Below are 57671 nucleotides of genomic sequence, written 5' to 3'. Positions count from 1 at the left end.
CCAGCGTTCCTGCACGGATTACATCCCAATTGATGCCTTGGATATCCTCAACGATCGAGTCTGGAAGGCCACCCCTCTTTGTCAGTACCCATTTATCATCTTTTTCCGGCTTGATTTCGAGGATATGGACTTCCTTAACCCGCAGGACTTTCCGGACCTCCTCTGCAAGGTTCGAAAGCAGGCTGGAAACCTTCGTTTCATACTTCGCTTTTTGAAAAAAAGTGTAAAGGCTTGCTTCATAGTTGCTTCTTTGTGAAAAGAGATGGTCCCTTGCTTTAAAATCCATGAACTCCTTGCAATATAAAAACAGGATGCTGCAAGAAAAGAAAACAAGGACAATCAGAACCATTTCCCTGGATGCCAAACCAAGATGGAGCGGTTTCCATAACAATAGTGAAACGCCAAACGAAAACGGTAAGGAGAGGATTGAATAATACCTCAGCCTACTTAGTAAAAAATCAATATCGAACAGCTTTTCCGCCAGCAGCAGGTAGGAGAACATCAGTGGAATGACAAGGATGAACAAGCCTGTTATTTCAGCTGAAACCAGTTCTTTTTTAAAGGCAATTAGCGGAAATACATAGAAAACAACAGATGGCGCGAATGCCAAAAAGAGCGTAAACCAAAGGATTTTTAGAATGTTTTTACCTTCCGAGTTTTTATATCTGCTATAAAAGCGTGAAAGCAGGAAGAGAAAACAGGATAATAGGAAAAGGAAGAATACTAATTTTACAATCGTCATTGCCGAAGTCAGTCTTGGAAGGAAAAAGCTCCCCGAAAGCAAAACCATAGCAAGCAGGTAAAACAGATAGATTCCCTTCATCTCACGGTCACCGATTAGTTCAAGATTGTATCTTCGGAAATAACTTTTCATGAAATGGACGAAAAGGATCAGTGAGCCTGGAAATGTAATTGTTGTGGAAAGCCTTCCTATTAAATCCCCCCTAGCGGAAACAAACGATCCCAAATAGGAAATTCCCAGTAAAAGGAGGAAGCATATCAATAGGAAAATAGATTCGTCATCAACTTTTTGCATAAATAAAAAGAGACATAGAAATAAAGACATGCAGATAAACAGGATCGGCACAAAGGAATAAAAAGCCTTTCTCTCATCCATTGTCTGATAAGAAACTAAATAGGTTTGGCGGCTATTTGCTTTATCGGTAATTGTAATGTTCCTAGCCATTTCAACCCTGCCGAACCGGGTTACGGACCTGTGTTTATCCGGCGGTGCTTCATTCACCAGATAAATGGCATCACCCTTTTCAATCCCGGAATCTGCGGCCCAGCCCTTGCCATATAGCTGTTTGACAAGCCATTGCCCATTTGCCTGTTCAACCTCCAAGCCAATGAGGGGGTATTTGGTTATGACAAAAACAAAGTATATCGCCAATGTTAAAACGGCCAATACTGAAATTTGCAGGATGGCCCGCTGAAATTCTGCCAGTTTCATAGTCTCACCTCAAAGGCCGGGAAATGGGTTCTCCCGGCCTTCCGTTTACTCCCAGTAATAGGCCGATGGAGTGATTGTTCCGTCAAAAAAGACCTCGTAAATCGCTTTCAGCTCCTCTGAATTGACCCCTATCAGGCTTGCTGTCCCGTCCTTTACCTTTTCGAGCACATCAAGGTTCCCGACAAGAAATTGAATAACTTCAAGCATCATATTCCTCCCCCTATAAGGTATATTGGATCAGCTGATCTATATATTGATGGCTTACACCAAGATGCTTTAGTTCATGTTTCACTTTGTTTTGATAGATTTTTTTCATTACTCCGATGTATGTATGGACGCCGCTCTCCAAGATGGCGGCAGATATTTTTTCATTGTTTCTGACTAGCTCATCCTGGCCAACTTCCCAACTATAATACTTGCGGATCAGCGCGGAGGCCTCACTTTTTCCTTTTAGCAGATAAAGTGTGGGGAGCGTATACTTTCTGCCAAGCAGGTCGCTCTTATTGTTCCGTCCCCATAAGTCCTGAAGGTCATTATTAAGCTGGCCAATAAGGCCGATGTACCTTGAATAGCGGGCAATTGGTTCTGGGGGAGAGCCGATGGCCAATGCAGATCCAACCAGGCAAGCGAGAGCAGCAAGCGACCCGGATTTTAAAAGAATTGCATTGAGGCATTCACTTTCATCCGGAAGCTGATTCGTTAAATCCATATGCTGGCCATTGCACGCCAACAAAGTATATTCGATGAAAATTCCTGCCGCTTCCTCCTTGAATGGGTGGTTTGACTGGTTTAAGAGATTGATAGCAAGCATCAGGATTGCTGTCGAAGCATTAAGGCCTACTGCTTTATCCAGAAGCCAGGGGTTACCAGCTGCATCCCCGTCCTCTAAATCATCGAGGATGTCACCCGCCAGAACCAGGAGTTCCACCGCCGCACAGATTGCCAGGATTTCTTTTGTTTTCGCCCCATTCATCATGCTGTAATGCAGGATAGCCAATTCAGCAAACGGAAACCCCTTTATGGCCTTGTACTCAACATATGCAATAATTTTTTCCTGAAGGTCCTCCTGCAAAACAGATTTTCTTATCAACCCTACCATTGAATCGAATATTCTTTCCGGCACCTTGACGGTCACAAAGCCATCCTCCAAAAATCATACTCTGTTAATCAATTGTATTAATCATACTAAAAGATTGACGCAATGCCATATGCGTCTATCCGCAAAAACAGTTGTGGGAGTATTATGCAATAATAGGAAGGAAGGTGTACAAATTTTTCCATAAACCCTTGAATCATCAGGCTAAACTAGGCTTTAATACCTGTTTTTACCTGTTATTTTGACAGGCTAATTATACCATTTTTGACAATCCTTGTCTTGAATATATTTCTACTTTTATATGAGAGGAATGAAGCGTATTGTTCCAAAGGGAAACAGATACTGTCTCTCGAAAGCAAGCCATGATGGGACAAGAGGAATTGGATACCCGGGAAAGATACCGTCTCCTCGTTGAATATTCGAAGGATATCATCGGGACGCTTTCCAGTGAAGGAATTTGGACTTACCTCAATAGTGAGGGTGAAACCTTTTTTGGCCTAACTGATCAAAAAAAGGGAAATGGCTCCTCCCTGCTTGAATTTGTCTCCCCTCCCGACCGGATGATCCTATGGAATTATTTGAATGAAGACAGCCATAACCGTTTTGAAATGAATGTAACCGGAACTGGGGGCAAATTGAGAAGAGCGGAATTTTCGCTTGTTCCAATCGTTTTTCAAGGGAAAAAGCAATTTCATACTACAGTCAGGCATAGTGGTTTGCATGTGAATAAACCCGATAAGGAACTATCCCTCAGCGGCCAGATGGCAGCCGTGATTGCCCATGAAATCAAGAATCCCCTTACTGCCATTAAAGGGTTTACACAATTCATTGCCGAAGGGAAACCGGACCCGTACAGCCAGGTAATTTTAAGCGAGCTTGACAGGCTGGAGGGCATCGTCGACGACCTATTGCTGCTGGCTAAGCCTCGCTGCAAAAAACTAGAAATATCAAACCTTGTCGATATTGCTCAGAGTGTATTAATGCTTCTGACGCCGATTGCAAAAGAAAACAATATCATCTTTGAGGAACGGTATGAATCTGCTGATGTACCGGTCCATTGCTCACCTGGAAAAATCAAGCAGGTACTGATCAATATCGTTAAAAACTCAATTGAATCAATGCCTGTAGCGGGTACCATATTGCTGGAAATAAAGAATGAGGAAGGATTCGCAATACTTAGCGTGAAGGACGAAGGAACGGGAATTTCCGAAGATGATTTATTGAAAATTGGACAACCCTTCTATAGTACGAAGGAAAATGGCACGGGCCTTGGGCTCATGGTTAGTAAAGAGATCATTAAGAGCCATGGCGGCAGCATGTTTATCAGGAGCAAGGAGAATGAAGGGACGAAGGTCACCATTCGTCTGCCGCTTACTGCTAAGGATGCAAGCCACCCAACCGGTTGAAAAAAAGCCTTGCTTCTAAGCGGCAAGACAAGGCCTTTTCACATCCCTTCCAACGCTTCGTTGTACAGGACCTGAACAAATTTCTTTATATTTATCCGGGTATGCAGGGAACTTCCCGCTGTTTTCTTTTCAAGTTCGATCATCTTCAATCTCACATGGGAATAGTCGAAAAATTTGGAGGCGTATTTTTCGAATTTAGGGTTACTGTAATCGGTCAGGCCAATGGATGCAATATGCCCGAGAGCCTGATGGATGGCTCTCCTGACCCGCTGCTCTCCCGCCTTTGTTTCCTTCTGGATTTGGTCCATGGGCGTCTTGCTGCCCAGCCTTTTAACCATTACTTGCTGGAATAGATCCTTGAGTGGAGGCATCTCCCTGTTCCCTTCCTTTTCGTGGGCGTAAAGGATACTCAGCATATCGAGCAGATCCTTGCCTCCACTCTCGCTATAGATACCAAGTTCCAGCAGCACGGTTTTACCTGCTGCAACAATCGAAGGGACAGCGTTTTTCATTTTCAAGGGGCTGGGGCTTTCTTTTAAACTGCCGAGAACTCGAAGTGACTCATGAATAGCGTTTAATGACCTTTGAATCTGAAGATAATCACTTACCTTTTTTACGATATGGACTACCTCAAGCTGGTTAATCGGTTTTGTAATGTAATGCTCGACACCCAGGGTATAGGCTTCACCTATAAGCTCTTTCGCTTCAACCTGGGAGACCATGATGATTTTGCCTTCAAAGTAAGGAGCTATTTCCCTTAAAGTTTCAATCCCATCCCGATTCGGCATTAAGAGGTCGATTAACAGGATATCAATATTTCTCCTGGCTAGTTCATCCACATACACCTCTGAACCATCTTCCGCTTCCCCCGCTACCTCGCCGAGTCCATGATCTTCGATAATGTTTGCCAGCATCGCTCGTACGGATGCCGAATCATCCACGATAAAAAACTTCATGAAAATTCCTCTCTTTCTGTAAGTGCTTTGACAGGAAGGCTAAAGTGGAAAATGGTTTTATAAGAATCCGTACCGCCGCTTCCTTCCAAAAGGAGGATTCCCCCGCCCAAGCTCTCAATGCTATCCTTTACGAACGAAAGCCCTATTCCATTCGAGGCAATTCCGGATTCGCTGAATTTCGTTGTAAATCCAGGTTCGAAAACAAGGCTTTTTATCCTATCGGGAATGCCGGAACCTGTATCCTTCACCACAACCCTTAGCTGATCAATGTCCCTCCAGACACAAACCCCGATTTTGCCAGCGGAAGAAATTGCTTCAACAGCATTCGAAATCAGGTTATTCAGAAGGGAGAGAAGAATGACTGCATGGTAATCGGGGTGGCTTCCGGCGGTTTCCACCCCATACTGTATTTGCTTCCCCTGCATTTCCCCGTACCGTTTATTGGCTGTAACGGCTACATCCAGGATTTCTTCAATGGACATGACGTCCTTAAGGTTCTCTTTGGCCATCAGCTTTGATAAGCCAGCGTAAATCCTCTGGCTGTCCTTTTTCACTTCATGCATCCTGCCCGCGATGCCAAGCGCTTTTTTGGCGGCTTCATCCCTTGAGGCGCCCTTTAATTCCCGGTAGAGAGCATACCATTCTCCGGTAAGCTCCTCGGCATTTTTCATAGATTTTTTCAATTGAATCCTTTCAACATATAAATTCGAAACCATCAAGAGCATTTCCTCATTGCGTTTCCTCTGAATCCCCTCGGATAGCCTTGCTTCCCTAATGACAAAAATATTATAGAATCCAAGAACGAAAAAGCTTCTGAAAAAAGCAATCCCGACGATGATCATAAACGATTTGGCAGTCATGGGCATCTGGCTGAAAAAGGATCTGCAGAAAAGCTCGATCAACGTGGAGATAATTTCGGCTGCCACTCCAAAAAGGCCAAGGTAAACTGGGTTCTTATACAGCTTTTTAATTTTGAAGAGGTGAAAAAGAACGGCAAATGCCACGTAATAGAAAAAAACCGGGAAATGAAGTTTAATAGCTTCTTCGAGCAAGAAATTCCCATATACTATTTTATTGAGGACGATACGAAAAATGACAACGGAGGTGCCTGTCAAAAAACCTGCCAGAATTGGATTCGATTTTCGAAACCATAACAAGATGAAGAAAAAAGCAGGTGTACCAAGGCTTACCCGCAGGTCCCCCTGAAAAGGGAAGAATTTTAATTCCCCAGCAATCGGGACAATAATTGCCATTAAAATATAGATTACTATATTCCTCCACATGATGTTCAAGCACCATCACTCGTTTCACCTTATGTTGTACAGCCCCATTTTAATGCAAGAGCTTTAGATTAGTTGATAAAAATATGGCAATTGTATTACTTTTTTTCTTCAACGTGTCGTTTTCTGTAGATTTTCATAGTCTGAGGCTTATACTATTTGCGTGGGAACAAGCCAGCAAGATTAAGCAAGAAATTCGCCCTTGCTCTTACACGATATCATTTTTCTTATACCTAACGAATCCACATGTGAAAATCTTCACAAGGAGGAGGGCGCGATTTCGCGGACGAACGGAATATAAACCCCAGCTTTATAAAAAACATACTTGCAAGGAGGGATTTATTATTATGTTTTGGCTTGAATTTTTAGTTGTCCTGGCCTGTATTTTCATAGGTGCAAGGCTTGGAGGAGTCGGCCTCGGGGTTATGGGGGGCGTCGGCCTGGCAATCCTAGTTTTCGGTTTCGGCCTTCAACCAACCTCCGCTCCAATTGACGTCATGCTGATGATTTTAGCTGTCGTTACCGCCGCAGGCTCCCTGCAGGCCGCAGGCGGAATGGAATACCTAGTGTATCTCGCCGAGAAGGCTTTGCGGAAAAACCCTAAACAAATCACATTCATTGCTCCAATTGTCACGTATATTTTCACCCTTTGTGCCGGAACAGGCCACGTAGCCTACTCAGTGCTTCCTGTTATTGCCGAGGTATCACGCGAGTCCGGGGTCCGGCCTGAACGGCCAATGTCAATCGCGGTCATCGCCTCCCAGCAGGCTATTACCGCCAGCCCAATTTCAGCAGCCACAGTCGCATTGCTTGCACTACTTACTGATTTTAAAATTGAATTGCTCGATATTTTAATGATCTGTATTCCGTCCACCTTTATCGCCTGCATGATTGCTGCCTTCGTTTCCAGCAAAATGGGCAAGGAGCTACCAAATGACCCTGAGTATTTGAAGCGCCTCGAAGCTGGCCTTGCGCCAATTAAAAAAGATAAAAAAGCATTCGTTCCAACAATGGGAGCAAAGCTTTCCGTCGTCCTGTTCCTTTTAGCAGCTGTATCGGTTGTTCTTCTTGGGTCTTTTGAGGAACTCCGCCCTGGCTGGGATATCGAGGGAGTTTTCACCCGGATGGGCATGCCTGCCTCAATTGAAATCGTTATGATGACCGCGGCGGCACTCATCCTTTTATTCTGCAAACCAAATGTTGAAGATATTGTTTCTGGAAGCGTGTTTAAAGCCGGAGCAGCCGCTGTCGTGGCCATTTTCGGAATCGCCTGGATGGGAGATACCTTTTTCCAGGGCAATATGGCGATGATATCCGGTTCGATTTCGGATTTGGTAACATCGGCGCCTTGGCTGTTCGCCATCGCCCTGTTCGCGCTCTCCATCCTTCTCTACAGCCAGGCAGCAACAGTCAGGACGCTTATGCCGCTTGGAATCACATTAGGCATAAACCCAGCGCTATTAATCGCAATGTTCCCGGCTGTAAACGGCTACTTTTTCATCCCGAATTATCCTACTGTTGTCGCGGCAATCAACTTCGACAGGACGGGAACGACCAGAATTGGAAAATATGTTTTGAACCATAGCTTCATGGTCCCAGGGTTGGTAGCTACGATTTTCGCTGTCGGGATTGGCATATTGCTAAGTTCGATTTTGTTATAAAAAAGGAAGCAGCCGTCCAAAGTGGGCGGCTGTAACTTTAGAAAATAGGAGATGAACAAACATGGCAGATCTAGTGGATTTTCGTATTGAAAAGGACTTTCTTGGTGAGAAGTCTGTACCGAGAGAAGCTTACTACGGTGTTCAAACGATGCGAGCGATTGAAAACTTCCCAATCACCGGATACCGGATTGATGAAGCGTTGATCAGGGCAATGGCTGTTGTTAAAAAAGCCGCCGCCATGGCAAATGCCGATATTGGCCAGCTGGATAGAAGGATCGCCCTAGCAATCGCAGCGGCCGCGGATGAAATCCTGGCCGGAAGCCTGCATGGGGAATTCATCGTCGATCCAATCCAAGGAGGTGCCGGTACCTCCATCAACATGAATGCCAATGAAGTAATTGCGAACCGGGCTCTCGAATTGCTTGGCGAAGAGAAAGGCAATTACAAAATTATCAGCCCCAATACCCATGTCAACATGGCTCAATCAACCAACGATGCCTTCCCAACGGCAATTCATCTGTCAACGCTTGATTCCCTTGATGGCCTGCTTAAGGAAATGGATAAACTTTATGCTGAGTTTCTTAATAAGGCAGAGGAATTTGACGGGGTAATTAAAATGGGGCGCACTCATCTACAGGATGCCGTTCCGATTCGGCTGGGCCAGGAATTCGAAGCGTATGCCCGGGTGTTGAATCGGGATATCAAGCGGATTCAGGCTACACGCGACCATCTTTATGAGGTAAATATGGGCGCGACCGCTGTAGGAACCGGGCTCAACGCGGATCCTGCCTATATTAAGAAGGCGGTCGCCTACCTGGCTGAATTCACAGGTTTTCCACTGATAGGGTCTGAAAACCTTGTCGACGGTACCCAAAACACCGATTGTTATATCGAGGTTTCCGGTGCTTTGAAGATTTGCATGCTCAATATGTCCAAGGTAGCGAACGACTTGCGGATGATGGCGTCAGGCCCCCGCTGCGGCCTTGGGGAGATCAATCTTCCAGCACGTCAGCCGGGATCCTCAATCATGCCTGGCAAGGTAAACCCTGTCATGGCCGAGGTATTGAACCAGTGCGCATTCCAGGTAGCCGGAAATGATTTGACCATCAGCATGGGCAGCGAAGCCGGGCAGTTTGAGTTGAACGTTATGGAACCGGTCATCATTTTCAATCTGCTCCAATCGATCAAAATAATGAAAAATGTCCTTTGCGTCTTCCGTGAGCATTGCCTAAAGGGCATTACTGCAAATAAGGAGAGAATGGAAGATTACGTGAATAATAGTGTCGGCATCATTACCGCCATCAATCCGCACGTGGGTTATGAAGCTGCCGCTTCGATTGCGAGGGAAGCAATCCTATCCAACAGGCCGGTCAGGGACATCGTCCTGGAAAGAAAGGCGCTTTCCGAATCCGATTTGGCTACAATCCTTAATCCGTTCGAAATGACCCATCCCGGAATTGCCGGCAAGGAATTGATAGAAGAGAAGGCCAATTCTTCCAGGGAGCCGGTAATGGCGTAACCAAAATGGAATTCAGGAGGCTGGCACAATGAAACAAAACCAGCATTTTTATAGAAAGCTTCATTCATTGTCAGGAATCATCCCGGTTGGGGTGTTCCTGACAGTCCATTTATTTGTCAATTACACTGCTACTTGGGGAACTGACGCATACAACACGGCCGCGGGAGTCATGGTGAATCTTCCCATTAAATATCTTTTGGAGGCCTTCATCATTTTTATCCCGATGTACTTTCATGGGATTTACGGGATGTACATTGCATTTCAGGCGAAAAACAATGTCACCCGCTATCCATTTGCTCGGAATTGGAAGTTTTTCCTTCAAAGGCTTTCGGGGGTCATAACCCTGATTTTTGTCACCTGGCATATTTGGGAAACGAAAGTACAGGTTGAGTTTTTCGGTGCGGAAGCGAACTTCCATCTTATGGCCGGCATCGTCGATAATAAATTTGCCCTTGCCCTGTACCTGATTGGCATCATCGCTTCGATTTACCATTTCGCCAATGGCATCTGGACATTCCTGATTACATGGGGAATCACCGTTACACCGAAGTCGCAAAAGATATCCCACTATCTGACACTTGGCTTTTTTGTCGCGCTGTCAATCATTGGGATACGGGCCATCCTGGCATTTGCTTAATAGCTGAAGGAGGACGATTGTAATGAAACACGGAAAAGTTGTAATCGTGGGAGGAGGGCTTGCCGGCTTGATGGCCGCTATTAAAATAGCGGAAGCTGGTACAAAAGTGGACCTCTTCTCCGTCGTTCCTGTCAAACGATCCCATTCAGTTTGCGCACAGGGCGGCATTAACGGCGCGGTCAATACGAAGGGCGAAAACGATTCCCCATGGGAGCATTTTGACGACTCAGTGTACGGAGGCGATTTCCTCGCCAACCAGCCGCCGGTTAAAGCAATGTGCGAGGCAGCCCCAAAAATCATCCATATGTTCGACCGGATGGGCGTTATGTTCAACCGTACCCCGGAGGGACTGCTTGACTTCAGAAGATTTGGCGGCACCCAGCACCACAGGACGGCCTTCGCCGGTGCAACGACCGGCCAGCAGCTGCTGTACGCCCTCGATGAACAGGTGCGCCGGTTTGAAGTACAAGGCTTAGTGAATAAATATGAAGGTTGGGAGTTTGTTTCGGCTGTCCTTGATGACAGCGGAGCATGCCGGGGGATAACGGCACAGGATTTAAGATCAATGGAAATCCGCCCCTTCCCCGGCGATGCAGTTATCATTGCGACCGGCGGGGCGGGTATCATTTTTGGCAAGTCGACCAACTCGACAATCAACACGGGCTATGCCGCTGCGAGGCTTTACGAACAGGGAGCATTGTATGCAAACGGCGAATTTATCCAAATTCATCCAACCGCAATCCCCGGAGATGACAAAAACCGCCTGATGAGTGAATCGGCAAGGGGCGAAGGCGGCCGTGTCTGGACATATAAAGACGGGAAACCATGGTATTTCCTTGAAGAGAAGTATCCAGCCTATGGGAATTTGGTGCCAAGGGACATTGCCACGAGGGAAATATTTGATGTATGCGTCAACCAAAAGCTTGGAATTGATGGAGAAAATAAAGTCTATCTAGACTTGTCCCATATTGATGCAAAGCAGCTCGATATCAAGCTCGGGGGCATAATGGAAATCTACGAAAAATTTATGGGGGACGACCCGCGTAAAGTCCCGATGAAAATTTTCCCCGGCGTCCATTATTCGATGGGCGGCCTGTGGGTCGATTTTTCCCAGCAAACGAACATCCCGGGACTATTTGCCGCGGGTGAATGCGACTATTCCCAGCATGGGGCAAACCGCCTGGGCGCTAACTCCTTGCTGTCGGCTGTTTACGGCGGAATGGTGGCCGGCCCGTCAGCCCTTGCCTATATCAAAGGGCTGGAGAAATCAACCGACGAAGTCTCTTCTGCCCTGTTTGAACGCCAGGTTCGGCGGGATGCTTCCAAATTCGAAAGCATTCTCTCGATGGAGGGGAATGAAAACGCCTATCTACTCCATAAGGAGCTTGGCGAGCTGATGACCGATAACGTAACAGTTGTCCGCGAAAACAAAAAACTGAAAATGACTTATGATAAATTGCATGATTTTAAAGAGAGGTTCAAACGGATCAATCTCGAAGACACGGCGAAATGGAGCAATTCCAGCACCTCGTTCGTCCGCCAGTTGCAAGGAATGATTAACCTGGCTCATGTTATCACGCTTGGAGCCTATAACCGGAACGAAAGCCGCGGCGCCCATTATAAGCCTGAATTCCCCGAAAGAAATGACGAGAAATGGCTGAAAACGACAATGGCAAAATATAACCGGACGACCGGGGAACCTTCCCTCTTTTACGAAAGCGTCGATGTATCGCTTATCAAGCCGCGGAAGCGCGACTATACAAAGGCGAAGAAAGGGGGGCAATAAGGATGGCAAGCGAGAAAAGCATACAGTTGATTATTACCCGGCAAAAAGATGCCCACTCGGCTCCATTTGAGGAGGAATTCCTTGTCCCCTACCGCCCGAGCATGAATATTATTTCGGCGCTGATGGAAGTGCAAAAAAGGCCTGTTACCGCTCAGGGAAAATCAACATCTCCTGTATATTGGGAGTCGGTTTGCCTGGAGGAAGTTTGCGGAGCCTGCTCGATGGTCATTAACGGCAAACCCCGCCAGGCCTGTTCAACCCTAATTGACCAACTCGACCAGCCGATCCGGATTGCCCCGCTTGGGACTTTTACAGTTGTCCGGGATTTGGCGGTGGATCGGAGCCGGATGTTCAATGCCCTTAAAAAGGTCAAGGCGTGGATTCCGATTGACGGGACGCATGACCTTGGCGCCGGTCCAAGAATGCCGGAGAGGACAAGGCAATGGGCATACGAGTTGTCCAAATGCATGACCTGTGGCTGCTGCCTGGAGGCTTGCCCGAATGTGAATGACAAGTCGACCTTCATGGGGCCTGCTCCGCTTTCCCAAGTCAGGCTTTTTAACGCACATCCGACCGGGGCCATGCATAAAGAGGAACGGCTCGAAGCAATCATGGAGGATGGCGGAATCACAATGTGCGGGAATTCCCAAAACTGCGTAGAGGTCTGCCCAAAAGGCATCCCGCTGACAACATCGCTAGCCCATTTGAACAGGCAGGTAACGGCCCATTCATTTAAGAGCTTTTTTGGAAGCTATTGATTTTTTTAATAAATCGAAAGGCAGGAGCCCGTTCCTGCCTTTCTTTTTAGGTAAAGCAATTATTGATTTCAAAAATGAAGACACTTTCAACTAGATTCCCCACCCGAAACTGTCTTCATCAAGGCTATGAAGACTCTATTAAACGATTCCCCCACTCGAAACTGTCTTCATCATCGCTCTTATTCCGCGCTGCACACAGGCTTCATCCTCGCGGTAAAATGGCGCAGCATTTTTGGCTCATGCACAAACTCCAATCCCACTAAATTCGCAGCCCTCTCTTTAATCGCAATCAATCCGTGGGCGATGAAGTCCATATGGTTATACGTATAAACCCGGCGCGGAATCGTCAACCGCAACAACTCTAGCGGGCTTTCGAGCTGTAATCCCGTTTCGGCATCCCTGCCCATCAGAAGCGAGCCAATTTCCACCCCGCGGACCCCCGCTTCCTCCTTTGCCTACTAATACGACAATTTTGACGGGAACTCCCCAAGTTTTTGCATGAGGGCTACCAGTTTGGAAATAGTAACAGTATCCATTTTTCAAAGTAACCAGGCTGAAGTTCGTCCAGCCCCCTCTTTAAATATGTCTGCATATACGACAATGTGAGACGCAGGAAAAGGATGTGCCTTTCATGGATTTTTATCAAAGCCACGAGGTTCTTACTTCCCTTGAATGGGTGCTAAGATCGGCTATCGCATTCGCTTTTTTGGTGATTGTCGCCAAACTCCTTGGCCAGCGGGCCATTTCCCAGTTAAGGCTGCTTGATTTCGCCATCGCCCTGGTTATCGGGAACATTATTGCCCACCCTTTGTCAGACAAGCGCTTGGACATGAAAGGATCAATTATTTCAACCTCAGTCCTGGTCGTTTTATATATTTCCGGGATTTATTTAATGCTTAAATGGCCCTGGTTCAGGAGACTCATCAATCACGCCCCAATTACAATTGTCGAGGATGGAAAAATCCTCTACGATGGCTTGAAAAAAGCACGGATATCCCTCGATGTCCTGTTGGAGGAGTTGCGTGAAAAAAAGATTGAGGACGTAAAGAAAGTTGCGCTCGCTATTTGGGAGGCAAACGGACGGATCTCCTTCTTTTTGGACCCACAATATGAGCCTCTTACACCCGCAGCTTTAAAATTGGACACCGAGCCGTTCTTTTTGCCAAAGGTAATTATCAAGGAAGGGAAAATCAATTTTGAGGAGTTGAGCAAGATTGGGAAGGACGAGGGCTGGGTCAAAATTGCCTTGCAGCGAACCTATCAGACAGAAGTGGACGATGTTCTGCTTGCCACCTTGGATAGGCAGGAAAACATAAAGATTTTTTTATATAAATGATTATCATCGAAGGCTTTGTATGGATTCCCAAGCCTTTCTCCACAATTTGGATGAGAAAATATTTTTTAAAAACATATTTTTCGGGTAATGGTATCCTAATCGAAAATTCTTATTTAATTGCAAAGGGAGGGACAGACTGACAAATGACTATCGAGCCTTCTGTAACATTGAGAGATATATTTGGCCCACAGCTTGTTTTTAATCCGCGCGTATCGTTTGAAGGGGTAGGCTGGATTCCAACTGACTCCATCCTGGATGATTTCCGCACCGGAGCACTTCTTCCAATTGCCGGTGAAATGCCTCTTGTATGCAATGACAGGACCGTAACCGATGATGCGCTGGAGATTTTAAAAACAGCGGGAATCACCCCAGCAGAGAACCTGCTCGTTTATGATTCAGAGGAAAGCTTTTACAGCCTTCTGGACTCTCTCAACAACAGTCCTCTTAAAAAAGTGATGAACCAGCCGCTGCCGGACGCCGAAGTGCCTGAGGAAAATTACTGGATTGATAAAGAGGTATTTTCATATTTAAACAATAAAGCCAACCTTGGGGAGCTTGTCCCGCGGGAGAATCGTCCGAAACGGATTGTCGTCAGCCCTTCCGAGGCAGTAACGGTAAAGAAGGAATGGGGATTCCCTTTTGTGATGAAAGCGGGAACCGATCTCCCGAATGGAGGCGGGTTCGATGTCTTCTTTTGCCATACAGATGAGGAATTTCACGAGGGGCTTGAGCTACTGAAGGACAGCCAGAGCATCGTGTTTGAAGAGCTTGTTGATATCCGGAAAAATTACTGCATCCAATTTGCCAAAATGCATGATGGAAAGTTAATTTATCTAGGTGCGGGCGAGCAAATTACCACCGAGTCTGGACAGTATAAAGGAAATTGGATTTCCGATGCCGAGGGACCACCCGAAAAGGCGATCGCCCTTGGGAAGACCATCATGGAAAAAGCATGCGGACTAGGCTACAGAGGGGTTGCGGGATTCGATATTTTGTTAACCGAGGACGGAAGGGTATTATGCATCGACTTGAATTTCCGCTTAAACGGTTCCACCCCCGCCCTCCTGCTGAAAGACAGTATTTTTAGCAGCCGCCAGACCCGGGATATGATGTTCAAAACCTGGAAAATTGACAGTGGCTGGGATGATTTCCGTTCTGTATGCACAAGCCTGATTAAGGACGGATCGCTCATCCCGCTGGCCATCTACCATCCCGAAGATGGCGCAGACCAGGAAATGAGGCCGATTATTAACGGCATTTTGCTTGGGAGCTCCAGGGAAGACATTTTGGAAAAAGAAAGTTTATTAGCCGAAAAGGGCTGGAATTAAATAATTTACAAAGGATAACCGCCCTGTATGGATGGGGGTTATCCTTTTTTACTTGGAAAGGGAACGAAAACCGCCTAAAAATTTGGGCCTTTCAAACCGATCAAGCCATTATCCTGTAAATAGCGGATGACATTTCTTGCGGATTCCCAGACCGGGTCTTCCGAAGTATCTACCACGAGTTCAGGCTCAAGCGGAGGTTCATACGGGGAATCGATACCAGTGAATTCCCTAATTTCACCTCTCCTCGCTTTTTGATAGAGGCCTTTAACATCCCTTTTTTCACAGATATTAAGAGGGCAGCTCGTAAAAACCTCGATGAATTCGCCAGGTTCGAATAGCTTCCTAACCCGAGTCCTGTCTTCACGGAACGGTGAAATGAAGGCGGTCAGCACAACCTGGCCGCTGTCGACAAACAGCTTTGCTACCTCGCCAATCCTGCGGATATTTTCAACGCGGTCCTCCTTGCTGAAACCAAGGCCGCTGTTCAAGCCATGGCGGATGTTATCGCCGTCAAGCACATAGCTGCGGACCCCCATTTCATACAACTGGCGATCCACCTCGTTTGCAACGGTTGATTTCCCCGAGCCCGACAGGCCCGTAAACCAAAGGACAAAGCTTTTATGCCCATTCAAAAACTGGCGCTCCGTTTTTGAAATCAAAGCGGGATGCCAGACAATATGGTCACTCATTTTTCCCCACCATCTCCTGATGGGAAAGCTGCCGCATCCTCATGCCCTCGATTAAGATGCCGGCTACCTCAGGCCGGCTGAATTCCGGCGGAGGCGCTTCCCCCCTTTGCAGCATAGCCCTCACCTTCGTTCCCGAAAGCGCAACATGATGTTTTTTATCATGGGGACATGTCTTTACGGATGCCATATTCCCGCAAATCTCACAGTAAAAGCTATTTTCGAAAAATAGCGTCTCGATGCCGATTTCTTCCTTACTAAAATGGGAGAAGATTTTCTGAGCATCATACGTTCCATAATAATTCCCTACTCCCGCATGGTCACGGCCGACGATAAAATGGGTACAGCCGTAATTTTTTCGGATGAGCGCATGGAAAATCGCTTCCCGTGGCCCGGCATAACGCATTGCCGCCGGAAAGACCGATAATAGGACCCGATCTTTTGGATAATATTTTTGCAAAAGGGCCTTATAGCTTCTCATCCGGATATCGCCCGGAACATCATCCGCTTTTGTCTCGCCGACAAGCGGATGCAGGAACAGTGCATCAACTTGTTCAAGGGCGCACTTTTGGATGTATTCATGGGCCCGGTGGACCGGATTCCTCGTCTGGAAGCCAACAACCGTTTTCCATCCATGCTGCCGGAACAGCTCCCTTGTCGCAGCCGGATCCCTATTTTCATTTTTATAGGGGTTTTCCGGCCTTTCGATCAAAATGATTGGCCCACCGAGATAGACCTCACCCCGTTCAAACAGTTTTTTTACCCCTGGATGTTCCTGTTCTTCGGTCCTGTAAACCAGCCTGGCTTCCTTCTTTTTATCGGGAATGTATAAATCGGTGACTTCCATTATTCCATAAACAGTCCCTTTCCGCTCCAGGTTGATTGTGTCGCCAAGCCTGATAAGGGCAGCAATCTTTCTCTCTACAGGAAGAGTTATTGGGATGCTCCAAACAGTGCCATTGGCAAGGCGCATTTTTTCCACAACGGTTTCATACTCTTGTTTTTCCATAAATCCGCAAAGCGGGCTGTAAGCTCCAATTGCTATTAATTCCAGGTCGCTTAGGGCCATCGCATCCAGTTCTACCGCCAGATTGCCTGGATCGATCCTATAGTCCTTTTTGACCCGGTTGACCAGGGCTCCCCCATGAGGATCCATCATGTAGTTTTCCTCCTAACACTTTCAAGTGATGCCTTCTTATCAACTTACAAGGTTTTGTTTTTCGCCAGTCAGCCCCCTCTGGCTTTGTGGAGACCACATTCTGTTTTCTGGGTGTTCGCCCATCTTCCCGCGCGCATATCGCCTTCCCCGTTGACCGACTGGGTGCATGGACGGCAGCCAATGCTCGGATACTGCCTATCATGGAGCGGGTTATAGGGGAGATTATTGAGTTTAATATAATTCCAGATATCCTCCCACTTCCAATGGATAAGCGGACAGATTTTTATGTTTTTAAAATTGTCATCCTTATTGATGTATTGGACGTGCTTCCTTGTTTCAGACTGTTCCCTCCGCAGGCCGGAAATCCAAGCCTTTACCTTGCCAAGCTCCCTAGCCAGAGGCTCGACCTTCCTAATTTGGCAGCACAGGTTCGGGTTGCACCTCCAGAGTTCTTCCCCATGATGGGCCGCCTGTTCTTCAAGGGTTAAATCCGGCTGAACCATCATAACCTTAAAACCCGGATAGTTTGCCCTGACTTTCTCAATCAGTTCGTACGTTTCGGCGAAATGAAGGCCGGTATCCAGAAAAAGGACGGCGGCTTCCTTGTTTATTTTTGAGATTAAATCAAGCATGACGATGCCTTCTGCGCCAAAACTGCAGGCGTAGACGATTTCATCCCCATATTCCCGGTATGCCCACTTCAGGACATCGACCGTATCTTGATGATTCTCCAGTATTTCGCTTACCTTCCCTTCCTCCCACGTTTCATAGGTTAAAGCGTTTCTCATATCCATCCCCTCGCATTCAAAAATTTGGGCCGGGGCATCCATGTAAAAAATTTCCCATCCAACTGTCAAAATTGGTTGAAACCTATGTACAAAATATTCATTGTGCCATGCAAAAGTTCGGAGGGTAAAAGCCTATTTCCACCGGGTTATGCGCCTATTTATTTGTCATGGGCAAAAGGCAGCGGGATTAGGCACCGTTTTTGATTTTTGGGCATATACTCTGTTGCAGGCATTACCTATTGAAATATCAGGAGAGCGAACATGAACATAACCATTTATCAAGGGCACTGCCATGAGCTGCCCCGCTCAGACGTAAATATTGTTATCGACGTCCTCAGGGCATTCACTGTCGCGCATTATGCCTTCCTCCGTGGAGCAAAGGAAATTTTCCTGACGGCGACAGCCGAGCACGCTTTTCTTTTAAAAGAAAAGAATCCCGGTTATTTACTTGCCGGCGAGGTGCATGGCCTTCCTATAGAAGGCTTCGACTTTGATAATTCCCCTGCCAGAATGGCGGTAGCCGGCGTCAACGGAAGGACGCTTGTACAGAAAACGACCAATGGCGTCCGGGCTGCTTTGAACGCCCTGGATGCAGATGCCGTGTTTGTAACCGGCTTTTCAAACGCGAGGAAAACGGCGGAGAGTGTCCAGAAGCTCTGGGGCCAAGGGGCAAGCGTGAATATTATCGCCTCCCATCCAGATGGCGACGATGACCTGGCCTGCGCGGAATATATAAAAGGAATCCTGCTCGGAAGGGAAATTTTATCAAAGGGGGCTGCCTCTGAAAGAATCAGGAGCTGTGGCCCAGCCAGGAAGTTCTTTGATAAGGCCTTCCCCGAATTCAAAGTCGAGGATATCTCCTTTTGTACAAACGAGGTGAAAGGCGGTTTTGTCATGTTTGTGGATTGCTCGGGGGAACTTCCTAGAATTGTGAGGGTGAATGACGATGAATTATACAGGATTGGACCTGCCGGAAAGAGAAGGAAAGCCGAGGTCCAAAGGATTGACGGTCCTAATTGACAACGGGGTCCCTGAAAGTTTCTTTATCGATACAATTAAAAGTGCCTCTGACTATATCGATTTTGTCAAATTCGGCTGGGGGACATCAATTGTTTCATTAAGCCTTCGGAATAAGATTTCCTGCCTCCAGGAGCAGCGGATCGGCTATTTTTTCGGCGGAACCCTTTTTGAAAAATTCCTTAGCCAAAATAAAGTAGATGATTACTATGATTATTGCAAAAGCTTCGGCTGCGGTTACGTAGAAATTTCCAATGGTACACTGCCGCTTACAAATAAGGAGAAGGCACGGCATATTATCGCTTTTTCAAAGGAATTTACCGTTTTCAGCGAGGTCGGGAACAAGGACAGCAGCGTAACCTCCTCCCCGTCCGAATGGCTGGAATTCATAGAGGAAGACATCGAAGCAGGCGCCTTCAAGGTCATAACAGAAGCAAGGGAGAGCGGCACGAGCGGAATTTGCCTGGCGAACGGGGAAATGCGCCATGACATTGTTACTGACATCCTCTCGTCCGGTATCCCTCTTGAACGCATCCTGTTTGAAGCACCTACAAAGAAAATGCAAACCGCGTTCATCCAGCTCGCCGGCCCGAACGCCAATTTGGCGAACATCCCGTTCAGCGATGCAATCGCCCTTGAAACACTCCGGCTCGGCTTGCGTTCCGATACATTTTTCCTATCAGAGGAGGCTGTAAAATGAGAGAAACCAATAAAGTGTTCCACCTTGCGATTCCATGCAAGAACCTTGATGAAACGGTGGATTTTTATGAAAAGCTGGGCTGCAGGCTGGCTCGGCGGTACCATGACCGGGTCACCTTTGACTTTTTCGGGGATCAGGTCGTCTGCCACCTGAATCCTGACAGTATTGACCCGGCACCGAAAATGTACCCGCGCCACTTCGGAGTCACTTTCCTGGACAGGGAGGAATTCGATCAGGCTCTCGAGCATGCGACAACGCACGAACTGCCGTTTTTCCAGGAACTGATGGTCCGGTTTGCCGGCAGAAAAGAAGAGCATGTCACGTTTTTCTTGATTGATCCGGCGAACAATCTGTTGGAATTTAAGTATTATCATGACGAGGGAATGGTCTATTAATCGTTTTTATTGGTTCCGGCTTTGAGGTTTGTGATTGGTGGGGAGAATTTATGAACTTAACATAAAGTCCGCTGTCCCTAGGTGGGAAAGCGGACTTTTGTTGTTTTCCGCTGGCATAGCCTTGGCTTCCTGTTAAGAGTGGAATAAAACCAATCTGTCAAAAGAACCCTAAGGAATATAGCATTTAAGGAAGGGGCAGCATGAAAAAAAACAAGAAAGATTTCGTGAACAAAACACTGCTCGTCTGGAAAATGGCGATTGCATCGGCGGTTTCTTGGGAGCTGGCCAAATTGGCGGGCTCGGACCACCCTTATCTCGCTCCGCTTTCGGTCATTTTGTGCCTTCAGACGACTATCTACAAATCAATCATGTTTTCCTTCCACCGAATTGCTGGAACTGTGGTTGGCGTGATGATGATTTCCTGGTTTGTCAGCCACCTTCCCTTGAATGGCTGGTCCCTGGGCCTTTTAATGCTTGCTGGGACGTTTGCCGCCAAGTGGCTAAAGATGGACGAGACCGCGATCCACCAAGTTGCGCTCACCATCCTGCTGCTCTTTTCCTTTGAACGGAAGTCTGGCGATTATGGGTTTGACCGTGTCGTGGACACCATCATTGGGGCAGCTGTAGCCGTTATTGTCCACATGATCCTTTTTCCGCCTGATTTTACAAAAAATGCAGCAAAAGCAATCAAAAAGACAAGCCATAAACTTTCGGTCCTGCTTGGAGAAATGGCTATTTGGGTTCATTCGGAATGGGGATCCAATAAGCAAACGGAAATGGAGAACCGGAGAAAGGATTTGCTTAATGACCTTCATACGGTTAAGGACACACTTAACATCGCTTCGAGGAGCCTTAAGTTCAATCCTCTCGGGAAAAAGCACAAAGGGACGCTTTCCCGCTACAAAACAAGGCTCAAATTGCTGGAAAATGGATTTGAATTTGCTTCTTCCGTCATTGGCACCCTTTCTGACTGGGAAAAGGCAGGCCAGCTTTCCCCCGAGGACCAATCCATATTGCTGGCGGATTTGGAGGTTTTAAAAGACTTTTTTGAGGAAGCAGGGTCTTCAGAAATCAATCAGGAAAAGCGCGATGCGATGATTGGCCTTATCCGATCGAATATAGCCATTCCACCGGGCCAAAGCGAAGAAGTTTACAGAAACACCTTCTATCTGGAAACAAAAAGGCTGCTTGATCAATTGCAATAGAAAGATCCCTCGCCTGCCGGGCCTGGGATATTTTTTTGCGCGGGGGAATATCCATATAGAGATGAAATTTGACAGGAAAGCGGGAGAAACAGTGGATACGATGCATCAACTGCTCGATACAATTTCCCTTTCAGCCCAGAAGCCGGTGATACTGGCGACCATTATTCATGTTGAAGGCTCCGCATACAGGAAGGAAGGCGCATCCATCCTTATTTTCCGGGACAAATCAAGGGTTGGGCTTCTGTCGGCTGGCTGCCTTGAGGAGGATGTAACAGAGAGGGCGCTGCAAGTTTTCACATCCGGGGAGCCATGCGTCGTCCATTTTGATATGGCAGATGAGGATGATTTAGCCTGGGGGCATGGAGCGGGCTGTAACGGAAGATTGACAATCTTGCTGGAGCCTGTCCGTGATAAGCTGCTTTCGGGTCTGCTTTTAGCAAAAGAATCCCTTGATGCCAAACAGGACGTTACAAGAGTTATCAGGTTTACTCCGGATATGAAGTTTGCCGCGGAAGATTTTTTCTTCATGGATGATTCCGGGCCAGGAAACGGAGGAAAGGCATTTTCGCAGCTGCCAACAGGGCTTCATCCCAATGGAAAGGATGCCGGTTTCGTTTTCGTCCATCAATTAAAGCCCAGACCCCGCCTTTTTGTGTTTGGCGCGGGTGACGATGCGATTCCGGTTGTTTCCCTCGCCTCCAAAACAGACTTTGAAGTCACGGTTATCGATTGGCGGCCGGCTTTTGCGAGGATTGAGAGGTTTTCGGAGGCAACCCGGATCTTAATGGTTTCTCCTGAAAAAGTATTCATGGATCTCACGTTTTCACCTGCGGATTTGGTGATTGTTATGACGCATCAGTTTGAGAAGGACCAAACTATTTTGGAAAGATTGCTTGAATCCGGGCCGTTATTTTACCTTGGCGTTCTCGGACCAAGGGAACGGACCGAACGGCTGCTTCGGGGAACGCCCAAACCCGAATTCCTTCATTCCCCGATTGGCCTGGCGATTGGCGCACAGGGTCCACAGGAAATAGCCGTCAGCATCGTTGCGGAAATGGTCCAGGAAATCCGTAGGAGCAAAGAATCAGCCTGATGAAAATTGCCGGTATTTATTTGGCGGCAGGCAGCAGCAGGCGGATGGGAACGGATAAGCGGATGCTGCCGTTTGGCGATATGCCACTGGGCAGCATTGCCCTCAAACAGGCCCTTCTCTCAAAACTGGACTATACGTTTGTCGTAACAAGACAGGGAGATCAGCTCGATTGGCTGCCTGCTCCCTTTTTTGAATCTAGGGAACAGCAGAGGTGGACCCAGGTGGAATGCGACGATGCGGATAAAGGGCAGGGATTCTCATTAAGTTTTGGCGTCAAAACAGCTTCGCTTTCGAGAGCGGATGCAGTGATGGTCCTCCTTGCAGACCAGCCTTTTGTCACTTTTAAAAATATTGATATGTTAATAGATTCCTTTATTGATGCTCCCGCCTGTTTTGTTGGAGCCTCGGGGCCCGGGGGCAAACCGATGCCGCCAATCTTGTTTTCAAGTGGGGGTTTTTCCTTATTTGAAAATCTTGATGATGACCGCGGGCTTCGGGAACTGATCCGGGGTGAATTAAAGGCATTAGGGCGGGCAATCGATTTCAAGGATTCCCGGCTGTTTTGCGATATCGATACGATCGAGGAGTATCAAGCGATACTAACGAAGCTATGAGAATGGAATTTTTGATGCGTTCAAAGAACTGCATCAAAATGCCCTGCTTATCTCCTATCCCGAAAAGCTGCCGCATCTCTTTGGTTTTTTGGGACAGAGCTCAAAATCCCCGTATGTTAGGGCAAATTGAATGCGAGGTGGTTGGATTGGAGTATGTCGGGAAAAGCGTCATCCGGAAGGAAGCGTTTGATAAAGTGACTGGCAGGGCGAAGTATACGAACGATTTTCAGGAAACGGGAACCCTTCACGCAAGGATGCTGGTCAGCCCGTACGCCCATGCCGAAATTGCCAGCATGGACTTTTCGGATGCCCAGAAAGTTCCAGGGGTGAAAGCGATTCTAGGAAATCAGCCTTTTCCGCTTGTCGGCGAGGAAATAAAGGACAGATCGCCAATCGCCTACAAGAGGGTCCGGTATCACGGCGAGCCTATCGCGGTCGTTGTGGCGGAAACGCCGGTAATCGCAAAGCAGGCGGTTGATCGGATCAAGGTATCATACAAACCTCTTCCGGTTGTGAATTCACCTCGCCAAGCTTTTCAAAAAGATGCCACCCTCGTCCACGAGCAGCTTGGAAATTATGAAAAACCGCCAGGAGTGTATCCAATCCCCGGCACAAATGTTGCCAGCGTCGATAAAATCAGGAAAGGCGATATAGAGAAAGGATTCCAGGAGAGCGAGGTAGTCGTTGAATTTCAAATCGACTTCAATCCCTCTGACCATATTGCGATGGAAACAAGGGCCTCAATCGCCGAAATTTTGCCGGACGGTTATATCAAAATTACGACTTCTTCCCAGGCTCCATTCGCAATAAAAAAATTATTTAAATGGTATTTTGGAATTGAACCTGGCATGGTCATTGTCCATACACCTCTTGTCGGCGGAGCATACGGCGGCAAGGCTGCAGTCCAGCTTGAAGTCATTGCGTACCTTGCTTCAAAAGCGGTTGGAGGCAGGCCGGTCAAGCTTTTCAATTCCAGAGAGGAGGACATGATTACTTCCCCCTGCCATATCGGTCTCGATGCAACTGTAAAGCTCGGTGCGACAAAGGATGGCATGCTGAAGGCGGCGGAAATCGTGTTTCTGTGGGATGGCGGGGCCTACTCGGATAAATCAGTGGATATCAGCCGCGCGGGAGCGGTTGACTGTACCGGCCCCTACGACATTGAACATATTTACTGCGATTCGTATTGCATGTACACGAACCATCCGTATGCCAGCGCATTCAGGGGCTACAGCCATTCAGAAGTCCACTTTGCCTTTGAACGGACGATGGATGTGCTCGCGGAGAAACTTTCAATGGATCCGCTTGAACTTCGCCGGAGAAATGCGATTATACCTGGTGATATGACTCCTACACAGGTTGTGCTGAACCGTAGCACCGTCGGCAACCTTCCGAAATGCATTGACAGGCTGAAGGAACTGATGAACTGGGACACGGAACCAAAAATTCAAAAGGATGGCCGGTTGATCCGGGCAAAAGGAATCGCTTGCGTCTGGAAAACCTCCACTTTTGATACGGATGCGACATCTGGCGCGATTTTAACGTTCAATCCGGATGGCAGCATCAACATCATGTCGGGGGTCGTCGAAATTGGCACAGGAACAAAAACGGTCCTGGCGCAAATTTTAGCGGAACGGCTGAAAATGGACATAAGCAGAATTCACGTAAAAATGCTTGTCGATACGCAAACCACCCCGGAGCACTGGAAGACAGTCGGCAGCCGGGGAACGTTGATGGGCGGACGGGCGGTTCTCGCGGCCGCGGAAGACGCAATCCGCCAGCTTAAGGATCTTGCTTCCTGTGTTTTACATGTTTCCCCCGATGACCTTGAGGTTGCACATGAAAAGGTATATTACATTGATGATCCAACTTTAAGCCTCGATGTAAAGGATTTGGCCTACGGATACAAATTTCCGAATGGAGAAACGATTGGCGGGCAAATCCTGGCCACCGGGAATTATACACAGAACCGGATTACCAGGCTCGATCCCCAGACGGGAAAAGGAAGGCCGGGGCCCGAATGGACTGTAGGTGCCGAAGGAATTGAGCTCGAACTGGATACTAGGGACTTTACGTATCGGATTTTGAAAGCTTATGCGGTTCTGGATATCGGGAAAGTTTTAAACGAGAAAGCTCTCCTTGGCCAAGTGATGGGGGCAATGAGCATGGGAATCGCCTTTGGGGGAAGGGAAACTTTTGTGTTCGATCAAAACGGAAGGATCCTGAATCCGCAGCTAAGGACCTATAGGCCGCTTCACTATGGCGAACAGCCCGAATACATCGTCGACTTTATTGAAACTCCCCACCTGGCAGGGCCCTATGGTTCCAGAGGTGCCGGTGAGCACGGATTGATTGGGATGCCAGCCGCCCTCGGTAATTGCCTGTCGGCCGCCCTTGGAACCCAATTAAACCACCTCCCTCTTATTCCGGAACAATTATGGCGGGCGTCGAGGGGGATGAAAAATGCTACCGTTTAACTTCCAGTATTTCAAACCGAAAACAGCCCAGGATGCCGTTAATCTTTTTCAGGGCGCAAAATACCAACAGGAAGCGCCTTTTTACTTTTCAGGCGGAACAGAACTGATCACCCTTGGACGAATTGGCCTTGATTATGCGAATGCTGTGATTGACCTGAAAGGGCTACCCGGCTATGAAGAGATTTTTTCCCACGAAAAGTATTTAGTGATAGGAGCAGGCGTGACACTAACTTCTATTGAGGAGGAAAATCTCTTTCCTCTTCTCAGCAAAACAGTGAGTGAAATCGCCGACCGGACTGCCCGCAACAAAATTACGCTCGGCGGGAATATATGCGGGAAAATTTTTTACCGGGAAGCCGTGCTGCCATTGCTGCTTGCTGACTCAATGATTGGGGTTGCGGGCGCCGAAGGGCTGGCATACAAACCATTAAACACTATTTTCAATCAAACAATTCAATTGCGGGATGGGGAATTTGTGTTCACTATTTTAATAGAAAAAGAGTATTTGAACCTTCCTTACTTTACGCAAAAAAGGCGAAAGCAGTGGAATACCGGCTACCCCCTCGTTACAATTGCCGCCATTAAAAAGGGCGAAGAAATCAAGATGGCGTTCAGCGGGGTCTGCCCCTTCCCGTTCCGCTCAGCGGAAATAGAAAAGGCTGTAAATGACAACTCGCTTGATCCGGAGGAACGAGCAGACAGGGCCTTGGGCAGCCTCCCCTCCCCCATACTGGACGACGTCGAGGGCTCTAAGGAGTTCCGCCTTTACGTATTAAAAAATATGATTACGGATGCCATCCGTGAGCTGGAGGGTGAAAAAGTTGGCCAGTGATCCACGGTTGAGCGTCCAGCTAACCATTAATTCTGGTACAAAAAGTGTCACGGTCCGGCCGGCTGATACATTGCTTTACATTATCCGCGGAAGGCTCGGGCTGACAGGGTCGAAGCCCGGCTGCCTGAACGGGGATTGCGGGGCGTGCACCGTGCTTGTTGACGGTACACCGCAGAAATCATGCCTCATGCTTGCCGTCGAGGGTGAAGGAAAGGAAATTACAACGGTTGAAGGTTTGAAAGATACGCCCATCCAGCGGGCATTCGTAGAAAAATTCGCCTTCCAGTGCGGCTACTGCACCTCCGGGTATCTGATGAATTGCCATGCTCTTGTCCAGAAGGAACCCGCCGCTGATGAAAAGGTACTTGAGGATTGGCTCGAGTCCAATATTTGCCGCTGCACCGGGTATAAGGAAATCAGAGAAGCCGTGCTGGCGGCTATGGATGAAACGAAGGATAAATAAGTGGCTTTACCCCTAAAATAGCAATGCCTCTTCAATTGGCCAGGAGTTCCTCACTCATGGCTTTTTTATTTTACTGGCAGCACATAGGTCCCCATACTTCCCAATATCAGATGGTCATTTTATAATATAAACAACACATTTATGGAGGACGGACTAATGACCATAGAGATAAATTACGAAGAAACAGCTAATGAACAAGTACATATGTTTTTTTCTCCTGTTGTGGAAGGGATGATTATACTTTGTGCATTGTTATTAAAAAACAAAAAGGATTTTCAATATATAGAGTGTAGTTCAATTGAAAAAGAGCTTCCTGAATCCTCGAGAGTATTTATAGAAAAATGGCACACTTTTGCTACTGTTGATCTGTTGGGCTGCCTTGATTTACTTTTAAAAGTACCGCATTTTCAAGATGAAAAGGATTTTTGTGCAGGTATTACAGCATTATCGGATATTGATTTTGCCCAGGGCTTTTTAGGAGGAGAAATCCCCAAGGATTTACTCGATAGGCTCCTCACTTCACCACAGGAAATTGATTCCGTTGAAGAGCGTTATGAGTGGAGCTCCCCTGAAAAGCGGCACTTCACCAAAACGTTTTTGCTCGAACTCGATTCATTTCGGAAAGAATTTCTCGATGCATTCCTTCACATACTTCATGGGGATTATTTTCAAAAGCTGATAAATTCGAAACAAGCCGTCATTGACCAACCAATATCGGAACTAAAAAAGTTAAACATGAAACCACTCGCACTTTCACAATACGTGATGGGAAAAACATTCAAGCGTACAAGCGATTATAAGCTTTATTACTTTTTCCCAAGCTATAGTTTTTCCCCATTTAAAATACGTGTCTTTAATCACGCGGTTTGTATTGTGATTTTTGGCTGTGCTAAACCATTGAATGATGACAGGGAGAAAAGCAAGGATTTGTCCCGGACATTAAAAGTTCTTTCGGACCCAAACAGACTTCTGATTCTGAGAATGCTTTGCATAAAAAAGGAATATGGAGCAAGATTGGCGGAGTACGTTGGGCTCACAACGGCAACTGTTTCACATCATCTAGACCTGCTTAAAAAGGCAAATTTAATCAAAGAAGAAAAAATTGGTGCAATTAAGTATTTTTCCGCAGACCCGGTACAACTGGAAAAGTTCAAAGCAGTCTTCCAGGAATTCACGAATACTGAAACCTGATTAAAAGAACGACAAAAAATGTCGTTCTTTTTTTATTGCAAAAATTAAGAATTATAATACAATCTTCTTATAAGATAAATATCTAATATAGAGGTGAAAGAATGGAAACTCCAATTATTAGTGTGAAAAATGTTAAACGGACGTATGTGACAGAACAAGGATTTTTCAAAAAGAAGACGAAAACCGTCGAAGCTTTAAAGGGGATTTCCTTTGAAGTAAAAAAAGGAGAGGTATTTGGTTTACTTGGACCTAATGGGGCTGGTAAGACGACGATGATTAAAATTTTGACAACCATGCTCATTGCAACGGAAGGCCAAGCCACCATCCTTGGTTTAGACGCTGAAACCGAATATCACAAATTGAGGCCTCAAATCAATTTTATTCTTGGCGGGGAACGGAATTTATACTGGCGATTATCAGCCTCTGATAATCTTACCTACTTTGCGGATTTATATAAAATCCCCAGAAGTAACCAAAAGGAACAAATCCCTAAATTGCTGCAATTGGTTGGACTTGAAGATGCAGCCAACCAGCGTGTTGAGACCTTCTCAAAAGGGATGAAGCAGCGGCTGCAAATTGCCCGCGGGTTGATTAATGACCCAAAAATTCTTTTTTTAGATGAACCTTCCATCGGCCTGGATCCGGTCAGTGCCAGAAATCTGCGGCAAATTATCCGGCAGCTAAACGAAAAAGGAACAACCATTGTGCTGACAACCCATTATATGCACGAAGCTGATGAGCTTTGTGACCGTATCGCGTTTATTAATCGAGGCGAACTTATTGCAATAGACACACCAGATAATTTAAAAAAGATGCTTGGGCAGCTATCAATCGTCCAATTTGATTGTACAAATGGAATGAAAGCAAAATCTTTGCTTAGCAGAAATGTCAGCTTGCATCATCTTGAAGAAACCACAAATGACTACTTTTCCACAGTCCGTGTCCAAACTAGAGAACCGCAAAAAGTAATTTCTCTTATATATAGCGGATTGGGCGAGAAAGGAGTTCAAAATATCTCCATTACAGAGCCATCCCTTGAAGATGTTTACTTGCATTTGATTGGAGGATTAAAAAATGAGCAGCCTTCTTCAGGCATTATCGCAAACAGCTAATCTGCAAATGAGGCTATCGATTGCACGTCCTATGTTCCAATTCGTCATCTGGATTTCTCCCTTTTTTTACTCAACCCTCAGCTACTTTATATACGGGAAAGTTTCAAATGAGACACTCGTACATTATGTGTTGCTAGGTTCCGGTTTTATGGCCCTATGGTCATCTATTGTTTACTCATCTGCCAGTGATATTAACCGCGAAAGGTTTTACGGGACATTGGAAAACATTTTCGTTGCCCCTACCCCCTTTTCAATTATTCTTCTCGGTAAAATTGTCGGGAATACGATCTGGGGAATCATTGCAATGGGCTTGTCCGTACTTTATTCAATTGTTTTTTTTCGTGTTCAGGTTGCAATTGTCCATCCATTACTGTTTTTATTGGCTCTACTTCTAGTTGTTTTGGCATTGATCATCTTTTCATTCTTTTTAGCACTGTTTTTCACTTTATCCCGTCAGGCCGAAGCTTTGATGAACTTCCTTGAATTTCCGATTTATTTTATTTGCGGGTTTTTATTCCCCATTTCCATTTTGCCGTTTTGGATTAAGCCGCTTTCTTATATACTGCCCCCTACATGGGCAATTGCATTATTGCGGGAAACTCTATCTGCCACTAACATTGCTAACATTCTTCAGGCAATGGGCATTTTAGTTGCACTATCTCTCGTGTATGGATTGATTGCATGGTCCTGTTATAAAGCTGTTGAGCGAAAAGCACGTATAGACGGAAAGTTGGGGGTGTATTAATCATGGAGACAATTCAGCGTTTTCTGCGCCATAGCTTATTATCCTATCGGGCTTTATTTGGCTGGCTGGATCCGAAGGTGTATATACTTGTCATGGTAGGCATGCCGCTTAGCCAATTGCTGTTTTTTTCTTTTTTGGTGAAGCATGTTTATGATGGCGTGGATCTTGCCGGCTATATTGGTGCAAACGCCTTGTTACTTTGTGTAATGAATTCAGTGTTTGGAATCACATCGGTCATTACCTCAGACCGGAGCATGGGCACGCTGCAGCTAGTCATGGCAGCGCCGGCGAACAAGCCTGCGATGTTTTTGGCTCGTTCTTTGGCACACGTTGCAAACGGGTTGTTTACTGCATGTATTGGGTTAATATTTGGAATTTTACTTTTTGACATCTCAATTACGTTAGAAGCAGCAGGAGCCCTTGCGCTTGTATGGGCTGTTTCTATTTTCTCCGCTTGCGGTCTCGGGTTAATTATCGGCAGTTTCTGTTTATGGACGCCTTCCATGCACCTGCTGACCAATTTATTAGCCAGTATCCTGCTCCTACTAAGCGGGGCTAATTATCCTCAGGCAGTCATGCCTCACGCATTGCAGTTCATAGCACAATTCATGCCATTAACGAGAGGCGTCAAGCTGACAAAGGAGATTATGAATGAGGGAAACTATGAAAGAGTCCTTGCATATACCGGACAGGAGTTTTTATTAGGAATTGTATTTTTCATTATGTGCATCGGTTGTATTCGCTTTGCCGCATACCAGGCAAGAGTGAAGGGGACGATGGAATTGAGTTAAAGCGAAGACAGGTTTGTCAGCCAAAATATGACGACCTTGCCTACAGTCCGATAATTGTTAATTGTACAATGAAAAAGCCGCCTGCCAAAGCAAGCGGCTTTTTTTGCTTTTCCGAAAAACATTCCTATATTGGTTTACTCCTAGCAGTAAGTCCTAGTCACTTCTCCTTATTTCTTCACAAAACGAAAATTTCTTATTTAAAAATTCAGAATAATGAAATATAATTTGGTTTGTATGTACTAAAAACAGAAAAGGTGGGGAGTATTATCAAAGCATTAAAGTCAATCATTATTTGGGGTTTGGTATCGGCACTGGGAGCTTCGGCATTCGGGGTCCTGGCTCTAAATAACGGAGAAACCATCAATGCAATTTGGCTTATTACAGCCGCCATCTGTGTTTATGCTATCGCTTACCGTTTTTACAGCAAGTTCATCGCAAGAAAAGTTTTCGAACTGGATGACAACAGGAAAACTCCAGCGGAAGTGAATAATGACGGAAAAGACTATGTCCCGACAAACAAATGGGTTCTGTTTGGGCACCACTTTGCCGCAATCGCTGGCGCGGGCCCGCTTGTCGGACCAATCCTCGCAGCCCAAATGGGATACCTGCCGGGAACACTCTGGATTGTCGTCGGTGTAGTCCTTGCCGGTGCAGTCCAGGATTTTATCATCCTGTTCGGCTCGATGCGCCGGAATGGCAAGTCGCTTGGTGAAATGATTAAGGAAGAAATCGGCCCTATTACGGGCATTATCGCCATGGTCGGCATTTTAGGAATTATGATTATATTATTGGCCGTATTGGCGTTAGTTGTTGTGAAGGCGCTTGTCGGTAGCCCTTGGGGAATGTTCACGATTGCCGCGACCATCCCAATCGCAATCCTGATGGGATTCTATATGCGCTATATCCGCCCAGGCCGCGTTGGCGAAGCCTCGATCATGGGGGGAATCCTTCTCCTTCTCTCCATCTACGGAGGACAATACGTTTCCCAGCATGCCGATCTCGCAAAATTGTTTACGTTTTCAGGCGAAGCAATCGCCATCATGATGATTGTATACGGCTTCGTTGCATCCGTCCTTCCGGTTTGGATGCTTCTTGCGCCGCGTGATTATTTAAGTACATTCCTGAAAATCGGCGTTATTTTCGGACTGGCCATAGGTATCCTGATTGTCGCCCCGGATTTGCATATGCCTGGCGTGACAAAGTTCATTGATGGAACCGGCCCGGTGTTCGCCGGCAACCTTTTCCCGTTCCTGTTTATCACCATCGCGTGCGGAGCCGTGTCAGGCTTCCACTCATTGATTTCGTCAGGTACGACACCAAAGATGATCGAACGCGAATCACATGCCCAGCCAATTGGCTATGGTGCGATGCTGACTGAATCGTTTGTTGCGGTCATGGCGATGATTGCAGCGTGCGTGCTGACGCCAGGGATTTATTTTGCCATCAACAGCCCTCCTGCTGTTATCGGGACAGATGCGGTCCAGGCTGCTACAGCCGTTTCAGCGATGGGATTCACGGTCACTCCTGATGACTTGACCGCGCTTGCCGAAGATGTGGGCGAGCAAACCATCCTTTCCCGTACAGGCGGGGCTCCTACCCTGGCCATCGGGATGGCATTCATTTTCTCAAAGGTAATTGGCGGAAAAGCGCTTATGGCGTTCTGGTACCATTTTGCGATCCTGTTTGAAGCTCTGTTCATTTTGACGACTATAGACGCCGGAACACGCGTCGGTCGCTTCATTATCCAAGACCTGCTCGGCAATGTGTACAAGCCGTTTGCAAAAACGGACGCAATGATTCCAAATATCATTGCGACAACACTTTGTGTAACTTTCTGGGGCTATTTCCTATACCAAGGGGTTATCGACCCGCTTGGCGGAATCAATACGCTATGGCCGCTGTTTGGCATCGCGAACCAAATGCTTGCCGCAATCGCCCTGCTTCTCGGGACGACCGTCCTTTTCAAAATGGGCAAAAAAGCGTATGTATGGGTTACCCTTGTCCCGACAACATGGATTTTGATTGTTACCATGACCGCCGGCTGGCAAAAGCTTTTCCATGAGAATCCAAAAATCGGCTTCCTTGCCCATGCCAAGGTATTCAGCCAGGCTTTGGATGAAGGGAAGGTTTTGGCCCCTGCAGCGAGTGAGGCACAAATGAGGCAGGTCCTTTTGAACGACTATATCGATGCCGCTCTTTGCGGATTCTTCATGATAGTCGTGATTGCAGTCCTGATTTCTGCCCTAAGGATTTGGGTTAAGGTGCTGAAGAACCAAAAGATGGAATTGCACGAATCACCTTATATTCCACGTGGGGATGGAGACCTGAAACATTATGCTTAAAAGACTGAGAGACATACTCTCATACCGGAAACAATTCATTTCGCTGCTCGTCGGGGTCCCGAGTTATGAGAGATATGTTGAACACATGATGGCCCATCACCCAGATCAACCTGTAAAAACAAGAAAGGAATTCTTCTGTGAAGCACAGGACGCCCGCTACAATGGCAAGGGCGGGAAAGTATCCAGGTGCTGCTAGTAAAAGGAAAACCCGTATCCACTTTTTCACTGGGTACGGGTTTTTTACTAGGTTAACAGAAGCGCCTCCACTAGTCCTCTTTTCCAAAAAAGGATATACTGGTCTAATATGACTGGATACAATTCCACCAGGAGATGAGACGATGCTTTCTAATATCGGTGTACCAGGAATGATTTTGATTCTTATTGTAGCGCTAATAGTGTTCGGCCCCAGCAAATTGCCTGAAATCGGCCGTGCAGCCGGGAGGTCAATCCGGGAATTTAAACGGGCTTCCGAAGGGCTGACGGACGAGATCAAAAAGGAAATTGCCAAGGGTGACGAAGAGGACACCACGAAAAAATAAATTAACAAAGGCGCGGTTCCCGCTGTTTTGATGGGATACCGTGCCTCTTTCTTAGTTCACTGATTTATACATAAGGATGTCATCCGCATACTCATTCTCGCCAAACTTCACATCATTGACCTTGCGCCCTTCTTCTATGAACCCAAAGCTTTTATACAAGGCGATTGCCCTTTGATTTGTTGAGAAAACCGCCAGGCTTACCTTTTCTATGAGGGGGGTTTTTTCCGCCCAATCGAGCAGCGTTTTTAAAAGCAATTTGCCAAGCCCCTGATCCCGGTGTTCCTTGCTGATCATGATTCCAAAAGAGCCCGTATGGGACAGCCTTTTTCGATCGGGTGATTGAAACATAATAAAACCGGCAATCTCTCCATCTCTATCAGCAACAAACAGCGTTTCCCGTTCACTGGCCGTTATCCTCTTTATCCACTCTTCGTGCTGATCGATGGTTTTATTAAATTCCTCGGGAGCCGTCATGAGATAGCCGCCCTCGGCAATGACAGATTTCTGCACTTCAAAGGTTCCTTCCGCGTCTTCTATAGTCCCTTTCCGAATCGTATATTTCTCACTTAAACTTTTCATGTAGACACCCCCACTTTTTAGACCAATAATATACTCCGCAAATTCCAGCAGTCTATCAATCCGCCCCTTGTCCGAACCGAATAGCAATTCCTTGCCCTCGCTTCGAATAAAGATTGCTTCCCGATTATCCTCACCTTTATTCATTCTACAATAAAGGAAAATTCCCACTATCTTATTCCATGCTGAATAAAAAAAGGAATCTGTAATGGTAGTAGTATAACGTATAGAGGGGTATGCTGCATATGTTTATGTACAATTGGCAGGTAAGGGAGGATTGGTTCATATCATCTCCACAAAATCAGTCATAGTGTCATTTGGTCCTTGGAACTCCGAATCAAGCCTGTTTCGTCGCATTTGATTATCAAGGATTTTGCTGTGTGAAGATGTCTGAAGATGTTAGTGCGCGGCATTCCGTGCATTCCTCGCCGCCTTTTGGATGGCATTTACGCCCATGACAACGGCTATCATTTCATACACATCCAGTCCCTTATCCGAGCTGGACAGTTGAAACGCTGCAGCCGAAAAGAACCCGCTGATTTTCTCAAAACGGCCAGCCTCGTTCCCATTTTCATCGTATAAGATATAAAGATTGGAAAAGGCCTCTGACTCAATCTCAAAAACCCCGCCCTCCGCTGTACTGTATTCATACCTTTTTGCAAAAAAAGCAAATTTCGCCTTCAGGTTCCCGATTTCCTGCCCATCTGAACCGGTGACGACCCATCTCCGGCTTAAAAAAGGGAACTTGGCGCTTACGATAATCTTCCCCTCCTGATTCAGAACATCCAAACCGGCACTGAACATACTCTTCAAGTCGACTTCCCCAACCTTCTCCTTCGAACCATTATAAATATCGGTCTGCCCAGCCGAAAAAAAGTTATCAGACACATATAACGTTTGTTTGTCCATTTGGATCACCTCTTATATGTCTTACGAAAAATTTGGAAGAAAGTTGCAACAATACGAAAAATAAAGCACAAGCCTGCCAACAGCCTGCTTGTGCTTTCACTTAATTCATTTAATCTCTATCTCTAGTTTAAGGTCATCCAACTTTATTAAGTTGTTTTTAGGCGTAATTGCGATTAAGTCTTCCGGTGGGAGATCCGTGTCAAATTTGGCAATGTAGCCATCCTTGTTTTTTACACGGTTCATTGGTGGTAATACTAGGCCCGTTTCCTTATTCTTAATTCCAAGGGGCTGCCTCAAATTTGTAGGCCCTTCAATGGTATAGTATATCCAAAGCTGATTCTGGTATCGTTCAATCTTTTTAATTTTTATTCCGCTGTACTGGTCTTGTTGTAAATGGATAGGCAGATTCTGATTTAAGGATTCTTCAAGCATTCCCTTATGGTCGGTTTCAACGGAGTACGGCTGTATGGTAAAGGATTTTGGCAGTTTACTTACAGGTTCATAAAACTCGTTGAACGTTTCCTTGAACATGCTATTATCCAAGCCTTTCCCGTAGATAGCAGCCGAGTACATGCCCCCTATTTGCTTGCCCTTTTGGTCAGTCACTTCGAAAATATATCTTTTGGAATGATTCTTAGTCAACTCTTGCCCTTGAGGGACAGTTAAACTAACCTTAAGATTTGTTGTGCTAGGGGTAAACATCGCCTGCTCTAATTTTAGAGTCATGTCTTGGCTGGTAACCGAGTGGGCCGGTTTTATTATCTTGTATAAGCCTTCAATCTTTTTGACTGGGAATTTAAAATTCCATTTCCTTTTTTCATCCCCATTCACAACTAAATCATATTCAAGCTCAAACTGATCCGGCAAATCAGCCCCTAGTTGGTATTCAATATAGTTTTGGCCTTCTATCCCTGTCGGCCCGCCACTGCTGGAATAATTTATGAACTGTTCGCCATTGATAACTAATTTCTCAGTAGGAAAAAAATCAAATGGGTTTTTTACTTCAACCTCTGATTTCCTTGTATAGACAATTACGATTCGCGCCCCGTCATACATCACCTCATCGACCGAGAAGGAAATGCCCTTGTCCTCTGCTGTTTGTTTTATTTCCTGGATCAACCCTTTCCCCCATACCTGTTGAATGCCGGTATCGCCAAAAGCATTCTGACTGGATTGTGGCGCTGGCTTCAAGACTGTAGAGTGAGTTTGTCTTTCCACCCCTTTATCAAAGATATTCACGTTACTAAGAAGGAGTACGATGAATACTACTGGAACGAGACCCATTACGACAAAAGGAACCAAATTGACTTTTTTTCTTTTCCTACCGTGTGGATTTTGTAGGTTACTGTACACTTCGGTTTTATCTTTATCCGTAAATGTTAAGTTCTCACCATACATTTTAATAAAAGAGTTTTGTAAGAATTGTTTCCTATTCATAAAGAAGATCCTCCTTTACATTGGGCAACAGCTTCATTTTTGCACGCCTGATCCTCGTTTTAACTGTCTCCGCCGATAATCCGAGCACGTCCGCAATCTCTTTTACTTCCAGGTGGTGGATATACCTCAGGATCGTCACTTCCCGATATTTTTTCCCAAGGCCCATGATTGCCGCTATCACCTGTTCGTTCTCCGCCTTTTTAAGTAAAACCGTTTCCGGTGTAATGTGGGTAGAGTTTTCTTTTACATGCCCGCCCAGAATTATCTTTTTAAAATAAGATGATTTCAAATAGTCCTTGCACTCGTTAATTGTGATTCGATAAAGCCATGTTTTTAATGAAGAGTTCCCTTGAAACGAATGCAAATGGGTATAGCACTTCACAAATACGTTCTGGACAATATCTTTCGCTTCTTCAATATCCTTTACATAAGAGAATGCAAGAATGGAAAGCTCAGTACCATAGCGGTCCATGATTTCATTCAGGGACTGTTTCAAATCGGGTTTGTGTTCCGAGTAAAGTTCCACGCTCATCCCCCTTTCTTACTAATTAGACGAATTGTTTTTAAAAGGCGGTTCAAAAAAAAAGAAGCCCAACAAAATTAGGCCAAACGGAATAATCCGTTTGACCTTTCGTCCTTTTATGTTCATATACATGCAGAGATTTAAGCAAACCGATAATAAATCAACAAATACGTAGAGAGGACAAAGATAAAATTCAGAAATACGAAAACCATTTGATCCAATTTCGTTTTATGCATTTGGATCGGCGGGTGATAAAAGGATACTCCCTCGATAATAAAGATAAGCAGTACAATATGGATCATCGCATGGCCGACAACCTCCGTATAGCCAAATATCATCGTCGTGAGGAAGAATAATATTGTAACTATTACCGCCAGGATTCGATTCAATATCCCTACGACCAATAAATAGCCCACAACAAACTCTATAAACGCAGCAAGCACCGTGAATGTATCAGCGGGGAAACCAAAGGTAGGCACATGATGATGTTGGATAATTACGTGTGTCATATTCGGGAATACCCATTTTTCAACCGCCACCCAGCATAAACTCAAACCTGTCCCAAGATACAAAAATGGGAAGCCCCAATCCTCCCACTTCGTTTTCCCGACTAGCAAAACCCCAATAATAGCAATATAAAAGCCATAATCGAGCATATGGAACCAGCCCGCGGCCATTGTTACGTTTACGAAAAGAATGAATAGAATTACTGCACCTAACTTGGTTGCGATATGATGCGGGATAATGAGAAGGATAATCGCTGCCCACATTAAAACGGTTTCCCATGTATGTTCAATATGGAATTCAGGGGCGAACGTCGTTCCAGCTAGAACTTGCAAAAGTAGGGCCAGGGCTGTTCCGTACTTTAATAAATAACGGGAATACACTCTCCGCTTTTCCAGCCAATGGTCTATTCTCCTTGCCAATTTAAAACTGGTTAGCTTATGCATTACTTGCGACAATATCGCCAGGAGAACCGCACATACTAAAGCGACCGTAATAAATAACGGAGAAAGTATATTCTCAATAGACTCCCTTACCGGCTTTACTTCGGCAAACCATTTTACATGTGCATGTGTGATAAAAGGCAAGAGCATTACCACCAGCACAATCAAGCCCTGCACAATTCTTTTCTTCACAGTAATCACCATCCTTGTTATGTTCTTTTATTATTCCTCTTTCCTCGGAATTTTGAACATTTATTATTAACTAATCTTGGATCCATAAAAAAATTAAAAAATCTACACAGATATAGGCCTTTTTCATACTATATCTTGGGGTGAAAATATGCCAAGAATAAAATACAGGGATGCCGACGTTGCCTTAATGGCAAGGATGATGAGAGCGGAAGCCGAGGGCGAAGGAAAACAGGGAATGCTGTATGTTGGAAATGTAATTGTTAACCGCGCTAAAGCAGATTGTTCAGACTTCAGAGATGTAAGAACAATTCGCCAGGTTATATTTCATGTCCAGGGAGGAAATTTTTCCTTTGAAGCTGTTCAGAAAGGGAATGTGTTTTATCAGCGGGCAAGAGATGTTGAAAAAAGGTTAGCCAGACAGAATTTGGATTATTGGAGACAGCACCCGGCGAAATTTGCCCTTTGGTATTTCAATCCATATGCCCCTTGCCCTCCAACATGGTACGACCAGCCTTTTTCCGGCCAATTCAAAAATCATTGTTACTATGAACCAGCTGCCGGAACATGTGAAAGTATTTATACGGGAGGCTAAGCTTACTCAATTGAGTAAGCTTTTTCCTGCTCTTAAGGGCAATCAGCGATTACATAAATTGAGCTGCTTTAAAAAAAAGAAACCTTGAAGGCTAATAGCCAATCAAGATTTCAATGCATTTCTACCAATGTCCTCTTCCATGTTCCATCTAACGTTTACCACTATCACTATTTCCTTCCATCGATTTTAACGCTTTTCTATTAAATCCGCATAGTTCCATGGCTCCGGAAAGCTCTGATCTTAATTCCGCCAGATTAAAGCCAACTAATTTTTTCTCTGCAACGACCTGCTTCCCACCAATGAATACATCTCTTACATTACTAGCATTAGCCGAGTACACTAAAGCAGAATACGGATCAAATATCGGGAACATATTTACTGAATCGGTTTCAACGAGGATAAAATCGGCTTGTTTTCCTACCTCGATAGAGCCAATTTGCTCCTCTAGGCCTAAAACTTGTGCTCCCCCCATTGTCGCTAACTGGACAATCTTTTCGGCTGGGAATGCACTGCGATCCTGTAAATATGTTTTATGAAAATTGGCAAACAATCGCATTTGGCTAAATAAATCGAGTGTATTGCCACTGCTTGGGCCATCTGTTCCTAACCCCACCGCTATGCCAGCGGACAATAAATCCCGTACACGCGCTACGCCTTTGGCAGATTTTGTATTGGCGCCGATACAATGTGCCACTTTCACATCATACTTCTTTAACAACTCAATATCATGGTCTGACAAATGAATACAGTGTGCAGCTACGAGTCTTGGGCTCAAAACGCCAATCTCTTCTAAAAATTCAATCGGAGTTTGATTGCGTTCTTCACGATATTTGTTCATCTCAAAAACCATTTCACTGACATGCATCATCCATGGCACATCGTATTTTCGAGACAAACTATCCGCCTGCTGAAGCACTTCAATGGTATTCGTATAGGGTGCATGTGGTGCTACTGATGCTTGAATTCTTGGATTTCCTTGCCATTTCGGCATAAAACGTTCAGCGTATTGTAATCCCCCCATTGGTTCCGGAACATCAACCGTTATGGAATCAAGGACGGTTTCTGCTAAAATGGCACGGGTATGCATTTCCTCAGCCGCAATCGCCAATTGTTCCTCAAAATAATACATATCAAAGAAAGTCGTTACACCGGCCAGCTGCATTTCGGCAATGGCATATCTTCCGCTCGTGTAGGCTAATTGTTCGTTCATACATTCATTTTCTAATGGAAATAAGAAACGGTGCAAACGATCCGGATAGTCATCTCCTAAAGAACGGAAGGGAATCATGCCGATATGTGTGTGCGTATTTACCATACCAGGCAACAAGATAGCACCATTGGCATCAATGCATTTGCCATAAGTGGTTTCCTTCGGCAATGAATTCATTTCGCCAACTTCTGCAATTTTTTCGCCATCTACTAGTAAATAGCCATTTTGAAATTGCTCCATTTTTTCATTTATCGTTAAAATCCAGGCATTTTTGATGAGTGTTCTCATATTTTTTCACCCTCTACTAATGGGATTATCATTTGAGAACGTACATTCATCATTCCTTTGTCTGTAATTTTTATAACTGGGGAGACTGGCAATGATAAAGTCGAGAAAGACATAATTTCATTGCTGTTGCGATAACCTAACTTAATCATCGCTTGGCGAACTTCTTTCAGTTGTGCACCTAATTCCTGAATCGGTGCATCGCTCATAATACCCCCTACTTGTAATGGGCAAACCGCTTGCACCTGTCCGTCCTGTACAACGATATAACCTCCCTGCATGTCCAATATTTGTTTTTGTGCTGCTAGTATATCTTCCGCACTCGTTCCCATCACCATCAAATTGTGATGATCATGAGCCCAGGTTGTGGCAACGGCTCCTTTTTCGGATAAAGCATTTTCGACAAAACCGTAGGCGATATCTCCTGTTTTTCCATACCGCTCCATCACAACAATCAAGGCCAACCCACTACTTTCCCAATCCAAAAATCCATCCACGACTCTAACTTCCCGCTGTACATGTTCGGTAAATGTACCTATCTCAGAAATTCGGATCACGTTGACCACGGCCTTTTCAGATGCTTTCACCTTAATCTGTAAATCCTCTGATGTTATGGGACGGCATTGAAGAGATTGATAAAAATGCTCAGGAAAACTAGGTTTCTCAGCTGGATACCGGAAGGCATTTCCTTTTTCATGCACCAATTTACCGTCCTTATAAACCGCCGCTATATCCAGGCTTTCAAGGTCATCCAATAACAGGAAGTCAGCTTTAAAACCAGGAACGATCGCCCCCCGGTCCTGAAATCCCATTCGTCTGGCAGGTGTATAGGTAGCGCAATAAAGCGCCTGCTCTACTGGCATACCGGATGAAATCGCCAAGCGTACATTTGCGTTCAAATGCCCCTCCAGCAAATCGTCCGCCATCACATCGTCCGTAATGAAAGATACATATTCATAAAAATGATTCTCAACTATGACCTGTATATTTTCCGGTGTAATCGATTTCTTTTGCAACTCCAAAAACATCCCGCTTGTGACCTTCTCATAAATCGATTCGGGCGACTGGTGGGTATGGTCAGCCGTTAGGCCTGCATATAAAAATTTCGCCAACTCCAATTGGGTAACACGTGGGATATGGCCTTCCAAAGGCATAAATGGCCTCTCCGTTTGAACAACATGTAAAATTTGCCGAATTAAAGAATTCGGTTCATTAACAATCCCATTGAAGTTCATCGCTTCACCTAGCGCAATGACTTTAGGATGCTGCAAGAGCTTTTTCACTTCTTTAACTCCAATAATGCCGCCAGTCGTTTCTAATTCTGGCGTAGTTGAAGGGACAGAAGAAGGAATGGCAAAGAAAATGTCCATAGCACTCGGTTGGGAGAAGAACGCCGCCAAACCTTCCATCCCAAACACATTCGCAATCTCATGAGCATCAGCAACGACAGTTGTCACCCCGTGCGTTAAGACGGCTTCTGAAAAAATAGAAGGTGAAGTCATGGAGCTTTCAATATGCATATGGATATCCATTAAACCTGGAACCAGGTACTGATTTTTAGCATCCACCACTTTAGCAGCCTCTATATTCTCAAATTCACCAGCCTTCAAATAGTAAAATTTGTCGCCAACAATAGAAACATTCTTCCGTTCAAACTTTTTTGTAAAAGTATTAAAAACCTGTGCATTTCTAATTATCAAATCGACTTGCATTTTAACTATCCCTCCATACGCACATCGTAAAAGAGAAAAAAGGCCAAGAATTATTCTAAGCCTTTCTCCTCCATACTGTTATTATTTGTTCAAAATTCTATTCCACTGATTAATCCAAGATTCAAGGTTTTCATTTACGAATTTTGAATCAACCTTTTTAGTGCGTTCTGCGACTTCGCCATATGTTTTGTTCTTTGCCGCTTCTCCGTCTAAAACAACTTCTTTATTCGATGGTGCCTCATTGATAGACACAGCCGTTTTTTCCTGAACTTCCTGGCTTAATCTCCAATCAATATATTTATAAGCCAAGTCTTTATTTTTAGAGTTTTTGTTGACGTTGATTGTGTTAAAGTTTGCGTATGTTCCGGATTGTGGGACGATATATTCGACCTTTGGATTTGATTCGGAAATGATCGGAACTGCAAAGTCGCCAACAACAGCCGCTACAATTTCACCTGACTGGAACATGTTTGCTAGATCAGATGATTTGCTATACGTTTTTACAACATTCGGTGCTAATTCGGTAATCCCTTTAAAAGCTGCTTCTCCATTATCGGTAGTAATATCGACATTCTTGTGATCACTTGCTATATGGAGCATCGCAGGGCCAAATGTGGAAGCAATGTCAGGAATGGAGATTTTTCCTTTCAAAGATGGGTTCCAAAGATCTTCCCATTCGTTGATTTCAATGCCTGCTGCCTCTTTATTATAAATAATCCCAATACTGTTTAACGTGTATGCAGGGCCAGAACCATCTGCAGATAATTCCTTCGCGCTTTCGATTTGTTTTTCCATGTTCGGTACTTTTGAACTATCAATCTTTTCAAATAAATCTGCCTCTGCTCCATCAGCCGCATTGGATTGAGATAGCTCAATGACATCAACCGTTGAGTTTGGGTTACTTTTTAGTTTTGTAATACGTTCTGAGCTTGTACCTAATTCTAAGACAATGTCTACATTATATTTTTCTTCAAAAGGCTTGAAGACATCTTCCTTCATTTTATCCTCTTCCAAACCAAAAGTTGAAACGATCAATTTTTGTTTTCCCTCATTTGCAGCATTGCCGCCACATGCGGCCAACAGGCCAGCAGTTATGAAAGTTAGACCAACTAAACCTAATTTTTTCTTCATTTTTTTCTCTCCTTTTATAGGTGCTTGAATTACTTATTACGGGTTAGTAACCCTGTCTTTCGAAAATTCCGATTAGCCTTGTGCACGATTGTCATTGCCCAACACTTCTTAACCTTTCACTTTCACCATTTAAACGATGATTAGTTTGTGAGATGGAATCGATAATGTAACAGTTTCTCCCACTTGATAAATTACATCGTCCGCTTCGTTTACAAGTAATGTTCCGATAGAGGTTTCAATCTCATATTGATAGGACTTTCCTAAGAAAGTACGGACTTTGATCGTCCCGGACACGATATTATTTGTATTCGACTCGGTACTTGCTACAATATCGATGTCGTCCGGACGGATTGTTCCAGTGCGTTTTCCTGTTTCCCATTTGCGCGTACTTAAGAAAACCGTTCCATCCACCGCTTTATACTTACCTTCTTGCTCTTTAGTTAAGTCAAAGAAATTCTCAAAACCTATAAAGCGAGCGACGAACTCCGTTTTTGGATTTTTATAAATCTCTTCAGGGGTGTCGAACTGCTCTATAACCCCTTTATTCATGACAGCGACTTTGTCAGAAATAGAGAAACATTCCTCTTGGTCATGCGTGACAAACACAGAGGTGATCCCTAATTGGCTTTGGATGCGTTTGATTTCAATCCGCATTGCCACACGTAATTTAGCATCTAAATTACTTAATGGTTCATCCAGTAATAATAATTTTGGTTCAATTACGAGAGCCCGGGCTAAAGCCACACGTTGTCTTTGGCCGCCGGAAAGTTGTTTTGGATAGCGGTCACCCAGCTCTTCCAGGCCTGTAATGGCTAATATATCTTTTACTTTTTTATCAATCGTATTCTTCTTTTCCTTGCGCAATTTCAAGCCGAACTCAACGTTTTCCTTAATGGTTAGATGGGGAAACAAGGCATAGCTTTGGAATACCATGCCAAATTCACGCTTATGCACGGGTACCTTTGTTAAGTTTTGATTGTCAACAAGAAACTCACCATCATTTGGTTGAATTAAACCTGCAATTACACGTAAAGTGGTTGTTTTCCCGCAACCAGATGGTCCTAATAAGGAAACCAATTCACCTTTTTCAATCGATAAATTCAAATCTTTTAATATGTTGGTTTGGTTATCGTAACTTACACGAATATCTTTTAATTCAACATAGGACATATCGGTTTTCCCCCTTTGCTGTCTATCTTGGCTGTTCCTATGAAATACTTGCTAACCCTAATGTCTTTTCAATAATGAACATCAGAACGACCGTGCCCAGCATTAAAATTACCGATAATGCTGATACAGATGGATCATAGTTATATTCAATGTAATTCATTAGGCTTGTTGGCAGCATGGTCACTCCGGGGCCTGATAAAAACTGTGATACCGGAATATTGTTAAAAGAATTAATGAATGCCAGCATAAAGGAAGCAAAAATACCTGAGGTAATATTCGGCAAAACCACTTTGCTAAATGTTTGTAATTTAGTGCAGCCCAATGTCCATGATACTTCTTCAATCGAGGTATCTAATTGTTCGATGGTCGAGCCTACTACTCGAATGATGTAGGGCAAACAAATCAAAAAGTGGCCCAGCAGCAAGCCTTGAATAACCGGAAATTGGAAACGTATTACAATAAATTGATACAATGAATATCCAACGACCAAACCCGGTACAATTGTCGGTGAAAGAAAGAAGCTTTTAATCCAACTACGCCCAAATACGTTGTGGCGCGCCAACGAATAAGCAGCCGGTACCCCGACTAATAGTGCCAAAACCGTTCCAAAAAAAGCGATTTGTAAACTAAGAAAGAAGCTGTCCATAAAGGATTCATTGCTAAACACCTTGCTGTACCAGTCAAAAGTAAAGCCTTCAATCGGGAATTGAATCGTTGAATTCGCTCCAAAAGAGGTTATGACAATAATGAGTAAGGGAACAAATAGAAACGCAAATACCAAACCCGCAAAGATTTTTAAGCCAATCTGTTTACGCACTTACCTCACCTCTCTTATCCATGCGTTTGGCCACCACGTTAAATAACTTCATTACGATTAGAGTGACCACAATCATAATCAAGGCAATGACACTTGCACCTTGCCAGTTGCCTAATGCAGTTGCACTCTGATACAAGAAGGTAGCTAGCATGATATTTCGGTTTCCACCCAATAATTGTGGGGTTGTATAGGCTGTCATCGTTCCTGTGAATACCAAAATACTGCCAACAATAATCCCTGGTACACTTAATGGCAATATGACCTTAATAAAAGCGATAAAGCGATTGGCACCTAATGTTTCTGCCGCTTCCATAATTTCAGTCTCAATATTTTCTAAAATCCCTACTAAGGTAATGACCATTAAAGGTAAGAACAGATACACGGACCCAATCACTATCGAAAATTCCGTATACAGTAAAGTAAGTGGTTCGGAAATCAAGCCTGCGTCCATTAAAATATTATTCGCTACACCATCTTTTCCTAAAATGGTAATCCATGCAAAACTTCGTACAACTGAATTTGTCAGTAACGGAAATAATGTTAAAGACATCAACAGGCCACGCCACTTCTTCGGACTTTGGGAAATATAGTAGGCTGTCGGAACTCCCATAGCTACGCAAATCAACGTCACAACCAGTGAAATTTTAATCGTCCGCCATAAAATACCTAAATTGTAATCATCCATGAAGAATGAAGTATAATTCGCGAGGGTAAATCCCCCATCAAAGAATGTCGGAAAAATGATGGATATCAGAGGCAATACCAAGAACAGAATTAAAAGAATTAAACCTGGAGCCAAGATGATATAAGGGAATCTTCTGTGTGTCATATCTGGCCTCACTTTCTATTTTTTAAAAAGGTATTTTTAAATGCTAAAGAACGGTATATCGCTTTTTTAAAAAATTCATCAAAAAAAGCCCAAGAAATATTGTACACACAGATGAGTGAACAATATTTCTTGGGCTCCCAAATCAAAATTGGTCTCTTAACTATTAAATAAGAGATTTGAACACAAGAATATCGCCACTCATAGTCGAAACCTTTACGGGGCTCGGTAGAAACTTGCAGGCCATATCCCTGCGATTATATGAGTGAAAACTATATAATTATTAGTAAATGGATTATAACAGATAATATTCGACAAAAAAAGGTATTTTACTATAATTCATGAATTCTGACTATTAGGAATAGAGGAAATATGGAAAGGAAATTCTTAAGAAACATAGATGGGTTACCTATAAAAAAGAAATGAGAAACGGCTATTGCCGCTTCTCATATAAAAGATTAAATTGCTTAAGCCGATTTAGGTAAATAAGTATTTTTTCGTGTTCTTCACCAGGTTTTAACGGATGTGTTGATTTGCGCTACGGGCACACGCTTTCCGCGGGGCGTCAAAGCCGCTGCTTGGAATTTACTCCATGAATAAGCTTCTCGAAAAACATCAAGGGCTTTGCGACGAGCTGAAGATAGCATCTTCGAATATTCTTTGGCGCAGGAGCAGTTTGGAGCCTCCTCGGCGCTCGCGCCTCCACATTGCCGCTGCATCCCTGAATAATCCCACGCACGAAGGAAACGCGTAGCGTTTTCGAGGAGTCGGTGCCCTCCACTCCAATCAACATATAAGTTAGGCATTTTTAATCATAAACCAACACTTATGGTGAAGAACCATTTATTCATACTTTTCCTAAAATTACCGGAAATTTTCCACTGAATTTTAAAGAACTACATTTTATGGAGTAACCTACGTTTCCTCCCTCTTTTGTTCCTGAAAAAGTTATTATAAAAAAGAAAAAACCACCAATTATGTATTGGTGGAGACGGTGGGACGTGCTATTCCATTCTTTCGATAATGGCACTGACTATATCTTGAACCTTCAGTGAAGGCCCTCTGGCGTATTATGCATAATTTAGTTTTGCCCGGTTCCCGGACAGATTATGCATCCTAGTACTGCCGCTTGGGCAGCCTATAAGTCGATACACGGCTGTTGGATTGCTCCACATACCGCTCGGCATTGCCTTATCGCACATGTGCGACTTAGGTTTCACCGATAAAGCCAGATTTTCACTTGCATATTACTATGCAAGGCGACTATTTGCTAATCGAACCCACGTCCAAAGATATCGGCACTTAGGCTTCTACGAGTGTAGTCGACATATTCGCGATTCGCTGAGCCATCTGCCTGTCGACAGGCGTTTGGTCAGCTAGCCTGGTTGTTCTCTTCCTTCATCCTCAGACGGTGGAATCCGGCGTAGCCTACTAAGAGTGAGTCCGCTACCCTACCACATAGGCAATGGAGGGGCGAACAGCTATGCAGTTATTAAGCTGCGAAAGCTAGGTTGTTGTTAGTTTTGCCAGTTATAGGCGTTGACGTTTTAACGAGGCCGATCCCCTCGACTCGCAACCTAAGCTCGAACTACCCCTGTCGAATCCGTAGCGTCCCCATTGTAGTATGAGCGGCAATTGTTATATTGCCGGACGTCGGAAAGCTCAGAGTATGAGCTTAGATTATGTGCCGCAGTGACCCTGCGACAGTTCTTATTATATCACAAACAGCCAGATTTTCAATAGGAAGGACTTGGTTTCCCAGCCTTCCCTTACATTTTCTGGCGTTCACGGAAGGCGCGCTCGATATCACGCTTTGCTTCCTTCTGCTTCAGGTCCTCGCGCTTGTCGTACTTCTTCTTCCCTTTCGCAAGGCCGATAAGCACTTTGGCGTATCCGTTTTTCAGGTACATTTTCAAAGGTACAAGCGCAAATCCCGCTTCCTTCGTTTCGCCGAGCAGTTTCATGATTTCCCGTTTATGCAAAAGAAGCTTCCTAGTCCTGAGCGGATCATGGTTGTAGCGGTTCCCTTGTTCATACGGGGAAATATGGACACTGTAAAGGAACATCTCGCCATTGTGGATTCTAGCATACGAATCCTTCAATTGGACCTTGCCGGCACGGATCGATTTAATCTCGGTCCCTTGCAGCACGATTCCGGCTTCATATGTCTCTTCTATAAAATAGTCATGGTACGCTTTTTTATTTTGCGCGACTGTTTTCCCAAAACCTTTAGGCATGCTGACTCCCCCTAACATTCCTTAATTGTAGCAAAATTTCTCGTTTCCCACAATGAATGGGCCGAGATTGAAAGAGAGCCTCCGCGAGGCCCTCCATTTTGCTGCGGCAATTCACCGGCCGGTTTTCGGAACGAATACCGCCAGCCACATCTACCGTTTATTTTTCCGCTTTACGCTCTTGTTCTTAGGGACGTTTTCGTAAAATTTCCGTTTCTTTTTCTTCTTGGCCTTATCGCCATCCCCCGTAGCACCAGGCTCCGTGCGGCCAATGCTTTTGGATGTGGAACCGCGTCCACCTTCCTTGCCTTTGGTTGGCTTCTTTGCCGTACTGTTCGTCCTGAAAATGCGGCCTTCCCCGCTCCGTTCGCGCCTTGTTCCTTTCATGCCGACGATTTCAAAATCAATCGACCTCTCGTCTTTGTTTACATTAATGACGCGGACAGTAATCTCGTCACCGATACGGAACACGTTTCCGGTACGTTCGCCAATCATTGCGAAATGGCGCTCGTCATAGCGGTAATAGTCGTCCGTCATATAGCTGACATGGACGAGGCCTTCAATCGTATTCGGAAGTTCAACAAACATTCCGAAGTTTGTAACCGAGGAAATAATGCCATCGTATTCCTCACCAATTTTGTCGGCCATGAATTCCGCTTTTTTCAGTTCGTCCGTCTCCCGCTCGGCGTCAACTGCGCGGCGCTCCATTTTGGACGAGTGCTCGGCAATCTCCGGGAGCCTTGCATCCCATTTTTCGCGGGTTGCTTGATCCAGTTTTCCATTTATCAAGTATGTCCTGATCAGCCTGTGAACGATCAAGTCCGGATAACGGCGGATCGGGGAGGTGAAATGTGTATAGAATTCGGTTGAGAGCCCGAAGTGGCCAAGGCTGTCAGGGTAATACTTCGCCTGCTGCATGGAACGGAGCATCACAGTTGAAACGACCATTTCTTCCGGCTTGCCCTGAACTTCTTCGATAATTTCCTGAAGGGCGCGCGGATGCACCTGATTGGCCGTCCCCCGAACGAGGTAGCCAAAGTTTGTAATGAATTCAAAAAACCTGCGCAGCTTTTCCTCTTTCGGGTCCTCGTGAATCCGGTAGATGAACGGAACTTCCATCCAGTGAAAATGTTCAGCGACCGTCTCGTTGGCGGCAAGCATGAACTCTTCAATGAGCTTCTCGGCAACGGAGCGCTCGCGGATTACGACGTCAATTGGCTTTCCGTCCTCTTCCACCAAGACCTTTGATTCTTTAAAATCAAAATCGATTGCGCCGCGGTCCATTCTTTTTTTACGTAATACGGAAGCCAACTCTTCCATTAGCTCGAACATTGGGACAAGCGTTTCATAGCGGCTGCGTGTTTCCTCATCTTTATCAACGAGTATTTTGTTTACATTGCTGTATGTCATCCGTTCAGTTGTCTTGATGACACTTTGGAAAATCTCGTGATTAACTACATGCCCGCTCGAATCAAGTTCCATCTCACACGAAAGTGTCAGGCGGTTTACTCTTGGATTCAAGGAACAGATTCCATTCGATAACCTGTGCGGAATCATTGGGATGACCCGGTCAACGAGATACACGCTGGTCGCGCGTTCTTCCGCTTCCCTATCAATTGGCGAACCTTCCGTCACATAATAGCTGACGTCGGCAATATGGACGCCGAGCTTATAGTTGCCGTTGTCGAGCTTTGTTACGGTAACAGCATCGTCAAGGTCCTTTGCATCCTCACCATCGATTGTGACGATAACCTGATCTCTCAGGTCGCGGCGCCCTTCCATGTCCCGTTCGTCAATTTCATCCGGTACTGAGTTCGCCTGCTCTAGAACCTCTTCCGGAAATGCGAGCGGCAGGCCATGCTTGTAGATGACCGACAGGATATCGACGCCCGGGTCATTTTTATGGCCGAGAATTTGAATAACCTCGCCCTCCGCACTCGTCCTTCCTTCCGGATAGCTGACAATTTTCACAACAACCTTATGGCCTTCAACGGCTCCTCCGTTTGCGGCCTTTGGAATAAAAATATCACCAGCGAACTTTTTCTCATCAGGAATGACGAAGCCGAAGCTCTTGCTTTCTACATATGTCCCGACCATCTGGGTGATGCCGCGCTCAAGAATGCGGACAATCGTCCCTTCCCGACGCTCTCCCGATGTTTCCGATGATACACGGACCAGCACAATATCTCCGTGCATGGCATTGTTTGTCTCATTCGGAGGTATGAAAATATCATCCATTCCCGGCTCTTCCGGCATAACGAATGCGAAGCCCTTCGCGTGTCCGGCAACCTTTCCGCGAATCAGATTCATTTTTTGCGGCAGGCCGTAGCGGTTCGAACGGGTCCTGACGACCAGCCCTTTTTCTTCCATCTGAACGAGCGCCTTGACAAATCCCTTGAAATCCGCCGAATCCTCAATCCCGAATGCTTCCTCAAGCTCCTGGATAGTTAGCGGCTTGTAGGCTTCATCCCTCATATATTGCAAAAGCTTGTCTATATGTGCTTGAATGTTTTCTTCCAAGCAAATCCCTCCCTTACAGGGTGTTTCTTATTATTCTTTCCAATCTAGGCTCTCTAGAAACGCATAAACATCCTCATGGAGCTGTTCTTTCTCTTTATCGAGGGTGATGACGTGCCCAGATTCCTCGTACCACTTGATTTTCTTGTCAATCGACTCTGCTTCACTATAGATAATATTTGCACTGTTTGGGTTTATCATCCCGTCATGGCGCGCCTGGACGACGAACAACGGAGCATAGATGAGGTCGACATGGCTCCGGACATCAGCAATCAGTTCCTGGAGCTCTTTTAGCGTTGTCATCGGGGTTTTCTTGAACTCTTCCATTTCCTCGTTTATCGCTTCAAGGGTTTTCCCTTCATGCTCCTTGTATTCGCGGGCATAGTGAAGAACCCCTTCATACATGGTTTCCTCGCTTCGGAAGTCCATCGGGGCACACATTGGAATAATACCCTTTACAGGAACCGTGTAACCCAGCTTGAGCGAGAACACTCCACCAAGCGACAGGCCTGCGACCGCAATCTCGTCAAATCCCTTTTCTTTTAAAAATTGATAGCCCTGCATAACGTCCTCCCACCAATCATCGGGACCCGTTTTCAGCAGTTCCTCAGGTGGTACGCCATGGCCTTTATAGTGAGGAGCGTGGCTCGTATAGCCTTTTTTCTCAAGGAAGCGGCCCAGCATGCGGACATCCGCTGAGTTCCCGGTAAATCCGTGCAGGAGAAGCACCGCACGCGGTCCGGCTTCGAATGTAAACGGCTTAGGTGGTTGAACTTTCATCTTTGTTAACTCCTTCTTTGCTTATCTTCCTTTAGTTTTAGCAAAGGCCGGCCGCACATTCCAGAAATAAGGCTTAACACTTCCAAGATTTGTTTTCTGAAAATCTAGATAAGGGAGAATCACAAAAGAAATGGGGCGAATATTTTTGCGTTTAGCAATTGTTTTCCCTTTAAGGTAAATAATTGCCGTTTTTCAAGGAAACTAAGCAAAAAATCCCTGTCTTCAGGGAAAGAAAGGTCCAATATTGCTATTTCCTCTTTGGATTTCCATGCTATATCATATATCAAGTTATCCGGATCCTGGATTTTCCGGCTTCCACCTACAATTTTCACGATATAGTAATGGACTTCCACCTTAAAACCTTCGTATGTACCTGTTTTCACCCTCACCTCGTCAAAGACCTCTATAATAAAACCGGTCTCTTCCATAAACTCGCGCCTGCAGCATTCTCGGAAGCTTTCTCCCTCTTCAAGGCCGCCGGATGGCACCGACCATTTCTTTACTTCTTCAGGCTTTCCCTGCAAAACCATCAAAACTCTGCCTTCATCGTTTACACAAATTCCTGCGGCCCCCGCCCATTTCAGCATGCCATCGCTCCTTTTTCACAAACCTCTTCACCAATTCGTGAAAAATAGCCAATTCTCCTTTTTCACAGGATGGCAGTTATAAAAAATTACCCTGACTGAACTCTTTGCAAAAAATAAAGCCCGGCACGAGGCCGGGCTCAATTTCTTCGTTGATTAAAGTTTGAAATACGTTACGGCAACGGTTAAGATGAAGAACAGCACAGACAGTACCACCGTGATCCGGTGAAGGATCAAGTCGATGCCGCGTGCTTTCTGCTTACCAAAAAGCTGCTCCGCCCCGCCGGAAATTGCGCCGGAAAGACCCGCGCTACGGCCAGATTGTAATAATACAACGACGATAAGTCCGATTGATACGATTACCAATAATGTTACGAGCAATGGATGCATGAAGGCCACCTCCTGTTAGACGTTCATTCACAGTACTTCTAATTTAACATATAATCCCGTTTTTCACAATAGCGGGATTGGTGGTTTTAACCTGACTTGCTTGACATGTTAAAACCGGCCTTCTATTTTCCCTAAAAACCTACCTCATTACCGATGCCGCCATTCGGACATACGTATGCCGCTTGCCTCGGATGACTATGGAATAGGCCATGATGTTTTCCGGCAGGGCGATTCCATTGGCTCCCGCATCACCAATATGGTAAAGGTCGGCGCCGGCCATCTTGCTATTCAGGGCAATTTGCCGAATTGTCGCTTCATCCGATCCTTCCTGGCTTGTCCCGGTCGTGAGGATGGCAAGTGCGCCCTTCTCATGAACGATGTCTACTAGCCTGGCTGTTTTTGCTATCGTAAAGCCGGGAACGGTTCCCGGTGATGGAATGAGGATAATATCCGCGCCGGCTTCGATAAACCCGTGAAGGACATCTTCCCCCATCAGGCTGCTGCCTGTTTCACCGGCCACCCCGGCCCCATGCATTTTCCCAGCGATGATCAAGCCTTCCGGGCCAAAAACATCACGCGCCACCGCAATCGCCTTCGTTATCTCCGCATTTGAGACACCTGTCTTCGGGTTACCCGTCAGGCATACAAAGTCAAAGCCCAGCTCCCTCGCACGCCGGAGAGATCTCTCGGTTGCAATCCGGCCTTCCGGGAGCTCGGTGAGTGCTTCAAGCTTTTCAGCAGACAGATCAACCGGTTCAAGATTCAAACCAATCGGCCTGCCAACAAGCTGTTTTAGCTTATGTACAATCTCCTCTGGCTCTGTTGCCGACATCCCCTGTATTTCCGGCTTGAAAACATCAAAGAAGTTAAGCAAAATTAGGTCGGCACCAAACGCTGCCACCATTTCAGCGTTCGTAACAGCAGGGTAAAGCGGGGTAAACGACCCGATGACCTCAGCTAAAATGGTCCTGCCTTCCGAGGCGAGAATGGACTTTTTAATTTCCTGCCCGTTCATCTTCGCAAAATCGGACGCGGTACAGTCAAGTATACGTTTCAACGCAGCTACCTCCTTAGGGAAATGGTAATGTTTAAGGCTTTTTTGTGTGTAAATAAAATGCGGCAGAGATGAAGACACTTTCAAGCAAACAACCCAATCAAAACTGTCTTCATAAACTCGATGAAGACACTTTCAAGTAATAATCCCCATTAAAACTGTCTTCATAAACCCGATGAAGACACTTTCATACAAAAATCCCCATCAAAACTGTCTTCATAATCCTCTAAAAACCCAAATCCTTCCTTAAAACACCAACGAGGTTAATTTTACCAAAGAGAACGAAAAAAATACCTGGCGGCACGGGGGCCGCCAAGCGTATCAAAGTTATTTATAGCTTTTTGATTTCATTTGCGAGAAACTCGACGTCTGTGCCGACAACTACCTGGATATCCTGTTTGCTGAGCTTGATGACCCCTTTGGAACCGAGCTGCTTGAGGCGGTTTTCATTCACGTTGTCAGCGTCCTTTACTCGTAGGCGAAGGCGGGTGACGCAGTTATCGATGCTGAGGAGGTTATCCTTTCCGCCTAGGGCATCAACATACTGGACGGCAGCTGAATGGTAGTCGCCCTTAATCGCGGAATCTTCGTCAAACTCACCTTCGACATCATCTTCACGGCCCGGAGTCTTAAGGTCGAGCTTCTTGATAAGGAAATAGAATACGACGAAGTAAATGGCTGCATACACAAGGCCGACCAGCGCGAGCAGGAACGGCTTTGTGGCGATCCCGTAATTCAGGAAGTAGTCAATGGCGCCTGCCGAGAATCCGAAACCGTGCCTGATGCCCATGAAATAGGTAACTGCCAGTGCAATTCCTGTCAAAAGAGCATGGACGACATAAAGGACCGGAGACAGGAACATGAACAGGAATTCGATTGGTTCAGTAATACCTGTCAGGAACGAGGTAAACGCAAGCCCGATCATAACCCCGGCAACTGCTTTGCGCCTTTCTTTTTTGGCCGCGGCAACCATCGCTGCGGCTGCGGCTGGGAGGCCGAACATCATGACTGGGAAGAAGCCAGTCATAAAGATTCCGGCATCCGGATCTTTTGCGAAGAAACGGGTCAAGTCACCCTTTACAACCTCGCCGGCAGCATTCGTAAATTCACCGAATTCAAACCAGACGAGTGTGTTGAGGACATGGTGCAGGCCGAGCGGGATGAGCAAACGGTTCAGGAAGCCGAATACCCCGACTCCCAGCGCCCCGGCTCCAACAATCCAGTTTCCAATAGAGTTGATTACATGCTGGACTGGCGGCCATACGTATCCAAACACCGCGGCCAGGATTAGCATTGTCAAAGCAGTGATAATCGGGACAAAGCGCCGCCCGCCAAAGAAGCCAAGCCAATCCGGAAGTTTAATATCATGATATTTATTGTACAATAGCCCGGCAATAACCCCGGCGAGGATTCCTCCGAGAACCGCCATGTTGATTTCTTCGTTGATGGCTTTTGTGCCCTCCGTTAAAATGAAATAGCCAATCGCTCCGGCAAGTCCGGCGGCTCCGTTGCCATCCTTGGCTATCCCGACAGCGACCCCGATTGCAAACAGAAGTGCCAGGTTTGCAAAAATTGCGTTACCAGCAGAAGAAATAAATTCAATATCCAATAAGTCCGGCTGCCCCAAGCGAAGCAACAGGGCGGCTGCTGGCAATACGGCAATCGGGAGCATGAGCGCCCTTCCTATCCGTACCAAAAAACCTAACATCTTTACACACCTCTTCCTTTTCGTTTTTTTTAAAGCGCTTACACAAAAGGCGGTGAGCCCGTACCTTTATATTAGCACTATATTTGTATAGGTAAAATAATATGTGTCGAAAAATTGCGACTTTTTACGCTAGGTTTTATATATTTTACACCAGAATACTAAAATTCAAATATATACCATATAGAGTTAATATTGTAAGATTATAAAGATGGCATCTTTTAATAGGGGGTATTGTGCAAGTGAGAGAGAACAAGCTTGTATTGGGATTGATGTTCTTTGTCTCCATTTTTTTATTTTTCTCATCATCAAGCCATGCGGCAGGCGCTGGCAGCCACGACAAGCAAAAGCCAGTTCTGGCAGGAATCACCCATGAAAATATTTTCATCGGCCAGGCGTTCGACCCGTTAGCGGGCATTTCGGCCAAAGATAATGTTGATGGAAACATCACTAGAAAAATCGTGGTTTCAGGGAAGGTAAATACGAAAAAAGCCGGTAAATATGTCCTGACCTATACTGTATATGATAAGGCAAAAAATAAAGCAATGGCGGTACGGACCATAACCGTCATAAAAGATACGGATGAACCAGCCATTTCAGGGCTTACAAATAAGTCCCTTTACATTGGAAAGGCATTTGATCCCTTATCCAATGTTACAGCAATGGATAATGTCGATGGCGACCTTACTTCTAAAATAATAGTGTCCGGATTGTTGAACAACAATAAATCCGGCAAGTATGTATTGACTTACTCTGTAAGCGATAAAGCCGGCAACAATACTTCAAGAAAACGGATAATCACGGTCATTGATAATGTAAAGCCTGTTATCTCAGGAACGGAAAATATTGAGATTCTTTATAAGGAATCCTTCAATCCGCTTAAAGGCGTCACGGCCCATGATGCAAATGATGGAGATTTAACGTTTTTTATTAATGTGTCAGGCAATGTAAATATACACAAAGTTGGCTCATATACGCTCCAGTATAGTGTGAAGGACAAAGCTGGTAATTCGGCCGAACATAAACGGGTTATTACGGTAAAAAATGGCCCTCATCCAACTGGCGGCTTTCTTGACTTTTTTAAGGAATACATTTCCCCTGATAACGGCATGACTGTTACTGTCGAAGGTATGATAGTTACAAGTAAAGGCGAATTTAATACTTATACCGTACTCTACACTCAGAAAAATAATACAAATTCTGCTATTCCAGAAGGATTTCCGAAGATTTACTATTCTAATGATACCTATGAAATTGTTACTCTAGGCATAAATAAGACACTCAATCCTGGTGAATCAGTATCAAGGGGGGTTGTATTTAAAAGGATGATTACATCGGTTTCACCACTTCTCTTTGAATATGCAAAGGACTCTCCTGGCGTTAAACCACTCGCTGGTTCACTAAAGTGGAGATTTGAAAAGAGTATGAATTAGTTAAAAAATCCTCCAAATGTGATGCTGCACATTTGGAGGATTTTTATGTTTATTCCAAATGAGGCAGAGGATACGTCCCCTGCTTCATACGTCCCCTGCTTCACTGTTTCACTCTTACTTCTTTAGGTTGTAGAAGCTCTTGAGGCCTAGGTATTGGGCTGTTTCGCCGAGCTGATCCTCGATGCGAAGGAGCTGGTTGTATTTTGCGACGCGGTCGGTACGGGATGGCGCGCCTGTTTTGATTTGGCCGGCGTTGGTTGCGACAGCAATGTCAGCAATAGTGGAGTCTTCTGTTTCACCGGAGCGGTGGGAGATGACTGCCGTATAGCCTGCTCGCTTCGCCATTTCGATTGCGTCAAAGGTTTCAGTCAACGTACCGATTTGGTTTACTTTGATCAGGATGGAGTTTCCGACACCCTGCTCGATTCCCTGCGCCAATTTTTTCGTATTGGTAACAAACAGGTCGTCACCGACAAGCTGGACTTTTCCGCCAAGGCGCTCGGTCAAAAGCTTGTGGCCTTCCCAGTCATTTTCATCAAGTCCATCCTCGATAGAGATGATTGGGTATTTGGAAGACATTTCTTCATACCAGTCAACCATTTCGGCGGATGTTTTCACGACGCCTTCTCCTGTTAGATGGTATTTGCCGTCTTCTTTGTTATAGAACTCAGAAGCTGCAGCATCCATTGCCAGCATGATTTCTTCGCCTGGCTTATAGCCAGCCTTTTCAATCGCGGCAACGATTGTTTGAAGTGCTTCTTCGTTGGAGCCAAGGTTTGGCGCAAATCCGCCTTCGTCACCAACTGCTGTATTTAAGCCTTTCTCTTTCAAAACTGATTTCAGATTGTGGAAGATTTCCGCACCCATGCGAAGGGCCTCCCTGAAATTAGGGGCGCCGACAGGCATAACCATAAATTCCTGAATATCAACGTTGTTATCCGCATGCTCGCCGCCATTAACAATATTCATCATTGGAACAGGAAGCTGCTTGGAGTTAAAGCCGCCAAGATACTGATACAGTGGGATATCAAGGGCGTCGGCCGCTGCATGGGCAACTGCCATTGAAACGCCAAGAATCGCATTGGCGCCAAGCTTTCCTTTGTTTTCCGTACCGTCAAGGTCGATAAGCGCCTGGTCAACGCCAACCTGGTCAAGGACGCTGTACTCGCCAATCAGTTCAGGGGCGATGATGTCATTTACGTTTTCAACAGCTTTCAGGACACCTTTGCCGAGATAACGGCTTTTATCGCCGTCACGGAGCTCAACTGCTTCGTGTTCACCA

Annotated in this window: 53 protein-coding genes, 1 other RNA gene, 1 pseudogene and 1 riboswitch (2 of these 56 only partly in view); of the genes and pseudogenes, 26 read left to right on the top strand and 29 right to left on the bottom strand. The window is 45.4% G+C overall.

What is annotated here, in order from left to right; genetic code table 11:
* The 3 genes in view from AR337_RS11470 to AR337_RS11465 are tightly spaced (at most 45 nt apart) and all read right to left on the bottom strand, a layout consistent with a single transcriptional unit that may run on beyond the window.
* On the bottom strand, nt 1-1453 hold the 5' portion of the coding sequence (locus tag AR337_RS11470; RefSeq protein ID WP_059172128.1) for a sensor histidine kinase. 884 nt of this gene lie to the left of the window's left edge; the window shows 1453 of its 2337 coding nt (coding positions 1-1453); its start codon is at nt 1451-1453; its stop codon lies beyond the left edge, outside the window.
* A 45-nt stretch (nt 1454-1498) separates the two neighbouring features.
* Complete coding sequence (gene comX / locus AR337_RS22725; RefSeq protein ID WP_082686939.1) at nt 1499-1663, bottom strand: competence pheromone ComX; 165 nt, start codon at nt 1661-1663, stop codon at nt 1499-1501.
* A 10-nt stretch (nt 1664-1673) separates the two neighbouring features.
* Nucleotides 1674-2588 carry a polyprenyl synthetase family protein gene (locus tag AR337_RS11465; protein WP_059172127.1) on the bottom strand — a complete coding sequence of 305 codons (915 nt, stop codon included), beginning with the start codon at nt 2586-2588 and terminating at the stop codon, nt 1674-1676.
* A 281-nt stretch (nt 2589-2869) separates the two neighbouring features.
* On the opposite strand from AR337_RS11465, the gene AR337_RS11460 reads away from it, so the two are divergent.
* Nucleotides 2870-3955, top strand: coding sequence for an ATP-binding protein (locus tag AR337_RS11460; protein WP_059172126.1), 1086 nt, complete (start codon nt 2870-2872; stop codon nt 3953-3955).
* A 38-nt stretch (nt 3956-3993) separates the two neighbouring features.
* Here the strand turns inward: AR337_RS11460 and AR337_RS11455 are convergent, their stop codons facing one another.
* Nucleotides 3994-4911 (bottom strand): response regulator, encoded by a 918-nt coding sequence (locus AR337_RS11455; protein WP_059172125.1) that lies wholly within the window; start codon nt 4909-4911, stop codon nt 3994-3996.
* Nucleotides 4908-6194, bottom strand: coding sequence for a sensor histidine kinase (locus tag AR337_RS11450; RefSeq protein ID WP_059172124.1), 1287 nt, complete (start codon nt 6192-6194; stop codon nt 4908-4910). The genes AR337_RS11455 and AR337_RS11450 overlap by 4 nt, the downstream gene beginning before the upstream one ends.
* A 344-nt stretch (nt 6195-6538) precedes the next feature.
* Here AR337_RS11450 and AR337_RS11445 point away from each other — a divergent pair, with 344 nt between their 5' ends.
* The 5 genes from AR337_RS11445 (at nt 6539) to sdhB (ending at nt 12552) form a co-directional block, all read left to right on the top strand.
* Nucleotides 6539-7852, top strand: coding sequence for an anaerobic C4-dicarboxylate transporter family protein (locus AR337_RS11445; RefSeq protein ID WP_059172123.1), 1314 nt, complete (start codon nt 6539-6541; stop codon nt 7850-7852).
* Between the two features lie 61 nt (nt 7853-7913).
* Nucleotides 7914-9371 carry an aspartate ammonia-lyase gene (gene aspA / locus AR337_RS11440; protein WP_059172122.1) on the top strand — a complete coding sequence of 486 codons (1458 nt, stop codon included), beginning with the start codon at nt 7914-7916 and terminating at the stop codon, nt 9369-9371.
* Nucleotides 9372-9399: 28 nt separating this feature from the next.
* Nucleotides 9400-10008, top strand: coding sequence for a succinate dehydrogenase cytochrome b558 subunit (locus AR337_RS11435; RefSeq protein ID WP_059172121.1), 609 nt, complete (start codon nt 9400-9402; stop codon nt 10006-10008).
* Nucleotides 10009-10030: 22 nt separating this feature from the next.
* Nucleotides 10031-11794: a succinate dehydrogenase flavoprotein subunit gene (gene sdhA, locus AR337_RS11430; protein WP_059172120.1), complete on the top strand. Its 1764-nt coding sequence runs from the start codon at nt 10031-10033 to the stop codon at nt 11792-11794.
* A gap of 2 nt (nt 11795-11796) precedes the next feature.
* Nucleotides 11797-12552 carry a succinate dehydrogenase iron-sulfur subunit gene (gene sdhB, locus AR337_RS11425; protein ID WP_059172119.1) on the top strand — a complete coding sequence of 252 codons (756 nt, stop codon included), beginning with the start codon at nt 11797-11799 and terminating at the stop codon, nt 12550-12552.
* 179 nt (nt 12553-12731) lie between these two features.
* On the opposite strand, the pseudogene AR337_RS23165 reads toward sdhB, so the two are convergent.
* Nucleotides 12732-12983, bottom strand: a pseudogene (locus AR337_RS23165) (tyrosine phenol-lyase); the annotation flags it as partial.
* A 200-nt stretch (nt 12984-13183) separates the two neighbouring features.
* Between AR337_RS23165 and AR337_RS11415 the strand changes: the two are divergent.
* Entirely contained in the window at nt 13184-13888 is a 705-nt protein-coding gene (locus AR337_RS11415; RefSeq protein WP_059172117.1) for a DUF421 domain-containing protein, read from the top strand.
* A 143-nt stretch (nt 13889-14031) separates the two neighbouring features.
* Nucleotides 14032-15216, top strand: coding sequence for an ATP-grasp domain-containing protein (locus AR337_RS11410; RefSeq protein WP_059172116.1), 1185 nt, complete (start codon nt 14032-14034; stop codon nt 15214-15216).
* A gap of 74 nt (nt 15217-15290) precedes the next feature.
* Here the strand turns inward: AR337_RS11410 and cysC are convergent, their stop codons facing one another.
* The 3 genes from cysC to AR337_RS11395 form a co-directional block, all read right to left on the bottom strand.
* Nucleotides 15291-15905, bottom strand: coding sequence for an adenylyl-sulfate kinase (gene cysC, locus AR337_RS11405; protein WP_059172115.1), 615 nt, complete (start codon nt 15903-15905; stop codon nt 15291-15293).
* Nucleotides 15898-17061 (bottom strand): sulfate adenylyltransferase, encoded by a 1164-nt coding sequence (gene sat / locus AR337_RS11400; protein ID WP_059172114.1) that lies wholly within the window; start codon nt 17059-17061, stop codon nt 15898-15900. Before sat ends, cysC begins: the two co-directional genes overlap by 8 nt.
* Nucleotides 17062-17129: 68 nt before the next feature.
* A complete protein-coding gene (locus tag AR337_RS11395; RefSeq protein ID WP_059172245.1) occupies nt 17130-17849 on the bottom strand; it encodes a phosphoadenylyl-sulfate reductase in 720 nt (239 codons plus the stop codon).
* Nucleotides 17850-18110: 261 nt separating this feature from the next.
* Here AR337_RS11395 and AR337_RS11390 point away from each other — a divergent pair, with 261 nt between their 5' ends.
* The 16 genes from AR337_RS11390 to AR337_RS11315 all read left to right on the top strand — a co-directional run bounded on the left by AR337_RS11390 (nt 18111) and on the right by AR337_RS11315 (nt 33365).
* Nucleotides 18111-18869 carry a 2-phosphosulfolactate phosphatase gene (locus AR337_RS11390; protein ID WP_082686938.1) on the top strand — a complete coding sequence of 253 codons (759 nt, stop codon included), beginning with the start codon at nt 18111-18113 and terminating at the stop codon, nt 18867-18869.
* Entirely contained in the window at nt 18796-19566 is a 771-nt protein-coding gene (locus tag AR337_RS11385) for a phosphosulfolactate synthase (RefSeq protein ID WP_059172113.1), read from the top strand. The genes AR337_RS11390 and AR337_RS11385 overlap by 74 nt, the downstream gene beginning before the upstream one ends.
* Entirely contained in the window at nt 19563-19961 is a 399-nt protein-coding gene (locus AR337_RS11380; protein ID WP_059172112.1) for a VOC family protein, read from the top strand. The genes AR337_RS11385 and AR337_RS11380 overlap by 4 nt, the downstream gene beginning before the upstream one ends.
* Before the next feature lie 200 nt (nt 19962-20161).
* Nucleotides 20162-21166: an aromatic acid exporter family protein gene (locus tag AR337_RS11375; RefSeq protein ID WP_059172111.1), complete on the top strand. Its 1005-nt coding sequence runs from the start codon at nt 20162-20164 to the stop codon at nt 21164-21166.
* Nucleotides 21167-21257: 91 nt separating this feature from the next.
* Complete coding sequence (locus AR337_RS11370; protein ID WP_059172244.1) at nt 21258-22259, top strand: XdhC family protein; 1002 nt, start codon at nt 21258-21260, stop codon at nt 22257-22259.
* Complete coding sequence (locus AR337_RS11365; protein WP_059172110.1) at nt 22259-22873, top strand: NTP transferase domain-containing protein; 615 nt, start codon at nt 22259-22261, stop codon at nt 22871-22873. Before AR337_RS11370 ends, AR337_RS11365 begins: the two co-directional genes overlap by 1 nt.
* 146 nt (nt 22874-23019) lie before the next feature.
* A complete protein-coding gene (locus AR337_RS11360; protein ID WP_059172243.1) occupies nt 23020-25350 on the top strand; it encodes a xanthine dehydrogenase family protein molybdopterin-binding subunit in 2331 nt (776 codons plus the stop codon).
* The gene (locus AR337_RS11355) at nt 25337-26182 is read left to right on the top strand and encodes a xanthine dehydrogenase family protein subunit M (RefSeq protein WP_059172109.1); all 846 of its coding nucleotides are present in this window, start codon (nt 25337-25339) and stop codon (nt 26180-26182) included. Before AR337_RS11360 ends, AR337_RS11355 begins: the two co-directional genes overlap by 14 nt.
* On the top strand, nt 26172-26645 hold the full coding sequence (locus AR337_RS11350) for a (2Fe-2S)-binding protein (protein WP_253701627.1): 474 nt from the start codon (nt 26172-26174) through the stop codon (nt 26643-26645). Before AR337_RS11355 ends, AR337_RS11350 begins: the two co-directional genes overlap by 11 nt.
* Nucleotides 26646-26801: 156 nt before the next feature.
* Entirely contained in the window at nt 26802-27836 is a 1035-nt protein-coding gene (locus tag AR337_RS11345; RefSeq protein ID WP_059172107.1) for a helix-turn-helix transcriptional regulator, read from the top strand.
* 101 nt (nt 27837-27937) lie between these two features.
* Nucleotides 27938-28948 (top strand): ABC transporter ATP-binding protein, encoded by a 1011-nt coding sequence (locus AR337_RS11340; protein ID WP_059172106.1) that lies wholly within the window; start codon nt 27938-27940, stop codon nt 28946-28948.
* Complete coding sequence (locus tag AR337_RS11335) at nt 28911-29693, top strand: ABC transporter permease (RefSeq protein WP_059172105.1); 783 nt, start codon at nt 28911-28913, stop codon at nt 29691-29693. Before AR337_RS11340 ends, AR337_RS11335 begins: the two co-directional genes overlap by 38 nt.
* A gap of 2 nt (nt 29694-29695) precedes the next feature.
* The gene (locus AR337_RS11330) at nt 29696-30484 is read left to right on the top strand and encodes an ABC transporter permease (protein ID WP_059172104.1); all 789 of its coding nucleotides are present in this window, start codon (nt 29696-29698) and stop codon (nt 30482-30484) included.
* A gap of 266 nt (nt 30485-30750) precedes the next feature.
* Nucleotides 30751-32826, top strand: coding sequence for a carbon starvation CstA family protein (locus tag AR337_RS11325; RefSeq protein WP_059172242.1), 2076 nt, complete (start codon nt 30751-30753; stop codon nt 32824-32826).
* Nucleotides 32819-33022, top strand: a complete 204-nt coding sequence (locus AR337_RS11320) for a YbdD/YjiX family protein (protein ID WP_059172103.1) — start codon at nt 32819-32821, stop codon at nt 33020-33022. Before AR337_RS11325 ends, AR337_RS11320 begins: the two co-directional genes overlap by 8 nt.
* Before the next feature lie 142 nt (nt 33023-33164).
* Nucleotides 33165-33365 (top strand): twin-arginine translocase TatA/TatE family subunit, encoded by a 201-nt coding sequence (locus AR337_RS11315; RefSeq protein WP_059172102.1) that lies wholly within the window; start codon nt 33165-33167, stop codon nt 33363-33365.
* Nucleotides 33366-33416: 51 nt separating this feature from the next.
* On the opposite strand, the gene AR337_RS11310 is transcribed toward AR337_RS11315, so the two are convergent.
* From AR337_RS11310 to AR337_RS11290, 5 genes are all read right to left on the bottom strand, one after another.
* The gene (locus tag AR337_RS11310; protein ID WP_059172241.1) at nt 33417-33944 is read right to left on the bottom strand and encodes a GNAT family N-acetyltransferase; all 528 of its coding nucleotides are present in this window, start codon (nt 33942-33944) and stop codon (nt 33417-33419) included.
* Between the two features lie 396 nt (nt 33945-34340).
* Nucleotides 34341-34850: a hypothetical protein gene (locus AR337_RS11305; protein WP_059172101.1), complete on the bottom strand. Its 510-nt coding sequence runs from the start codon at nt 34848-34850 to the stop codon at nt 34341-34343.
* A gap of 105 nt (nt 34851-34955) precedes the next feature.
* On the bottom strand, nt 34956-36287 hold the full coding sequence (locus tag AR337_RS11300; RefSeq protein ID WP_059172100.1) for a DUF4179 domain-containing protein: 1332 nt from the start codon (nt 36285-36287) through the stop codon (nt 34956-34958).
* Entirely contained in the window at nt 36280-36813 is a 534-nt protein-coding gene (locus AR337_RS11295) for a sigma-70 family RNA polymerase sigma factor (protein ID WP_253701625.1), read from the bottom strand. Before AR337_RS11295 ends, AR337_RS11300 begins: the two co-directional genes overlap by 8 nt.
* 137 nt (nt 36814-36950) lie before the next feature.
* Nucleotides 36951-37949 carry a DoxX family membrane protein gene (locus AR337_RS11290; protein WP_253701622.1) on the bottom strand — a complete coding sequence of 333 codons (999 nt, stop codon included), beginning with the start codon at nt 37947-37949 and terminating at the stop codon, nt 36951-36953.
* A gap of 148 nt (nt 37950-38097) precedes the next feature.
* Between AR337_RS11290 and AR337_RS11285 the strand changes: the two genes are divergently transcribed.
* Entirely contained in the window at nt 38098-38541 is a 444-nt protein-coding gene (locus tag AR337_RS11285) for a cell wall hydrolase (RefSeq protein WP_059172097.1), read from the top strand.
* Nucleotides 38542-38689: 148 nt separating this feature from the next.
* Here AR337_RS11285 and AR337_RS11280 read toward each other — a convergent pair whose 3' ends face one another.
* The 14 genes from AR337_RS11280 to nagE all read right to left on the bottom strand — a co-directional run bounded on the left by AR337_RS11280 (nt 38690) and on the right by nagE (nt 54959).
* Nucleotides 38690-40039 (bottom strand): amidohydrolase, encoded by a 1350-nt coding sequence (locus tag AR337_RS11280; protein WP_059172096.1) that lies wholly within the window; start codon nt 40037-40039, stop codon nt 38690-38692.
* Nucleotides 40036-41748: an adenine deaminase C-terminal domain-containing protein gene (locus AR337_RS11275; protein WP_059172095.1), complete on the bottom strand. Its 1713-nt coding sequence runs from the start codon at nt 41746-41748 to the stop codon at nt 40036-40038. The genes AR337_RS11280 and AR337_RS11275 overlap by 4 nt, the downstream gene beginning before the upstream one ends.
* Nucleotides 41749-41829: 81 nt before the next feature.
* A complete protein-coding gene (locus AR337_RS11270) occupies nt 41830-42879 on the bottom strand; it encodes an ABC transporter substrate-binding protein (RefSeq protein WP_059172094.1) in 1050 nt (349 codons plus the stop codon).
* Between the two features lie 129 nt (nt 42880-43008).
* Nucleotides 43009-44049: an ABC transporter ATP-binding protein gene (locus AR337_RS11265; RefSeq protein ID WP_059172093.1), complete on the bottom strand. Its 1041-nt coding sequence runs from the start codon at nt 44047-44049 to the stop codon at nt 43009-43011.
* A 37-nt stretch (nt 44050-44086) separates the two neighbouring features.
* Nucleotides 44087-44866, bottom strand: a complete 780-nt coding sequence (locus AR337_RS11260) for an ABC transporter permease (RefSeq protein ID WP_059172092.1) — start codon at nt 44864-44866, stop codon at nt 44087-44089.
* Nucleotides 44859-45695, bottom strand: a complete 837-nt coding sequence (locus AR337_RS11255) for an ABC transporter permease (RefSeq protein WP_059172091.1) — start codon at nt 45693-45695, stop codon at nt 44859-44861. Before AR337_RS11255 ends, AR337_RS11260 begins: the two co-directional genes overlap by 8 nt.
* Nucleotides 45696-45876: 181 nt before the next feature.
* Nucleotides 45877-45977, bottom strand: a riboswitch (purine riboswitch).
* Between the two features lie 986 nt (nt 45978-46963).
* Nucleotides 46964-47300, bottom strand: a transfer-messenger RNA (tmRNA) gene (ssrA, locus tag AR337_RS11245).
* Between the two features lie 161 nt (nt 47301-47461).
* Nucleotides 47462-47929 (bottom strand): SsrA-binding protein SmpB, encoded by a 468-nt coding sequence (gene smpB, locus AR337_RS11240; RefSeq protein WP_059172089.1) that lies wholly within the window; start codon nt 47927-47929, stop codon nt 47462-47464.
* Between the two features lie 150 nt (nt 47930-48079).
* Nucleotides 48080-50446: a ribonuclease R gene (gene rnr / locus AR337_RS11235; RefSeq protein ID WP_059172088.1), complete on the bottom strand. Its 2367-nt coding sequence runs from the start codon at nt 50444-50446 to the stop codon at nt 48080-48082.
* A 30-nt stretch (nt 50447-50476) separates the two neighbouring features.
* Nucleotides 50477-51223, bottom strand: coding sequence for a carboxylesterase (locus AR337_RS11230; protein WP_059172087.1), 747 nt, complete (start codon nt 51221-51223; stop codon nt 50477-50479).
* A 119-nt stretch (nt 51224-51342) separates the two neighbouring features.
* Nucleotides 51343-51810 (bottom strand): NUDIX hydrolase, encoded by a 468-nt coding sequence (locus AR337_RS11225; protein ID WP_082686936.1) that lies wholly within the window; start codon nt 51808-51810, stop codon nt 51343-51345.
* 153 nt (nt 51811-51963) lie between these two features.
* On the bottom strand, nt 51964-52197 hold the full coding sequence (secG, locus tag AR337_RS11220) for a preprotein translocase subunit SecG (protein WP_059172086.1): 234 nt from the start codon (nt 52195-52197) through the stop codon (nt 51964-51966).
* Between the two features lie 139 nt (nt 52198-52336).
* Entirely contained in the window at nt 52337-53254 is a 918-nt protein-coding gene (locus tag AR337_RS11215; RefSeq protein WP_059172085.1) for a hypothetical protein, read from the bottom strand.
* Between the two features lie 328 nt (nt 53255-53582).
* Nucleotides 53583-54959, bottom strand: coding sequence for an N-acetylglucosamine-specific PTS transporter subunit IIBC (nagE, locus tag AR337_RS11210; RefSeq protein ID WP_059172084.1), 1377 nt, complete (start codon nt 54957-54959; stop codon nt 53583-53585).
* A gap of 239 nt (nt 54960-55198) precedes the next feature.
* Here nagE and AR337_RS11205 point away from each other — a divergent pair, with 239 nt between their 5' ends.
* Nucleotides 55199-56389: a DUF5011 domain-containing protein gene (locus tag AR337_RS11205; RefSeq protein WP_059172083.1), complete on the top strand. Its 1191-nt coding sequence runs from the start codon at nt 55199-55201 to the stop codon at nt 56387-56389.
* Between the two features lie 114 nt (nt 56390-56503).
* Here the strand turns inward: AR337_RS11205 and eno are convergent, their stop codons facing one another.
* Nucleotides 56504-57671, bottom strand: partial view of a phosphopyruvate hydratase gene (gene eno / locus AR337_RS11200; RefSeq protein ID WP_059172082.1) — the 3' portion only. Its footprint extends 128 nt past the window's final position; only the last 1168 of its 1296 coding nucleotides appear in the window; its start codon lies beyond the right edge, outside the window — the gene reads right to left on this strand; the stop codon is at nt 56504-56506.

The sequence above is a fragment of the Bacillus sp. FJAT-27445 genome (assembly GCF_001510665.1).
Taxonomy (GTDB): domain Bacteria; phylum Bacillota; class Bacilli; order Bacillales; family Cytobacillaceae; genus Bacillus_D.
Note: the sequence above shows the minus strand (reverse complement) of the source record. Positions and strands in the feature narration are given on the sequence as shown.

Coding starts and splice junctions, on each gene's coding strand:
- comX (WP_082686939.1), bottom strand. CDS start 1,663: ATGATGCTTGAAGTTATTCAATTTCTTGTCGGGAACCTTGATGTGCTC.
- AR337_RS11455 (WP_059172125.1), bottom strand. CDS start 4,911: ATGAAGTTTTTTATCGTGGATGATTCGGCATCCGTACGAGCGATGCTG.
- AR337_RS11450 (WP_059172124.1), bottom strand. CDS start 6,194: ATGTGGAGGAATATAGTAATCTATATTTTAATGGCAATTATTGTCCCG.
- AR337_RS11445 (WP_059172123.1), top strand. CDS start 6,539: ATGTTTTGGCTTGAATTTTTAGTTGTCCTGGCCTGTATTTTCATAGGT.
- aspA (WP_059172122.1), top strand. CDS start 7,914: ATGGCAGATCTAGTGGATTTTCGTATTGAAAAGGACTTTCTTGGTGAG.
- AR337_RS11435 (WP_059172121.1), top strand. CDS start 9,400: ATGAAACAAAACCAGCATTTTTATAGAAAGCTTCATTCATTGTCAGGA.
- sdhA (WP_059172120.1), top strand. CDS start 10,031: ATGAAACACGGAAAAGTTGTAATCGTGGGAGGAGGGCTTGCCGGCTTG.
- sdhB (WP_059172119.1), top strand. CDS start 11,797: ATGGCAAGCGAGAAAAGCATACAGTTGATTATTACCCGGCAAAAAGAT.
- AR337_RS11415 (WP_059172117.1), top strand. CDS start 13,184: ATGGATTTTTATCAAAGCCACGAGGTTCTTACTTCCCTTGAATGGGTG.
- AR337_RS11410 (WP_059172116.1), top strand. CDS start 14,032: ATGACTATCGAGCCTTCTGTAACATTGAGAGATATATTTGGCCCACAG.
- cysC (WP_059172115.1), bottom strand. CDS start 15,905: ATGAGTGACCATATTGTCTGGCATCCCGCTTTGATTTCAAAAACGGAG.
- sat (WP_059172114.1), bottom strand. CDS start 17,061: ATGATGGATCCTCATGGGGGAGCCCTGGTCAACCGGGTCAAAAAGGAC.
- AR337_RS11395 (WP_059172245.1), bottom strand. CDS start 17,849: ATGAGAAACGCTTTAACCTATGAAACGTGGGAGGAAGGGAAGGTAAGC.
- AR337_RS11390 (WP_082686938.1), top strand. CDS start 18,111: ATGAACATAACCATTTATCAAGGGCACTGCCATGAGCTGCCCCGCTCA.
- AR337_RS11385 (WP_059172113.1), top strand. CDS start 18,796: ATGAATTATACAGGATTGGACCTGCCGGAAAGAGAAGGAAAGCCGAGG.
- AR337_RS11380 (WP_059172112.1), top strand. CDS start 19,563: ATGAGAGAAACCAATAAAGTGTTCCACCTTGCGATTCCATGCAAGAAC.
- AR337_RS11375 (WP_059172111.1), top strand. CDS start 20,162: ATGAAAAAAAACAAGAAAGATTTCGTGAACAAAACACTGCTCGTCTGG.
- AR337_RS11365 (WP_059172110.1), top strand. CDS start 22,259: ATGAAAATTGCCGGTATTTATTTGGCGGCAGGCAGCAGCAGGCGGATG.
- AR337_RS11355 (WP_059172109.1), top strand. CDS start 25,337: ATGCTACCGTTTAACTTCCAGTATTTCAAACCGAAAACAGCCCAGGAT.
- AR337_RS11345 (WP_059172107.1), top strand. CDS start 26,802: ATGACCATAGAGATAAATTACGAAGAAACAGCTAATGAACAAGTACAT.
- AR337_RS11340 (WP_059172106.1), top strand. CDS start 27,938: ATGGAAACTCCAATTATTAGTGTGAAAAATGTTAAACGGACGTATGTG.
- AR337_RS11335 (WP_059172105.1), top strand. CDS start 28,911: ATGAGCAGCCTTCTTCAGGCATTATCGCAAACAGCTAATCTGCAAATG.
- AR337_RS11330 (WP_059172104.1), top strand. CDS start 29,696: ATGGAGACAATTCAGCGTTTTCTGCGCCATAGCTTATTATCCTATCGG.
- AR337_RS11320 (WP_059172103.1), top strand. CDS start 32,819: ATGCTTAAAAGACTGAGAGACATACTCTCATACCGGAAACAATTCATT.
- AR337_RS11315 (WP_059172102.1), top strand. CDS start 33,165: ATGCTTTCTAATATCGGTGTACCAGGAATGATTTTGATTCTTATTGTA.
- AR337_RS11310 (WP_059172241.1), bottom strand. CDS start 33,944: ATGAAAAGTTTAAGTGAGAAATATACGATTCGGAAAGGGACTATAGAA.
- AR337_RS11305 (WP_059172101.1), bottom strand. CDS start 34,850: ATGGACAAACAAACGTTATATGTGTCTGATAACTTTTTTTCGGCTGGG.
- AR337_RS11300 (WP_059172100.1), bottom strand. CDS start 36,287: ATGAATAGGAAACAATTCTTACAAAACTCTTTTATTAAAATGTATGGT.
- AR337_RS11285 (WP_059172097.1), top strand. CDS start 38,098: ATGCCAAGAATAAAATACAGGGATGCCGACGTTGCCTTAATGGCAAGG.
- AR337_RS11280 (WP_059172096.1), bottom strand. CDS start 40,039: ATGAGAACACTCATCAAAAATGCCTGGATTTTAACGATAAATGAAAAA.
- AR337_RS11275 (WP_059172095.1), bottom strand. CDS start 41,748: ATGCAAGTCGATTTGATAATTAGAAATGCACAGGTTTTTAATACTTTT.
- AR337_RS11270 (WP_059172094.1), bottom strand. CDS start 42,879: ATGAAGAAAAAATTAGGTTTAGTTGGTCTAACTTTCATAACTGCTGGC.
- AR337_RS11265 (WP_059172093.1), bottom strand. CDS start 44,049: ATGTCCTATGTTGAATTAAAAGATATTCGTGTAAGTTACGATAACCAA.
- AR337_RS11255 (WP_059172091.1), bottom strand. CDS start 45,695: ATGACACACAGAAGATTCCCTTATATCATCTTGGCTCCAGGTTTAATT.
- smpB (WP_059172089.1), bottom strand. CDS start 47,929: ATGCCTAAAGGTTTTGGGAAAACAGTCGCGCAAAATAAAAAAGCGTAC.
- AR337_RS11230 (WP_059172087.1), bottom strand. CDS start 51,223: ATGAAAGTTCAACCACCTAAGCCGTTTACATTCGAAGCCGGACCGCGT.
- AR337_RS11225 (WP_082686936.1), bottom strand. CDS start 51,810: ATGCTGAAATGGGCGGGGGCCGCAGGAATTTGTGTAAACGATGAAGGC.
- secG (WP_059172086.1), bottom strand. CDS start 52,197: ATGCATCCATTGCTCGTAACATTATTGGTAATCGTATCAATCGGACTT.
- nagE (WP_059172084.1), bottom strand. CDS start 54,959: ATGTTAGGTTTTTTGGTACGGATAGGAAGGGCGCTCATGCTCCCGATT.